The organism is Enterococcus sp. LJL51, from assembly GCF_049894025.1.
In the GTDB taxonomy this organism is placed as follows: Bacteria; Bacillota; Bacilli; order Lactobacillales; family Enterococcaceae; genus Enterococcus_L.
Map to the genome: position 1 here is coordinate 1 of NZ_JBNEQE010000023.1, position 49092 is coordinate 49092.

38 protein-coding genes are annotated in these 49092 nt (G+C 40.0%); 32 read left to right on the forward strand and 6 right to left on the reverse strand.

Going from position 1 to position 49092, the window contains the following annotated elements:
• The coding region (locus ACPWSO_RS16235) for an isopeptide-forming domain-containing fimbrial protein (protein WP_426084635.1) at window positions 1–7118 on the forward strand (7118 nt) is incomplete at its 5' end.
• A 71-nt stretch (window positions 7119–7189) separates the two neighbouring features.
• Here ACPWSO_RS16235 and ACPWSO_RS16240 read toward each other — a convergent pair.
• Window positions 7190–7771, reverse strand: coding sequence for a YdcF family protein (locus ACPWSO_RS16240; protein ID WP_426084636.1), 582 nt, complete (start codon window positions 7769–7771; stop codon window positions 7190–7192).
• A 410-nt stretch (window positions 7772–8181) separates the two neighbouring features.
• On the opposite strand from ACPWSO_RS16240, the gene ACPWSO_RS16245 reads away from it, so the two are divergent.
• From ACPWSO_RS16245 to rpmG, 5 genes are all read left to right on the forward strand, one after another.
• Window positions 8182–9678, forward strand: coding sequence for a L,D-transpeptidase family protein (locus tag ACPWSO_RS16245; protein ID WP_426084637.1), 1497 nt, complete (start codon window positions 8182–8184; stop codon window positions 9676–9678).
• Window positions 9679–9940: 262 nt separating this feature from the next.
• Window positions 9941–10120 (forward strand): 2-hydroxymuconate tautomerase, encoded by a 180-nt coding sequence (locus ACPWSO_RS16250; protein ID WP_426084638.1) that lies wholly within the window; start codon window positions 9941–9943, stop codon window positions 10118–10120.
• A 573-nt stretch (window positions 10121–10693) separates the two neighbouring features.
• A complete protein-coding gene (gene thrS / locus ACPWSO_RS16255) occupies window positions 10694–12631 on the forward strand; it encodes a threonine--tRNA ligase (RefSeq protein WP_426084639.1) in 1938 nt (645 codons plus the stop codon).
• Window positions 12632–13038: 407 nt separating this feature from the next.
• Window positions 13039–15177, forward strand: a complete 2139-nt coding sequence (locus tag ACPWSO_RS16260) for a peptidoglycan D,D-transpeptidase FtsI family protein (RefSeq protein ID WP_426084640.1) — start codon at window positions 13039–13041, stop codon at window positions 15175–15177.
• 127 nt (window positions 15178–15304) lie between these two features.
• Window positions 15305–15454 (forward strand): 50S ribosomal protein L33, encoded by a 150-nt coding sequence (rpmG, locus tag ACPWSO_RS16265; protein ID WP_426084641.1) that lies wholly within the window; start codon window positions 15305–15307, stop codon window positions 15452–15454.
• 111 nt (window positions 15455–15565) lie between these two features.
• Here the strand turns inward: rpmG and ACPWSO_RS16270 are convergent, their stop codons facing one another.
• From ACPWSO_RS16270 to ACPWSO_RS16280, 3 genes are all read right to left on the reverse strand, one after another.
• Complete coding sequence (locus ACPWSO_RS16270; RefSeq protein ID WP_426084642.1) at window positions 15566–16204, reverse strand: VanZ family protein; 639 nt, start codon at window positions 16202–16204, stop codon at window positions 15566–15568.
• Between the two features lie 486 nt (window positions 16205–16690).
• Window positions 16691–18166 carry an SdrD B-like domain-containing protein gene (locus tag ACPWSO_RS16275; RefSeq protein ID WP_426084643.1) on the reverse strand — a complete coding sequence of 492 codons (1476 nt, stop codon included), beginning with the start codon at window positions 18164–18166 and terminating at the stop codon, window positions 16691–16693.
• Between the two features lie 439 nt (window positions 18167–18605).
• Window positions 18606–19004, reverse strand: a complete 399-nt coding sequence (locus tag ACPWSO_RS16280) for a VOC family protein (protein WP_426084644.1) — start codon at window positions 19002–19004, stop codon at window positions 18606–18608.
• Between the two features lie 413 nt (window positions 19005–19417).
• Between ACPWSO_RS16280 and ACPWSO_RS16285 the strand changes: the two genes are divergently transcribed.
• The 11 genes from ACPWSO_RS16285 (at window position 19418) to ACPWSO_RS16335 (ending at window position 35088) form a co-directional block, all read left to right on the forward strand.
• Window positions 19418–21097, forward strand: a complete 1680-nt coding sequence (locus ACPWSO_RS16285; RefSeq protein ID WP_426084672.1) for a MutS-related protein — start codon at window positions 19418–19420, stop codon at window positions 21095–21097.
• An 86-nt stretch (window positions 21098–21183) separates the two neighbouring features.
• Entirely contained in the window at window positions 21184–22002 is an 819-nt protein-coding gene (locus tag ACPWSO_RS16290) for a TraX family protein (RefSeq protein ID WP_426084645.1), read from the forward strand.
• 273 nt (window positions 22003–22275) lie between these two features.
• Entirely contained in the window at window positions 22276–23034 is a 759-nt protein-coding gene (locus ACPWSO_RS16295; protein ID WP_426084646.1) for an alpha/beta fold hydrolase, read from the forward strand.
• Between the two features lie 991 nt (window positions 23035–24025).
• Window positions 24026–25354, forward strand: coding sequence for an FAD-dependent oxidoreductase (locus ACPWSO_RS16300; RefSeq protein ID WP_426084647.1), 1329 nt, complete (start codon window positions 24026–24028; stop codon window positions 25352–25354).
• Complete coding sequence (locus ACPWSO_RS16305; RefSeq protein WP_426084648.1) at window positions 25344–26831, forward strand: helix-turn-helix domain-containing protein; 1488 nt, start codon at window positions 25344–25346, stop codon at window positions 26829–26831. The genes ACPWSO_RS16300 and ACPWSO_RS16305 overlap by 11 nt, the downstream gene beginning before the upstream one ends.
• A gap of 256 nt (window positions 26832–27087) precedes the next feature.
• Window positions 27088–28608, forward strand: a complete 1521-nt coding sequence (gene glpK / locus ACPWSO_RS16310) for a glycerol kinase GlpK (RefSeq protein ID WP_426084649.1) — start codon at window positions 27088–27090, stop codon at window positions 28606–28608.
• A 6-nt stretch (window positions 28609–28614) separates the two neighbouring features.
• Window positions 28615–30450 (forward strand): type 1 glycerol-3-phosphate oxidase, encoded by a 1836-nt coding sequence (gene glpO, locus ACPWSO_RS16315; protein WP_426084650.1) that lies wholly within the window; start codon window positions 28615–28617, stop codon window positions 30448–30450.
• Window positions 30451–30452: 2 nt separating this feature from the next.
• The gene (locus ACPWSO_RS16320; protein WP_426084651.1) at window positions 30453–31169 is read left to right on the forward strand and encodes an MIP/aquaporin family protein; all 717 of its coding nucleotides are present in this window, start codon (window positions 30453–30455) and stop codon (window positions 31167–31169) included.
• A 577-nt stretch (window positions 31170–31746) separates the two neighbouring features.
• Window positions 31747–33477, forward strand: coding sequence for a Na/Pi cotransporter family protein (locus ACPWSO_RS16325; RefSeq protein WP_426084652.1), 1731 nt, complete (start codon window positions 31747–31749; stop codon window positions 33475–33477).
• Between the two features lie 238 nt (window positions 33478–33715).
• Window positions 33716–34585, forward strand: coding sequence for an AraC family transcriptional regulator (locus ACPWSO_RS16330; protein WP_426084653.1), 870 nt, complete (start codon window positions 33716–33718; stop codon window positions 34583–34585).
• Between the two features lie 35 nt (window positions 34586–34620).
• A complete protein-coding gene (locus ACPWSO_RS16335; protein ID WP_426084654.1) occupies window positions 34621–35088 on the forward strand; it encodes a VOC family protein in 468 nt (155 codons plus the stop codon).
• Window positions 35089–35334: 246 nt separating this feature from the next.
• Here ACPWSO_RS16335 and ACPWSO_RS16340 read toward each other — a convergent pair whose 3' ends face one another.
• Window positions 35335–36192, reverse strand: coding sequence for a DUF4304 domain-containing protein (locus ACPWSO_RS16340; RefSeq protein ID WP_426084655.1), 858 nt, complete (start codon window positions 36190–36192; stop codon window positions 35335–35337).
• A gap of 252 nt (window positions 36193–36444) precedes the next feature.
• On the opposite strand from ACPWSO_RS16340, the gene ACPWSO_RS16345 reads away from it, so the two are divergent.
• From ACPWSO_RS16345 to ACPWSO_RS16380, 8 genes are all read left to right on the forward strand, one after another.
• Window positions 36445–37371 carry an alpha/beta fold hydrolase gene (locus tag ACPWSO_RS16345; RefSeq protein ID WP_426084656.1) on the forward strand — a complete coding sequence of 309 codons (927 nt, stop codon included), beginning with the start codon at window positions 36445–36447 and terminating at the stop codon, window positions 37369–37371.
• A 163-nt stretch (window positions 37372–37534) separates the two neighbouring features.
• The gene (locus ACPWSO_RS16350) at window positions 37535–38071 is read left to right on the forward strand and encodes a 5-formyltetrahydrofolate cyclo-ligase (protein WP_426084657.1); all 537 of its coding nucleotides are present in this window, start codon (window positions 37535–37537) and stop codon (window positions 38069–38071) included.
• 10 nt (window positions 38072–38081) lie between these two features.
• Window positions 38082–38780, forward strand: coding sequence for a rhomboid family intramembrane serine protease (locus tag ACPWSO_RS16355; protein WP_426084658.1), 699 nt, complete (start codon window positions 38082–38084; stop codon window positions 38778–38780).
• A 29-nt stretch (window positions 38781–38809) separates the two neighbouring features.
• Entirely contained in the window at window positions 38810–39028 is a 219-nt protein-coding gene (locus ACPWSO_RS16360) for a YqgQ family protein (protein ID WP_426084659.1), read from the forward strand.
• A 1-nt stretch (window position 39029) separates the two neighbouring features.
• Window positions 39030–39998 carry an ROK family glucokinase gene (locus ACPWSO_RS16365; protein ID WP_426084660.1) on the forward strand — a complete coding sequence of 323 codons (969 nt, stop codon included), beginning with the start codon at window positions 39030–39032 and terminating at the stop codon, window positions 39996–39998.
• 14 nt (window positions 39999–40012) lie between these two features.
• Window positions 40013–40414: a rhodanese-like domain-containing protein gene (locus ACPWSO_RS16370; RefSeq protein WP_426084661.1), complete on the forward strand. Its 402-nt coding sequence runs from the start codon at window positions 40013–40015 to the stop codon at window positions 40412–40414.
• 527 nt (window positions 40415–40941) lie between these two features.
• Window positions 40942–41292, forward strand: a complete 351-nt coding sequence (locus tag ACPWSO_RS16375; protein ID WP_426084662.1) for a DUF488 domain-containing protein — start codon at window positions 40942–40944, stop codon at window positions 41290–41292.
• A gap of 155 nt (window positions 41293–41447) precedes the next feature.
• Window positions 41448–43286, forward strand: coding sequence for an FAD/NAD(P)-binding protein (locus ACPWSO_RS16380; protein ID WP_426084663.1), 1839 nt, complete (start codon window positions 41448–41450; stop codon window positions 43284–43286).
• A 200-nt stretch (window positions 43287–43486) separates the two neighbouring features.
• Here ACPWSO_RS16380 and ACPWSO_RS16385 read toward each other — a convergent pair whose 3' ends face one another.
• Window positions 43487–43654 (reverse strand): DUF3042 family protein, encoded by a 168-nt coding sequence (locus ACPWSO_RS16385; RefSeq protein ID WP_426084664.1) that lies wholly within the window; start codon window positions 43652–43654, stop codon window positions 43487–43489.
• Between the two features lie 283 nt (window positions 43655–43937).
• Between ACPWSO_RS16385 and ACPWSO_RS16390 the strand changes: the two genes are divergently transcribed.
• From ACPWSO_RS16390 to ACPWSO_RS16420, 7 genes are all read left to right on the forward strand, one after another.
• Window positions 43938–45182 carry a hypothetical protein gene (locus tag ACPWSO_RS16390; protein ID WP_426084665.1) on the forward strand — a complete coding sequence of 415 codons (1245 nt, stop codon included), beginning with the start codon at window positions 43938–43940 and terminating at the stop codon, window positions 45180–45182.
• A gap of 20 nt (window positions 45183–45202) precedes the next feature.
• A complete protein-coding gene (locus ACPWSO_RS16395) occupies window positions 45203–46294 on the forward strand; it encodes a YncE family protein (RefSeq protein ID WP_426084666.1) in 1092 nt (363 codons plus the stop codon).
• 62 nt (window positions 46295–46356) lie between these two features.
• Window positions 46357–46629 (forward strand): YiaA/YiaB family inner membrane protein, encoded by a 273-nt coding sequence (locus ACPWSO_RS16400; protein WP_426084667.1) that lies wholly within the window; start codon window positions 46357–46359, stop codon window positions 46627–46629.
• Between the two features lie 486 nt (window positions 46630–47115).
• Complete coding sequence (locus ACPWSO_RS16405) at window positions 47116–47562, forward strand: hypothetical protein (RefSeq protein ID WP_426084668.1); 447 nt, start codon at window positions 47116–47118, stop codon at window positions 47560–47562.
• A gap of 19 nt (window positions 47563–47581) precedes the next feature.
• Complete coding sequence (locus tag ACPWSO_RS16410) at window positions 47582–47872, forward strand: hypothetical protein (RefSeq protein WP_426084669.1); 291 nt, start codon at window positions 47582–47584, stop codon at window positions 47870–47872.
• Between the two features lie 12 nt (window positions 47873–47884).
• Window positions 47885–48553 carry a DUF5081 family protein gene (locus ACPWSO_RS16415; RefSeq protein ID WP_426084670.1) on the forward strand — a complete coding sequence of 223 codons (669 nt, stop codon included), beginning with the start codon at window positions 47885–47887 and terminating at the stop codon, window positions 48551–48553.
• A complete protein-coding gene (locus ACPWSO_RS16420) occupies window positions 48547–48966 on the forward strand; it encodes a hypothetical protein (protein ID WP_426084671.1) in 420 nt (139 codons plus the stop codon). The genes ACPWSO_RS16415 and ACPWSO_RS16420 overlap by 7 nt, the downstream gene beginning before the upstream one ends.
• Window positions 48967–49092: the final 126 nt, after the last annotated feature.

Consider the following 49092-nt stretch of genomic DNA (forward strand, 5'->3'; position numbering starts at 1 on the left):
TTGCATCGGGAGAAATAACACCAGATCCACGAGAACCAAATCAGCCGATTGAAGAAACATCAAATGAAGTGGTTACGCATAAAGCACCAGCACCAACGATTGAAAAATCAGTGGTTAGTCCTGCCAGCGGTGAAGTGAGAAAAGGCGATAAGGTAACGTATCGCTTAGTAGTCACCAATGGTGACGCCAAAACAGGGACACTGACAGTTGGAACAGTAACGGATAGCTTACCATCAGGTCTTGTTCATGTGGCAAATACAACCACGATAGATGGCAAGGTAGTAGCAGAAAGCAGCTGGAATGGGGAAAATCTAACTGTGACTCTGCCAGATCCAATGCTAGGTGGTGCAACAGCGACGATAGAGTTCCAAGTAACAGTGGAAACAGATTTCATTGGTGTGATTCCAAATACAGCAGTCGTTGCCGGAAAAGACATCAACGGCAACGGAAATCCGACAACTGGAAAAGATTATACAGACAATGACACTGCCGATATTACAACGGTAAGAAAACCAGGAGCATTGTCACTGGAGAAATCCGTAGATGTAGGCAATCAGTCAGTGGTCGGTGTAGATGAAGTTATCGAATACACACTGATTGTGAAAAATACAGTAGCAGATCCATCCGAAGTGCGTGAAGTAACAATCACAGATGCAATCCCAGAGGGATTGATTTATCAACCAGGCAGCTTAGCTGTAGATGGTACAGCGTATCCGGACAGCCATATTCAAGGACAAAATTTGAGTATCAATGTTGGTACACTGCTGGAAAATGAAACGAAGACAATTACATTTAAGGTTAAGGTGACAGCAACAGCGAAAGGTGAAATTACCAATATAGCCGATGTAACTGGTAAGGTCACTTACCCAGATGGTACAGAAGGCGATAGTACCGATGATGATGAGGTGCTGAACTATAAGCAGCCGGAACCAAAAATTGAAAAAGACGTGTTAACAAAAGATGGCCAAGTTGCCGGAGCTACAGAACAGGTGACGAATGGCAACCGTTTCAAGTATCAACTAGTTATTACTAATGGCCAAGCTGATACAACAGGTAGCCTGTACAACGGAACAGTAACAGATAAACTGCCAGCTGGAATTAAATATGTACAAAATTCGACTGTTGTAGATGGGCTTCCTGTTTCAGATTCAGTAGCAGGATGGAGCGGGAATGAACTGACTTATGCTTTACCATCAGAATTCAAGGGTGGTGAAACGATTACGCTAGTCTTTGAAGTCGAAGTAGAGGCTAGTGCAGCGTTAGGGCTTATCCCGAATACAGCGAAGGTTTCAGGAGAAGATAAATCGGGGACACCTGATTATAAAGATGAAGACACAGTAGAGGTTGAAATCGTTCATGGGCCAGGTACACTAGCTGTTGAGAAAAAAGTACTGGATCAAGCAGGCTCCACAGATTTACATGATACGGTAATACAGGTAGGCGAAACGATTCGCTACTCGATTATTGTCAAGAATACAGAAACAGCACCTTCAGAAGTGAAGAATGTTGTTGTGACTGACCAATTACCGGAAGGACTCGATTTTGTTTCTGGTTCTGTAACAGTAGATGGACAGCTAGCTACAGGAAATGTAGATGGAACCAATAAATTAATTGTTAATACTGGAAAAACGCTTCAGGAAAACGAAAGTTTAACTGTTAGCTTCCTCGTAACAGTGACCGATGTATCCGCTGTTCGTAGTGTGAACAAAGGGATTGCATCGGGAGAAATAACACCAGATCCACGAGAACCAAATCAGCCGATTGAAGAAACATCAAATGAAGTGGTTACGCATAAAGCACCAGCACCAACGATTGAAAAATCAGTGGTTAGTCCTGCCAGCGGTGAAGTGAGAAAAGGCGATAAGGTAACGTATCGCTTAGTAGTCACCAATGGTGACGCCAAAACAGGGACACTGACAGTTGGAACAGTAACGGATAGCTTACCATCAGGTCTTGTTCATGTGGCAAATACAACCACGATAGATGGCAAGGTAGTAGCAGAAAGCAGCTGGAATGGGGAAAATCTAACTGTGACTCTGCCAGATCCAATGCTAGGTGGTGCAACAGCGACGATAGAGTTCCAAGTAACAGTGGAAACAGATTTCATTGGTGTGATTCCAAATACAGCAGTCGTTGCCGGAAAAGACATCAACGGCAACGGAAATCCGACAACTGGAAAAGATTATACAGACAATGACACTGCCGATATTACAACGGTAAGAAAACCAGGAGCATTGTCACTGGAGAAATCCGTAGATGTAGGCAATCAGTCAGTGGTCGGTGTAGATGAAGTTATCGAATACACACTGATTGTGAAAAATACAGTAGCAGATCCATCCGAAGTGCGTGAAGTAACAATCACAGATGCAATCCCAGAGGGATTGATTTATCAAGCAGGCAGCTTAGCTGTAGATGGTACAGCGTATCCGGACAGTCATATTCAAGGACAAAATTTGAGTATCAATGTTGGTACACTGTTGGAAAATGAAACGAAGACAATTACATTTAAGGTTAAGGTGACAGCAACAGCAAAAGGTGAAATTACCAATATCGCCGATGTAACTGGTAAGGTCACTTACCCAGATGGTACAGAAGGCGATAGTACCGATGATGATGAGGTGCTGAACTACCGAGCACCGAATCCGACAATTGAAAAAACAGTTGTTACGCCTGCAAATGGCATTGTTATGAATGGTGATGAAGTAACTTATCGTTTGGTTGTAACAAACGGTGATGCAAATACGGGTACGATGACAAACGGCGTAGTTACTGACAGTTTACCAGCAGGGTTAAAGCATGTTGCTAACACAACAACATTAAATGGAAGTCCTGTTGCTGAAAGCAGCTGGTCGGGTGAAGCATTAACTGCTGTTTTACCGACACCAATGGCTGGCGGAGCAACTGCAACCATTGAATTTAAAGTAAAAGTAGATACAACAACTATTGGAGTGATTCCAAACACAGCAGAGGTTTCTGGTCAGGATATGAACGGTCAGGGAAATTACACTGATGATGATACCGTTGACATTACTACAATGAAAAAACCAGGATCATTAGCTTTAACCAAAGCTGTCAGCAAGGGTACTGTAGATATTGATAATAAAGTAGTGGCCGTTGGCGATATTATTACGTATACAATTGTTGTAAAAAATATCGTAGCTGAGCCATCAGAAGTGAAGGCTATCACGGTTAAAGATGTGATTCCGTCAGGTTTAATTTATCAGGCAGGTACACTGAAGGTTGATGGTGTGTCTACACCGGATAGTTCAGTCACTGGACAAGATCTGAGTGTGGAAATTGGTTCTCTACAGGAAAACGAGACGCGTGAAATCACTTTTGATGTTCAAGTAACTGCTGATGCGAAGGGGTCTGTTGTCAATGTTGCCTCTGCAGTCGGAAAAGTGACAGACGTCAATGGAAATGAAACGCCATCCAATGAAGTGACAGATGATGTAGAAAACCATAAACAGCCGGAACCCAAGATTGAAAAAGATGTATTAACAAAGAATGGTCAAGTAGCTACAGCGACTGAACAGCTTGCGAAAGGAAATACTTTTACGTACCAGCTGGTTGTGACTAATGGAACGGCAAGTACAACAGGTACGTTATACAATGGAACAGTAACAGATAGCTTGCCAGCAGGTCTAAGCTATGTTCCGAATACAACAAAAGTTGATCAAGTGCCAGTTTCTGATGCAGCAGCGGTTTGGAACGGAAATAGCTTTACGTATACTTTACCGGCAGAATTCGCTGGTGGAGCTGCCAAAGTGATTACCTTTGAGGTAGAAGTATTGTATGCAGCTACTGTCAGTGAGCTAGGCATTATTAAGAACAATGCAGAGGTAACTGGTGAAGACCGTGATGGAACGACTGATTATACAGATACAGATGATGCCGATATAGATGTTGTTCGCGGGGCAGGTGCATTGAACATTCAGAAAGCTGTTTTGGATGAAGCAGGTGCAATTGATTTGAATGACAAGATTGTTCAGGTGGATGATGTTATTCGCTACACATTAGTTGTAACGAATACAGCGACAGAACCTTCTACAGTAAGCAATATTCTTGTTAAGGATACTATTCCAGCAGGACTGCTTTATCAAACAGGTTCTTTGGAAATCGATGGGCAGGCTGTTTTAAATCCAAACATTTCCGGACAAAATCTGGAAGTAGCCCTGAACAAAGAGTTAACAGAAGGGCAGAGTGCGACAATTAGTTTCTTGGTAAAAGTCACGAATGCCTCTGAAGTATCAAGTATTAATCAAGCAGTAGTAACGGGAGCAGTTACACCAGATCCAAGAGAACCAGTTGAAACCTTGCCGGAAAAACCATCAAACGAGGTGGTTGTTCACAGAGCACCAGAACCGATGATTGAGAAAACAATTGTTTCGCCGACAAATGGTACGACAATCAAAGGCGGGGAAGTAACCTACCGCTTAGTTGTAACAAATGGCGGCACAAACACTGGCGATTTGATTGATGGAGTGGTAACAGATGCTCTGCCTGTCGGATTAAGTCATGTGCCGAATACAACTATGGTAAATAACCAAGTAATCGCAGAAAGCAGCTGGACAGGTGAAACCTTGAGCGTGGCCTTGCCGACACCTATGAAGGGCGGTGCAGCTGTAACCATTGAATTTAAAGTTAGAGTTGAGACTGATACGCTGGGAGCTATTATCAACATAGCAGATGTATCTGGAGAAGATGCAGATGGTCAAACGTATACAGACGATGACTCAGCAGATATTACGACTGTTCGGACAGCGGGGGAACTTGCCCTAGAAAAAACAGTAAGTAAGAACGGTGCAAATATTGACAATAAAATAGTATCTGTAGGCGATATTATTACGTATACAGTTGTAGTTAAAAATACAATAACAGATCCATCCGAAGTCAGAGATGTCATTGTTAAGGATGACATTCCAGTAGGATTGATTTATCAAAAAGGCTCATTAAAAGTAGACAATCAGACGAGACCAGACAACCTGGTTAGTGGTCAGGTTTTAAAAGTTAATGTAGGAAACCTTTTGGAAAGTCAAACAAGTACAATTACTTTTGATGTTGAAGTGACAGCAGCTGCCAAGGGGGCTTTAGAGAATATTGCTACAGCCATAGGTAGTGTTGCTGACTTGGCGGGAAATTGGAATCCACTTGATGAAATCCAAGATGATGTGGTAAATCATAAAAAACCAGCTCCTACTATTGAGAAAACAGTCCTTGATACAGCTGGAAATAGCCGTGATGATCTTCCACAAGTAATTAATGGGGAAGAATTCGAGTATCAGTTGATTGTTCGAAATGGACTTGATGATGCAACGGGTTCTCTACACGCGGGGACAGTAACGGATACTTTGCCTACGGGATTAGAATACGTGCAAAAATCAACAAAAGTAGACGGAGTAAATGTGACTGACAGTAAAGCCGGCTGGTCTGGCAACACGTTGAATTATGCCCTTCCGGCAGAATTCAAAGGGGGAGAAACAATTACCATTACCTTTAAGGTACGAGTTATTTCTGATCAGTTAGGAACTATTCGTAATACCGCTAAGGTATCTGGAACTGACAGTGACGCTGTAACGACATATCAAGATTCAGATAATGCAGAGGTGGCAGTGATTCGCGGTCCGGGAGAACTGCAGATTACTAAAGAAGTTAAGTCAGCGGATAATACGCTGGATCTGCATACTCAGGTTGTTGCTGTTGGGACAGTAATTAAGTACAACCTAATTGTTGAAAATATTACCCAAGAGCTTTCTGAAGTGAAGAATGTAACAGTTACAGATGCAATCCCTGAAGGGTTGATATTTGTTCCGGGTACCTTAACAATTGATGGAAATCTTGCTTCAAACAGCAATATCTCTGGTCAACAGCTGACTTTGGATATTGGCACGCTGCAGGAAAACAGCAGTAAGATAATTAGCTTTGATGTAACAGTAACAGCAGCTTCTCAAGGAATTAGTACAAACATTGGGCATGTGGAAGGGAAGGTGCCATCGTATGGTGAGACAGAAACTTCTACGCCTAAGATTCCTTCAAATGAAGTGACTATCTATAAACCAGCAGATCCGCAGATTACCAAATCAGTTGTTGGAAATACTAAAGTTAAGCAGGGGAACGATGTAACGTATCGCCTGGTTGTAACTAACGGTGAGGCTGGTACTGGCAATGTATACAACGGAATTGTAATGGACACATTGATGGAGGGTCTGACTTATAAAGCCGGAACTACTAAGGTGAATGGAGAGCTAATCAGTGACGAGGTTTGGAGTAATAATGAACTAACTTATCCGTTACCATCGCCATTTGCCGGAGGTACAAAGCTGACGATTGAGTTTACTGTAACTGTAAACAAGGTAGGCGATATACCAAACCTTGCTTCTGTTTCTGGAAGTGATGTAAACGGTACGCAGCATACAGATGAAGATGATGTCGTAATCACTGCTGTAACCACACCTGATTTAAGTTTGGAAAAGAGTGTGAAGACAGCAAATGACACAGACTTTGGAAAAGAAGCAGATAAAACAATTGGCTTGAATGAAGAATTTGAGTACCGTCTAGTTGTGCGCAACAATACAATCCCAGGTGGAAAAGTCATCAATCCGCGAGTGGTGGATCAGCTGCCGGCAGGACTTGTCTATGTTAGTGGTTCAACAAAAGTAGATGGAAAAGAAGTTACTGATGAGCTTCACTGGTCTGATAATACCTTTACCTACAGCAGGGCAGAAATGTTAGCAGGTGAGGTTTGGGATATTCGCTTTAAAGTGAAGGCTACAGGTATACAGCATCAACAGCAAATTGTAAATATTGCCAATGTGACTGGTCAGGATGAACTGGGCAATCCTGTAGGAAGTCAAGATAGTGTGACTGTGACAGGAAAAGAAATCAATACACCAGTAATACCAAATCCAAATCCTAGTAACCCTGGCATCACGTTGCCTAATACAGGCAGTACAACTTTATTGCCAAGCACGAATACTACAGGAAGCGCAAGCCCTACCCGCAGACTTCCGAACACAGGAGAGCAGGAGACAACAGTTTCTATGCTGGGCTATCTACTTCTGGTAAGTGCAGTTGGGATGTATCTTCAAGGGAAGAATAAAAAAGCTGTGAAAAAATAATGGTAAAAAGAGCTGTAAGAAATGAACTCATTTCTTACAGCTCTTTGTTTATACTAATAAAGCACCTAACATTACCAATCAAAAATGACCGCATATCCCAAAGCAATAATTTCCCTTAAATACATATTGGGTGTAACTGAAGAATGTGAAACGGCAGGTAAACCGCTAATCTCTTTAATTCCTAATCGACGAGCCAACAGCTTTGAACGGTAGATATGAAAATCACTTGTAACAATAACTGTTTTTCCCAGCTCTCTTTTTTTCTGGGCGTTCACTATATTTTCTTTTGTTCGGGTAGAACTATCTTCTCTGATGAGTCGGTCAGCATCAATTCCTTTGTCAATCAAATAATCAGCCATAACATTTGCTTCAGAATCGGGTTCATCTGCTCCTTGTCCGCCACATACGATAATGATTGAGTTAGGATTTTTATTTATGAAAGGTAAAGCTGTGTCCAGACGCTCTGTCAGAACCGTACTGGGATAAGCGGTCTCTTTACTGGAGCCTCTGACCTGTGCGCCTAAAATCAGTATGGTGTCTGGCTGATTAGCCGGCTGTTCTTTTGTACCTTTTAAAATCATAAAAAATAGTGAACCAGTATATAAAATGCCAACAATGATCATAAATAACAAAAAGAACCTAATTTTTTTCATGTTATCTCCTTCTTTCTCCAATTTTTAGTTTAGAGTATTTTAGTTTAAAATAGTGGGATTTTTAAAGGGTTTAAGTAAATTTTTAACAATTTTAGAATCTCTTAGTTTTCAATATTAAAAAACAAGAAGATTGTGAAAAGGGTTAAGAAGATTCAAGCATATAAGTAGCAATTGTCTATAGATTCTTATATGCTTGAGTAACAGGTAGTTAAGAATTAAGCGATACGTGATAATAATTAATAATATTTTCCTAATAAATTAAAAAAATGCACAAAGAAATACTACGATAGTTCATCTATTTATGGTAGAATAGAAAAATGTGTAGGTCATAGGAAAATGAACGGATAAGTTTAAAATAGCTGATGTTTATGTTCTCTGTTATAGATAATTAAAAAAGGAAGATAGATAAAATGGATGAAAATAATTTAACTACTCGTTCTGCTAGGAATCAGCAGACTCAAACAAAAAATACTCAAAAACCGAAAGTTCCTAAAAGTGGAAAGCCTAAAAGAAAGTCAATAGCGGTACCTTTGATAGCTGCTATTACTGTTTTTACAGGTATTTTACTAGTTGGTTTTATCTTTTTTCAGTCGCATTTTTTACCTACGGCAAATGCAAACGGCGTAGATATTGGTTGGTTAAATGTTGAAGCTGCTCAAAAGAAACTAGAAGAGCTTAATGGTTCGGAAGAAATCACGATAGAATTGGCTGATGGACAAAAACATACCATCCAGCTTCCGGAAAAATACAGTGTCACAGAAGAATTTTTGAATAAAAATATTAGTAAACAAGCAATCAATCTTCCAGTGAATGACTCCTTTAAAAGTGAACTTAGCACAAAACTGGACGAGTTGACATTTGCAGAAGGAACACCAAGTCAGGATGCTCATATTCAACGTTTGGATACAGGCTTTCAAATTGTTCCAGAACAGTATGGTACAATCGTTGACAAAGAAGCTCTTAAAAATAAGATTCTTACAGATGTAGAAAAAAATTCTGGGAATTATAGTTATAGTGTAAAAGATTTTTATCAAAAACCAGCTGTGCTTCAGAGTAGTGAAGAGTTAAAAAATCAGTTGACTACGCTGTCACAAAAAGAAAATAAAAAAGTTACGCTGACTATTAATGATAAGTCACTGGAAATCCCTAAAGAAGCACAACAGGGATTTATCAATGATGAAGGGAATGTCGATCCAGCAGCAGTTGAAGCTTGGGTTACTGCGATTAGTCCGGAATACTCTTCCAGCTCATTGCCAATTACTTTTACAAATGTCCATGGAGAAACTAGACAGTTCAAAAATAATGGCAGTTATGGCTGGTCGATAAATATCGCTGAAACAGCTAACTTAATTGTTCAAGCGTTAGAAAGTGCTAATGCAGAAGAGGCAGTTGCTGCAGTTATTGATGGGGATGTGAACCAATCCACAGTGGTGAATAAAACCTATGTAGAGATTGATTTAAACAATCAAATGATGTACTTCTTTCAAGATGGTGTGAAAACAGTTGAAACATCTGTAATCACTGGACGTTATAATAAAGGAACGGCAACTGTGCCAGGATTCCATACTATTCTTTACAAAGATACAGATACAAATCTGGAAGGCTCAATGTTGGATGGTTCAGAATACAGTGTACCTGTTAATTACTGGATGCCGCTGTTGAGTTATGGCGGAGTAGTTACACAAATTGGTATTCATGATGCGGACTACAAGGCAGAATACTTTGGAAATAAGGAAGCTTACAAAACAAACTTTGGCAGCAACGGCTGTATCAATACTCCCGGAGAAGCAATGGCACAGATATTTGCGGCTTCTTATCCAGGAATGCCGGTTATCATTTACGGACACATATATGATGATGCACCTGGTGAGTTTGATAAGCCTGTGGATTACGGCACACCAGTATAGATAAAAGGATAATAGCTTAAAAGAACCTGAGTAGCGTGTTGTAGTGACCCTAAAAAGTTAGACCTGAAAATCTAACTTTTAGAGGTCGGTACAGAGGACTTGGGTTCTTTTTTTGATGACCTCATACTAAAAAGCTGTTCTCTCAACTAATCTGGAAATCCTGTTGCTACAGTAGTATCAAACTACAATACTAAAATTAAGTTTTAGAGTATAATATTTGAAATGAAAGAAATAGTTGAATAAATCTATGGGAGGAAATGATATGCCGTTTATCCACGTTGAATTAGTCGAAGGACGTAGTGAAGAGCAGCTGACCAATATGGTTAAGGAAATTACAGAAGTGGTTTCCAAAAATACTGGAGCACCAGAGCAGAATATTCATGTAATTGTGAATGAGATGAAGAAAGGGCGCTATGCACAAGGAGGAGCTTGGAAAAAGTAATACGCTGAAATCAATTGAATAGGACGAGCCAACAGGTTATTTTGCGGGAACCAATCATTTTTAATCATTGAAAAAGAAATTGCCAAAGTAAAGGCTTGCTTTTTACTTAGAGAAGTGATTAAATTAAAACATAATTGATTGAAGAAAAAGACAACTGAACTTGAGAACAGTCTTAACAGAGAGGAAAATCATGCTGAAATTTTTCCAGACTAGTGCAGGGGATGACCACTTTTGAAACCTTTGTTGAAACAAAGGCGGTTGAACCGTTAATACTTTTTGAGGAATAGAGCTTATTTGCTTTATTTAAAATTAGGTGGAACCACGAACTTTTCGTCCTAGTATCTGTTTGCAGATACTAGGATTTTTTGCTGTGAATCACTACGACTGGCAAAGCCAGAGTAGATGATGAACAGTACTTGGCGAGCGAAGAGCTCTTGAACTTGAAGTTCTAAAGCTAATTTAAACGGAGATTCAGTAATCTGAGTCCTCGTTTCATCTAATCAAAAAGTGAATAGAGATATCTTAAGTGAAACGATTCTTTTCAATCATGAATAGTTTAAGGAGGAAGAAAAAATGACAATTAAAATTACTTTTCCAGATGGAGCAGTTAAAGAGTTTGAGGCTGGCATTTCTACACTGGAAATCGCTAAAAGCATTAGTAATAGTTTAGGTAAAAAGGCTTTGGCAGGAAAGTTTAATGGGGAGCTTATCGACTTGGACCGGCCAATCGAAGAGGATGGAACGATTGAAATTGTTACGCCAGATCATGAAGATGCGCTAGGTATTCTGCGCCATTCAACTGCACATTTGATGGCGAATGCTTTACGCCGCCTGTTTCCTAATATCAAGTTTGGTGTTGGACCAGCGATTGATAGCGGTTTTTATTATGATACAGATAATGGTGAATCGCCGGTAACTGTAGAAGATTTGCCAGCGATTGAAGCTGAAATGATGAAGATTGTTAAGGAAAACAATCCAATCGTACGCAAGGTCGTAACGAAGGAAGAAGCCTTGTCATTGTTCGCTGATGATCCTTACAAGGTTGAACTGATTAGCGAACTGCCGGATGATGAAGTGATAACGGTCTATGATCAGGGAGATTTTGTTGATTTATGCCGAGGTGTACATGTTCCTTCAACTGGCAGAATACAAGTGTTCAAGCTGTTGTCAGTAGCAGGTGCTTACTGGCGTGGAAGCTCTGATAACCATATGATGCAGCGGATCTATGGAACAGCATTCTTTGATAAGAAAGACTTGAAAGAGTTTATTAAGCTGCGGGAAGAGGCGAAAGAAAGAGACCATCGTAAATTAGGAAAAGAATTAGATTTATTTATGATTTCTCAAGAGGTTGGTTCCGGCTTACCGTTTTGGCTGCCTAAAGGAGCAACTATCCGTCGCACAATTGAACGTTATATCACAGATAAAGAGATTAGTCTGGGGTATCAGCATGTGTACACACCAATTATGGCTGACGTGAATTTGTATAAGACATCTGGACACTGGGACCACTATCATGAAGATATGTTCCCGCCAATGGACATGGGAGACGGTGAAATGCTTGTATTACGCCCGATGAACTGTCCTCACCATATGATGGTTTATAAAAATGATATCCACAGCTATCGTGAACTGCCAATTCGGATTGCGGAGTTGGGTATGATGCACCGCTATGAAAAATCCGGCGCTTTATCAGGTCTACAGCGTGTGCGTGAAATGACTTTGAATGACGGACATACCTTTGTTCGTCCAGACCAAATTAAAGAAGAATTCAAGCGGACATTGGAGTTGATGGTAGCAGTATATGCAGATTTTAATATTACTGATTACCGGTTCCGTTTAAGCTATCGTGATCCTAATAATACAGATAAATATTTTGATGATGATGCAATGTGGGAAAAGGCTCAGACAATGCTGAAGGCGGCTATGGATGAAATGGAGCTTGACTACTTTGAAGCTGACGGCGAAGCAGCCTTTTATGGTCCAAAACTGGATGTACAGGTTAAAACAGCACTTGGAATGGAAGAAACATTATCAACAATCCAGCTTGATTTCTTACTGCCTGAGCGTTTTGATTTGACTTATGTAGGTGAAGATGGCGAAAATACGCATCGTCCGGTTGTTATCCATCGGGGAATTGTTTCAACAATGGAGCGTTTTGTTGCTTATCTGACAGAGGTTTATAAAGGTGCCTTTCCAACTTGGCTGGCGCCAATCCAAGCAACGATTATTCCGGTTTCTGTTGATGCTCACTCAGACTATGCTTATGAAATTAAGGAACGGCTTCAAGCAGAAGGGTTGAGAGTAGAAGTGGATGACCGTAATGAGAAAATGGGATACAAAATCCGCGCTTCTCAAACACAAAAAGTTCCTTACCAGGTCGTTGTTGGCGATAAGGAGGTTGCTGAGGTAACAGTCAACATCCGCCGATACGGCAGCAAGGAAACAGCTATCGAAGATTTAAATATTTTTGTTGAAAGCATGGCAGCAGAAGTTAAAAACTTTAGCCGTTAGTGCTGAAGCTCTCTATTTAGCTACTACAACTAACTAAATAAAAAATCAAGACAAAGGTATTTAACTCTGAGAAATAAAAAGGAGTGAGATACTTTTGTCTTGTCGTTTATTTGAATTAAAAAACAAAACTAGATGAATAGTTGTTTCTATCTCATCTTGGTATAACTAAGATGAGGAAAATCTCGAAAAATGTAGGAGATGCAATCCGTTTTGCCTAAAAGGTCTAAAAATGTCCTGAGTAATGCTGATTGATACAGAGCAATAGACTATTCCTAAATTTCTGGATAAAAAATGTTTTAAGAAAAATAAATAATTTATTTAAGCTTGCTGATTTGACTATGATTTTCTCTAATTTTTCGTTAGAATAGAAGGCAGGACTTTTCTACTTGAAAGGATAACGATAAAAAATGAATTTTTTAGATAAATGGAAAAAGACACAGGAAGAACCTAGTACATATAAGGCCAGAAAATCTCATATCCCTTTTCGCTTAAACCTATTATTTTTTGTAATCTTCGGTTTATTTGTTTCTTTAATTGTACGGCTGGCTTATCTGCAAATTGCAGAAGGAACCAGTTTTTCAGAGAGAATTGCTCAGAGCTCTGATTTAGTTGTTCAAAGCGGTGCGCCCAGAGGAGAAATCTATGATGCTTCAGGAGCGGTTCTGGTCAGCAATAAATCTAATTTGGCAATTACCTATACTCGAGGGAAGAATGTTCAATCAGCGGATCTTCTAGAGATTGCGAATCGTGTGAACAGTTTAGTAGATGTTCCTGCTGATGAATTAACCGAACGTGATAAAAAAGATTTCTGGTTAGCGGATAAAGAGCATCTAAAAGCGGCACAGGAGCGCCTGACTGATGAAGATAAGAAAGACGAAAAAGGAAATGTGATTACTGATCAGGGAACGCTATACGCCTTAACTGTAGAAAAAGTGACGCCTGAAGAAATTAATTTCGACGAAAAAACTCTTAAAGCTGCGACTATCTTTAAACGGATGAGCGCTGTTTCAGAGCTGAATACAACCTTTATCAAGAGTGAAGGAGTAACAGATGAAGAAGTAGCGGTTATTGGTGAAAATATAGCGGATATTCCCGGGGTTTCTACGGGGACAGACTGGACGAGAGAATATCCTCAGGGAGAAGAGCTTAGAAGTATTCTTGGAACGATTTCAACAGAAAAAGCTGGTTTGCCGGCTGAAGAAGCGGATGAATATCTCGCTAAAGGTTATGCTAGAAATGATCGGGTGGGAACCAGCTACCTAGAAAAACAATATGAGTCTGTTTTACAAGGAATCAAATCAAAATCTGAGATTGTTCTTGGCAGTGATGGAAAAGTAGCCAGCCAGACGTTGGTATCTGAAGGTGAAAAAGGACAAAATATTAAACTGACAATAGATTTGGAGTTTCAAAAGAAGGCAGAAGAAGTTGTTAAGTCCCATTATGAACAGCTGGTAGCCAGCGGCAATGCACCTTATTCCGGCGGAGTATATGTAGCAATAACCAACCCTAAAACCGGAGCAATTCGCGCATTAGTTGGATTTAACCGCGATGTTGAAACAGGAGAGCTGACAGCTAATCCGTTAGGTGCGGTCAGTGATGCATTTGTACCTGGATCGGTCGTTAAGGGAGCAACACTTACTGCCGGCTATCAATCGGGTGTGATTCAAGGAAATGAAGTACTTATTGATGAGCCCATTCAAATTGGCGGGAGCGGCTTAAAATCTTCGAACTTCAACCAGTTACTGAATAATAAGATACCAATTTCTGCTGAACAAGCACTGGAATACTCTTCGAATGCGTATATGATGCAGCTGGTGTTCAAAATGCTGGGTACTGAATACAGTTATGGGATGAGTGTTCCTTACAATACTGGTGATTCAAGAGTGTTTGATATTTTGAGAAAAGCCTATGGCGAGTATGGCATGGGAGTCTCCACCGGGATTGACCTTCCGGGAGAATCAACTGGTATTGTCAATACGGATTTCAAAGGGGAGTATCAGGATCCGCCAAGTGCGGGTAGCCTGCTTGATTTGTCCTTTGGTCAGTATGATACTTATACAGCCTTGCAACTGGCACAATATGTAGGAACTGTAGCAAACGACGGCAAACGGATGGCTGCTTATCTGGTTCAGGGGATTTATGGTAATAATCCAGACGGTACATTAGGTGAACTGGTAAAAGAAACACAGCCAAAGCTTTTAAACGAAGTGGATATCAGTGCGGACCAAATGAAGCTGATTCAACAAGGATTTCATGATGTAGTCTATGGGAATCATAATTTTACAACTGGTAAATATATGAGTGATACGAACATGCCGATTGCTGCTAAAACAGGTACGGCTGAAACGTTCTACAAGGATGAAAAAACGGGCGAGCTGCATGAAACGATTAACAGTAATGTCATTGCTTATGGACCGTATGAGGATCCTGAGCTTGCGGTAAGTGTGATTTTGCCTAATATAAGCAATACAGCTGAAAACTATAAAATGAATCAGTACCTTGCTAAGGATATCATCAATGCTTATGTCGAAATGTATAAGCAATAATTTTGTAAAGTAGTTCTCCTTTACAAATTTGATAAAAGGACTGGAAATTAAGAATAAATCATGGTATGATATCTAAGGCTAAGAAACATCTTAGGATCAAATGAATACAGTATAGGAGGGAATAGAAATGCGCGTAAACATCACTTTAGAATGCACTTCTTGTAAAGAACGCAACTACCTTACAAGCAAAAATAAACGTAACCATCCAGATCGTTTGGAAAAGAATAAATATTGTCCACGTGAAAGAAAAGTTACTTTACACCGTGAAACTAAATAAGAATTTAGTAGAAAACAGGCAGCCTTTGCAGAAGGCTGCCTGTTTTTTTATGGGATAAGTATTTTTCAGCTAAAAATTGCTGTAAGGACATCATTTAGGGTGAAAAAAACTTTAAAAAAGTAAGAATATGGTTAGAAAACCAATCAGTAAAACAACTGGCGGTAAAAGCTGCAGGCGCTTATTTGTTGAGCTAAGGTCTTTTTTATTTTTTAGAAATAGCTTTGCAATCAAAAGATAACAGCAATAACCTAGTAAGACGCCTAAGGTATTGGTCAGTAAATCATTAATATCTGTTGCGCGATACAAGGTAAACAGCTGGCTAATTTCGATTGTGAGAGAAAGTAGTAGGCCTGATAAGATAACTTTTTTTATATTCTTAAAAGCGGGGCTAATAAACGGCAATAAAAAGCCAATCGGCATAAAAGCAACAATATTTAGAAGAAAGCTAAGACTAAAACCATCTGTAAAAGGGATTAGTTCAATGTTAGGATTAAAAACAGATTCACCTAAATCTCCAAGTCTTGAAAAATCCCTAAGCGTTGCGATACCAAAAACATTGACTAAGGAAATGAATAAATAATACAACAATAATAAAGAAGCTAAAGAAACGCTTATTTTGGTTGAAACTTGCTCCCCTTTTAAGCTCCAAATTAGTAATCCTGCTAGAATAATGACTCCGATAAGACATATGGGGTTCACGATAAATAAGTCCATTAATGCATCAAAAAATGTAAGCTGTTGTGCTTCCATAAGTATCCTCCTTTCTATTTACATATATAAGGATAACAAAATTTTTCTCGTTAAAAATCCGCCTCTAGTAGGAGTTCTCCTATAATGAATAACAACAGGTACGCTGAAAAAGTAAGTAAAGCTAGAGGAAGACAAAAAAAGATCTGAGACATATCATTGTCTCAGATCCCAAAAATCAAATAAACAGTGTGTTAAATGCCGCCATTCTTTGAGGATTGAAGCGAAGTGAGAACTGTAAGCAAGCTTGTAAGAACTTAACCCTTTTCTCGGGAATCGTTAGACTCGTAGAGAAAAAGCTCTCTGTGCTCTGATTCCCCCGCAGTGTCGCTTGAAAATTTTCGGATGATTCGGCTTATTACTGAAAAACACAGCGAAGTACGAGCTAGTGGTGAACAATACCTACTGGTCTCTCAGAGCTGGACACTCTGCCACAATCTCTTGAAACTAGCAAAATCATTTCGTGTGTCACTATCTTTTGAAGCGTATTTAGTTTGGTCTTAAAGCAATATTCTGAGAAATTGTTGATTCTGCTTCAAGAGAAGACAAGTGATAAACAGCGATAATCTGTTTACCGGACAAAGCAGCTGGAATATTTGTTTGAATAGTAGTTGTTGGAATATCTGTTTCAGCTACCAGATAAATATCCTGATCGTAAGGCAATTCTTTCAGTGTATATGTTCCTAAACGTTCAGGAGATATAACAGTAGAAAGCTTTCTACCATTTTTGTCATAAGCTGTTACAGGAATCGCATGTAAGGGTTCGGTCAATCCATTCCGAACACCATCTCCGTTCAAATCGTCAAAGACGGTTCCTTTAATGGTCACGTATGGACGAATACCGTAGAAGAAATCAGCCGTTTTTTGAACTTGGAAATTCGTTAAATCGTAAGAATTTCCCCAGACATCTACTGAGATAAAGCGCATTGCTGGAAAATTTCTAATAAGTTTGCTAATATTTTGACCTTTAGCAATCAAAGTAGAAATATCTGAACCAAGATATTGATCAAGATTTAACTGATCGACTTCATGTAATGCTGTTGAGAAGAAATCAGATAAATCTTTTAAATAATCATAATCAGGCGTTGTTGTAATATCTCCAGTTGAGATTAAGTCAGGATTATCGATTAGCTGAGCAAAATCATTGGACGAAAGAATGATATCCAATAATGCGTTAATCTTAGGAAGGTTAACAATGAGCTCGCTTAGCTTCAGGTTGAAAGGAGAACGGAAGGCGACATAGATACCGCTTTCTGAATCAGGAAGCTGAATAGGCTGGTTATTTTTGGTTGTCAGCAATTGAATCGCGCCGTCGCCAATAGTAATGGAGCCTTTCATCGCTTGGCCGATCAACTCTGCTTGATTGATATCGCCAAGTCCGCCATTATTAAGAGCTTCACTGGTTTTGGTAAGATTCACGATAACCATTGTTTTATTATTTTCCCTTTTTTCTGTTGAATCCATCATGCCGTTGCTGTTCAAATCGCTAAAAACATGAAAATTCAAATTAGCGGATTTTGTCACTGCTAGGTTGGCACTTACTAATAATGAATTAACCTTTATTTCCAGAATACCAGAAAAAGGTTTGCCGAGCGCATCATAGTAAGTCTGTGATTGAATTAGCGGAGCATAACCGTTATTTTCGTCATAACGGATATAGTAGGTTCCTTTCTGCAAGCCGCTGAAGCTATACGTTCCTACCGCACTTGTTGTTGCAGCTTTGAATAAGTTAGTCTGATTTTGAGCATCCAAAGCAGTTTTATAAAGTTCAATCCGCTGATTTTTAACAGGTAAATCTCCCTCTGAAAGAGTGAAAATACCATCTCTTTTGACATCAATAAACTTATTTCCAGTAATTGTATAAATCGAAGGACTCCAAGCAGCTTTAGCAGGTGCAGGTTGCCCAGCCAAGAAAGAAAATAGTGTTGCTGAAAGAAAAAGCAGTAAATAAACATATTTTTTCACATTAACTCCCCCTAAATAATGATTTATGAAAAAGAGTGACACTTTCAATCATAGCAAGGTTCGTAAACGAATACAATAACAATTGTTATTGTACAATTATTATTTTCTTAATATGAAAAACAAAAGTCTTGAAAAGTTATTTTTACTTTTCAAGACTTTTGCTACATTTAAGGACTTATAAATTTTCTGTGTAAAATCAGTAATGGTGACGAAAAACGAGGGGAGCATTTGGAAAATATCTAGGCTCGTGAATAAGATATCTTTGACAATATACAGAAGCCGGTCTCATACTGAAGAAAAACGCATCTGAAAGTTTCAGGGCGGATTTTTTAATGATTAAGAAAAGAGCACCGCTTATGCGGCGTATCAGCGAGTGTTTCTGCCGATGTTTCCTAACACGTTTCAAATATTCGTCGCTAGCGTTTTAGACACGCTTTATTTAAATCGCCATCCAATTAGGTTCAAGGGTGTTTCCATCAGGATCGAGAACTTCCAGACCATACATCTGACTTTCAGGAATACCCATGTCTACATGGAAGAAATCCCCGCCGTTCTTTTTGGCAGTTTCACCAAATTTTTTCACTGCTTCAGCGCTTTCCATGCTAAAAGCAATTAGAGCACCGCTTGTGGTGCGGGTATCCGCTATTGTTTTATCCTTAATAAATTTTTGATAGAAGTCATGAGTGAGCAGCATAATCCAGAAATTGTCATCCCATACCATGGAACTTGTTTCCTCAGTTGAGAATTCTTTGTTTTGAGTAAAGCCCAGCTGTTGATAAAATTCTACAGAACGAGATAAATCAGACACAGGGAAGTTCACAAAAACCATTGTTGACATAAAAATCCTCCTCTTTTCTTTCTTTAATTACATGCAGAGAATCTCATGCAGCGGACTATTTGTCAAAGGTCATGCTCAGTAAGGTGATAGTCATCTTGATGTTTATTTATCCGCCAGAGGCATTTACTTTGATTTTGGTAGTGGTACACTTATAGATAACTCTTATTTAATAAGTATTGTGTCAGTTCTACTTGATGCTGTATGTATAGTTCTGTGAATCTTGGCTGCTGATTTTAAAGCTGTAATAAATAATTGTGGTGCTGAAGGATTGCGCTGCTTCGTTTAGTAAAGTCAGAGCGGATACGCTATATTTTTAAGTGGGCTGAGGGGAAGGCTATATTAGCTTTCGTGGTAAAAATAGCCGGCTGCTTACACAGCATCAGTGATAAGATTAATAATAAAAAATGAAAAGGATGAAAAATGTGGATCAACGGGTATGGTATGTTATAGGTTTGAGCGTTGCAGTAGTAATAATCATCTTGTTTCTTGAATGGCGTACAAATTATAAGCTTCGTGAAAAGATTAAACAGCAATGGGGAAAAGCACCTGTATGGAGTAGATTCGATCACGAAGACAGCTTAAAGGATGCATGGAAAATTGCGCAGACCTATCAGAAATTTGAAAGTGAAATAGATGATATCACTTGGTATGATTTGGATATGACAGAGGTGTTTGAGGCTGTGAATGGAACCTATTCCAGCATTGGATCTGAGGCCTTATATCAGCGGTTGAGAAATTTCGATTTTAATGATCAGTCTGTTGAAAAGCTGGAGGAGTTAATTGCATTTTATGAGGAACAACCGGAAAAAAGAGCGGCTATTCAGTTTCGATTTGGCCAGTTGGGTAAAAAGGATAAAAACTTTGTAAAGCACTATTTATCTGAAGCCGCTGGAAAAGAGCTGCCGCATTTTTATCTTTATGTGTTTTTCGGCATCCTCCCTCTAATTGGAGCAGGAATTTTGGCTTTTGGTCAGGTATTTGGTTTGTACCTATTAGTAGGCAGCATTTGTTTAAATACCTTTTACTATTTGAGTAAGAAGGAACGACTAGAGACAGAGCTGAACAGCATGCGTTATTTTGTTCAAGGACTTGGAACGGCTAAGGCTATCAGTAAAATAGAAACTCCTGTACAGCAGCAGCTAAAAAGCAATCTGACGCCTTTAAAAAGTATTCTGACTTTTGCAGTCTCTTTTCGAGTAAAATCAAACTCAGAAGCTGAAATGCTTTTTGATTATATAAATATTATGTTTATGCTGCCTTTTATTTCGTATCATTTTGCGTTAAGACGTTTGGCAAAGCATAATAAAGAAGCAATTATTCTGTGGGATTTATTGGGAGAGCTGGAAGCAGCCTACGCTGTATTAAATTTCCGCTTGTATATGCCGAAAACAGCGGTACCAAAGTTCCAGACTGGAGGAGTTTCTGCAGAAAACAGCTATCATCCGCTTTTGTCTGCTTCTGCGGTAGTTAATCCAGTGGCATGGGAAAACAACACATTGGTAACTGGATCAAACGCTTCCGGCAAGTCAACCTATGTCAAGAGTGTTGCAATCAACTGCATTTTGGCACAAACAATTCATACAGCTGCTGCAGACCACTTTTTAATGCAGCGGGGGCACGTGCTGACATCGATGGCAGTAGAGGATGATTTATTTGAAGGAGACAGTTATTTTGTTGCTGAAATCAAATCAATTAAACGGGTTCTGGATCAGGTTGCTACAGGTGAACATTGTTATTGCTTTATTGACGAAATCCTTAAAGGAACCAACACAATTGAACGAATTGCGGCATCAGCCAGTATTATTGACTGGTTAAAGGACTACCCATCTATTGCTTTTGTTGCGACTCATGATATTGAGCTGACGGAAATTCTGAAGTATAGTTGTACAAACCTGCATTTTGAAGAGCAGATAGAAGCTGATGGCATTAGCTTTGATTATCAAGTAAGGTCGGGCGCAGCAAAAACAAGAAATGCTTTGGAATTATTACAAGTAATGTCCTATCCCAAAGTTATTGTAGACTCTGCGAAGGAAGAAGCAGCTTTCTTCGATAAGCACAGACTATGGAATATTTTGAATACCCCGACAGTCTAAGCTATCATTTTTGTCACATCATCTAATAATGTTGTTCCTGTTTATTTCGCTGCCTCTGGGCTATAATCCAAGCGAGGAGGTCAACAATGGACAGACAATTAGAGAAACAAAATAGAGGTTTTACGATTTTTGATTTAAAGATTTTGGGTATTATCTTGATGTTTATCGACCATATTCATGAAATGTTTGCGTTGATGGGAGCGCCAGACTGGATTGATTGGTTTGGACGTCCCGTTGCGACACTGTTCTTTTTTGTTAGTGCGGAAGGGTTTAGTCATACCCGTAACAAACAAAAATATTTACAGCGTCTATTGATTGGTTTTTGGGTCATGGGTGCAGGGAATTTTGTGATACAGCGGTTATTTCCTTTAGGGGATATGGGATTGGTCAACAATATTTTTGCGGATTTATTTGTCGCTGTACTTGCTATGTACGGAACAGATTTAATTAAGGAAGGCTACTTTAAAAAGAACATTCACAAATTCGCTTTGGGGTTATTATGTATGCTGCTGCCGATTCTTTTATCTGGAATAGCACTGCTGTTAATGAGTAATCCAGCGACCATTGTTCCTGGAGTCAGCATAGGTCTCGTTTTTCCAACTCTGATTTTTACTGAGAATTTCATCATGGTTTATCTAGCTACTTTGCTGTATTTGTTAAGAAATAAACGGGTGCTGCAGTGTGTGGCAATCGCTGCTGTTAGTCTGCTGTTCGCTGCATCAAATCTTCAGGAGCTTTTTACGGCGAATACTCAGTGGATGATGATTTTTTCAATCATTCCGATAGCGCTGTACAATGGAGAGAGGGGCAAAGGGATGAAGCAGTTTTTCTATGTTTTCTATCCAGCTCATATCTGGCTGCTGTATCTTTTTGCTGTTTTTATTTTCAATCATTTCTATTCATAAATCTGAGGAACGAGACTAGAGCTGAGTGGATAGTTATTGAGGAATAAGCAAGACTTTTTCACATTATGAAGTAGAGATTCCCCATTCTGGATGTTAAGTAATTTTGTTTAGTATTTTTATAAAGCTTAAAGAATATTCAGCAATTCTTTTCCAGCTGGCTGTTTGTTCATGGTTAATTTTAGAGGAGTACGTGGAGGAATAATAGCCCGTACTCGTCTTTTTTTGTCTTCTGATGTTAAAATAGAAGGAATAAAAGAAACTGAGGTAAAAATCATGAAAATAAGTGTACGTCATCGTTATGTGGAGAAAATTCCTGTATTGGAGGTCGTCTCCGAGTCGGCAAAGACACAACCGCTGCCGTTAATTGTCTATTATCATGGCTGGCAGTCGGCAAAGGAGCTGTCGCTGACACAGGCTCGTAAACTGGCGGCGAAAGGCTTTCGAGTCGTTCTTCCAGATGCGATGAATCATGGCGAGCGGAAAACAGGGGCGGTATCGATGATTCCGTCCATTACTTTTTGGTCAAGCATTCAATATAATGTCATTGAATTCTCCGTTATTCTTCGTTTCTTTCAGCGTTTAGGGCTAGTTGAAGGAAATAAGGTGGGGGTAGGTGGTGTTTCAATGGGAGGAATTACTACTTGTGCTTTACTTACACAGCATCCTGAAATTCAAGCCGCTGTTTGCCTGATGGGAACCCCTTATCCGGGAAGATATATTCAGAGAGTGATGAGAAAGGCCAAGGAAATGGATGTGTACGTACCGGAGGATCTCCCGTTGCTATTGAGCTGGGTTGGAAATTATGATTTATCTAGAATGCCTGAAAAGCTGCAAAGCAGACCAATTCTATTCTGGCATGGCACAGAAGATGTAAAAATTCCGTATGAAGATATGACTGATTTTCAGGCATTGGTCAAGACACAGCCTTTCGCAGCTGGCAGCCGCTTTTTAACGGGAACAGGTGAAGGGCATCTGGTTCAGGGAAGTCTGATGGATACGGTTGCTGAATTTTTGGCTGAAAGTCTGAAATAGCGAGTTATTAGCTTTGCTATAAGAAATAATCTGATTCGATTGTATATGGGCGTGATAAGAAAGGCTTTTTCATAAAAATAGGCAGCAGTTATTGATACCGTCTGCCAATTCTTAATAGTTAGGAAAAATAAAACAATTAAAATAGGATTGAAGGAGGTTAAACAGCAGATAGAATAAAAACTTAGGAGTACACACATGCAATTTGCTTTTTCAAAGTAACAAGTAAGATTTATTGCCTATTTTCTTAGAAATAGTCTACGATAACTAGATATTTTTTAAGAAATTAGGTACAATAAAGACCGTTGGTACTCTGGTACTGGCAAAGGGCAACTCGGCTGGAGAGTGGCAGCTTTCCAGTCGATACTCCATTATTTGGTTGGCGCCGAATGATGGAGTGCTTTTTTATTTTGTTGGAAAACAAGGGACCTGTGAACAGATTTTGGGATAAAAACATCGAGCTTATGAATCTGTAAAGGGAAAATCGTGTTCAAAGGAAAGCTATTCTTCCTTCTGCTGTAATAAAGCTCCTTCAATACTGCTAACAGGATAGAAAAAAAGACAGTACCATAAGCTATATGCTCTGATACTGTCAATAGTTGAACAACAAATAATCTGGTTCTGAATCAATCTGAAAACAGGGGAAAGGCAAAAAACTCAGCCTTCCAAAGGAGTTTCAGGCATGAAAAAGAAAGAATAATTAACGAACTATTGGCTTTTGCATCACAGTGGCAGCTGTTGTACAAATCTTCGACTATCTGATTGGCGTCAGATAGAGAAGAGCCTTTTTTATTTATATTAAGTGAAATATTTCTATCCTGCACGTATAGTATACCTAAAGAGAGCTGTTACTGCAATAAGAAATATTACTTTAGGTAAAGAAGTCTATTGGGAGAGTGCAGCAGCTTAACTGTTAAAGCGTCTTTTTTTGGGGCATTTCAGGAAGATATGATATTCTAAAAGAAAGCGGTTAATTGGGAAAAGAGGAGTCCAGATGAACGTAGTAATCATTGGTGCATCCTTTGCAGGTATAGCAGCTGCAATAGGAATTAGACAAAAGTACAAAGAAGCTTCTGTTCAGCTTTTGGATAAGCAGGCAGATATCGGCTTTTTACCTGGAGGCTTGAATCTTTGGGCTGACGGACAAGTAGAGCAGCTGCAGGAGGCTCGTTATATCACTCCTGGACAGCTGAGGCAGCAGGGCATCGATTTATGTTTAGCCGCCGAAGTGACGGCTGTTGATACAGTACTTCATTATCTAAAATATGAAAAAGAGGGAACGGAATTTCAGATTGCCTTTGATAAACTAGTTCTAGCGACTGGCTCTAGTCAATGGTCCCGTCAAATTCCGGGAAGCAACTCGTCAAAAGTACTGAAATACAAGTTTTTAGAGGGAAGTAGTCATTCACTGGATGTTTTAGCTGATAGTCAGTCTGTAGCTGTTATTGGCGGCGGACAAATAGGTGGTGAGGCAATAGACAGCTTATTAAAGCTGAAAAAGGACATCCATTTGTTTGAAAGCATGGATTATTTGCTGTTTAAATATTTTGATCAAGAGATGATTTTGCCTGTACAGGAAGACATGAAGCAAGCAGGAGTTCAGTTCCACTTCAACGAAACCGTGGAAGAAATCGTGGAGCAGGAGCAACTATCTATTAAAACTAGAAAAGGAAACTATCAATGTGACGGTGCAGTTTTTGCAATGAATGTTCGTCCTGACTTAGCTTATCTTGATAAGCGGGTGGAGCGTCATATGGATGGGACTATTTTGGTGGATAATTACTTGCAGACTTCTCAAAAAGATGTCTTTGCAGTAGGGGATTGTATTCAGATTCGACATTCTCTTGATACAGAGTCAGTGTACATTCCTTTAGTGAATAATGCTGTACGGACCGGACTGACGGTCGCTGAAAATCTTATTGATCCTGCGGTCGAATTTACGGGTTCTTTACGGACAATAGGGACTAAGCTGGGAGAGTATTACATTGGAAGTACAGGGCTGACCGAAGCAGAGAGTTTATTTTATCCGGAGGAGGTCGCAGCTGTACACCTCACTCAGAAAGCGGCATTGTTTTCAGAAGAAATGATTTCGGGAAAATTGATTTTTGAAAAAAGCACCAAAAAATTATTAGGTGCACAGCTTGTTTCTAAAGTGGATATTTTAGAGAAAATTAATACATTGGCGTTGAGTATTCAAGTGGGACAAACATTAGTGGAGCTGTATCAAAAGGATTATCTGTTTCACCCCTTCTTCACCAATATATTAGATATTACGAATCATTTGGGGGTAGCTGGGCTATGGAGTGAACAACATGAAGATTGAGGAGCTGCTGGATAAAAAAGAAGCCCGGGAAGTTCAACTATTGAAAAAGGCGATTTTGTCAGGGGGAACCGTTTCGGAAGAGATTTTAATCAGCTATTTAGGCATTTCCAAAGCCTCTCTAGAAAGTGACATCAGCGAACTGGGATACTATTTGAAGCCTTATGAAAAAGACTGCAGGTTATTTTATGATGGCCGTCAGGTAAAGGTAGACTTTACCGATCACTTCAGTATCAGTACAGTTATCGGAGATTATCTTCAAAGCTCGTTAAAATTCCAGCTGATTAATTATTTATTTCAATATCGGGAGTTTACGATTGTTCAGCTGACGACTAAATTTATGATTAGCGAGTCATCGCTTTTTAGAAAAATTAAAGAACTGAACCAACTGTTGAAGGAATTTGATATTCAAATTCGAAATGGCCGTCTAAAAGGTGAGGAGCTGCAGATTCGCTATTTTTATTTTCAGATTTACTGGTTTTTAACACCTTATGAGCAGCATCAAAAACTGACATTGACTGCCCAGAATTTTCGGATTATTGAGGCTCTTGAAAAAGCTTTGGCGATGAATTTTACTGAAAATAGCAAACTGAAAATCAGTTTGTGGCTGACAATCAGCAAAAAAAGAATTCCAGTGAATGATAAAAAGCACGAACTTTTAAGAAGGAAAATGCTGGAGTATGAGCAGGATCCGTTGTATCAAAGTCTGCGTTCCTTTGTTATCCGTTTTTTCAGCCGTTATCCAATTGATATTGATGAGAACGAAAGTCAGCTTCATTTTGTTTTTCTAACAAGCATGTTCGTTTTATCAGAAGAGGATTTTGCTGATTATGGAATGATGAGGGGGCGAAGAAGCCCTACTTCGCTGGCAGATACCTTTTTACTGGAGCGGGTGATTTTGTATTATCGTCCGCAGAAATTTATTCCAGCGTTAGAGAAGAAAATATTCTATTATTTTTCTCAAATCCACAACCGGCTATACTTTTTTACAGGAGAATTGGAGCTTTTTGAGCAAGATAATATTTGGGAAAAGGAAGAGAAGCTGTCGGGGCATCACTTGCTTGAATTTTCCCATGAGCTGCTGAAGCAAAGCCTGTCCTTTTTTGGGGAAGCGTACCAGCAGGGAAACAGTCTTCATGAATGGTCGCTGATTAAGTATCTGAGTGTATTGGCTGTCATTGATTTTGAAATGATGGTAGAGCTGCAGATAGGGATTGACTTAAAAATGGATCCTCTGTATAGAGACGTGATGACTCAGGTATTAATGCTCAGTTTGAAAAATATTAACGGGGTAACCGTGGAAGGGTATAAAGAAAATAAGCGCTATGATTTGGTCATTACCAACTCTTTTGGGGAAAATAGTCATCTAGCAGAGCATTCCGTTTATGTTTTGTCTGAGCTGGGGTCAGCCTATGATATTTCCCAGATTAAAAAGAAAATCAGAAGCTTATATGAAAAGCAGAACAAGTCCGGGACATAAGTCAATTTCCGGACTTTCCTTCTTTTTAGTAGAACGACACAGTCGACAGAAGCTCCTTTAACACATAGAGAAGTACAGGAGTAGAAGCAGCACTTTAGGAAACAAGAGTCCAACAGAGGCTCATTTTTTATATTAGCAGAAAGCAAAAACAGTCACTTATTTTAAAATTTAAAAAAAATATGACATTTTTAGAACCGCAAATTCTTTTATTATATAGGCAAGAAAACGGTTTCTAAAAAAACAGGAGGAAGTAAACATGACAGAGAAAAAGTACATCATGGCAATCGATCAAGGAACCACAAGTTCACGGGCAATTATTTTTGATAAGGCAGGCAATAAAGTAGGAAGCTCTCAAAAAGAATTTACACAGCACTTTCCTAAAGCCGGCTGGGTAGAGCATAATGCTAATGAAATTTGGAATTCCGTTCAGTCTGTTATTGCAGGAGCATTAATTGAATCTGGTGTAAGACCGACAGACATTGTGGGAATTGGTATTACAAATCAGCGGGAAACAACCGTAGTCTGGGATAAAGAAACGGGGCTGCCCATCTACAATGCGATTGTTTGGCAATCACGCCAATCTTCGCCAATTGCCAATCAGCTGAAGGAAGACGGACACGGAGAGATGATTCATGAAAAAACCGGACTGATTATTGATGCATACTTTTCTGCAACAAAGGTCCGCTGGATATTAGATCATGTTGACGGGGCACAGGAGCGTGCGGAAAAAGGCGAGCTGTTGTTTGGAACGATTGATACTTGGCTGGTTTGGAAGCTAACCGGCGGGGAAACCCATGTGACTGACTATTCCAATGCCAGTCGGACCATGCTTTTCAATATTCATGAGCTAGACTGGGATCAGGACATATTAGACCTGCTGAATATTCCTAAAGCAATGCTGCCGAAAGCAACTTCAAATTCTGAAATTTATGGGCTGACAAAAACCTATCATTTTTATGGAAGTGAAATTCCAATTGCCGGCATGGCAGGCGATCAGCAAGCCGCTTTGTTTGGACAAATGGCTTTTGAAGCTGGAATGGTAAAAAATACCTACGGTACAGGATCCTTTATTGTGATGAATACAGGAGAGAAGCCGCAGCTGTCAGATAACAATCTTCTGACTACGATTGGCTACGGCATTAACGGCAAAGTGTACTATGCGTTAGAGGGCAGCATCTTTGTTGCTGGTTCAGCGGTACAGTGGCTAAGAGACGGATTGAAAATGATTCAGACAGCTGCTGAGTCAGAGGCAGTAGCCAATGCTTCTGTGAGCAATAATGAAGTGTATGTGGTTCCGGCATTTACTGGACTGGGTGCACCGTATTGGGATTCTGATGCAAGAGGTGCAGTGTTTGGCTTAACCAGAGGAACAACGAGAGAAGACTTTGTCAAAGCGACGTTGCAGGCAGTTGCTTATCAAGTTAGAGATATTATTGACACGATGAAAAATGATACGGGTATCGATATCCCAGTATTAAAAGTAGACGGCGGCGCAGCAAATAATGATTTACTGATGCAGTTTCAGGCTGATATTTTAAATACCTCTGTTCAAAGAGCACAAAATTTAGAAACGACAGCATTAGGCGCAGCTTTCTTAGCCGGATTAGCGGTGGGCTTCTGGAAGGATTTAGAAGAACTGAAAGCCTTTCATGAAGAAGGAGAGGTATTCGAAGTTAAAATGTCAGAGGATGAACGGGAAGACTTATATGAAGGCTGGCAGCAAGCCGTTGCAGCAACCAAAATGTTCAAGCATAAACCAAAATATGGAAAAGAGTGATGAGAGATGGCATTTTCGGCAGCTTCACGAGATGAATACATTAAAAAAATGAAAACTGAAACACTTGATTTACTGATTATTGGCGGAGGCATCACTGGAGCAGGAGTAGCGCTTCAAGCCAGCGGAGCAGGTTTGAAGACCGGACTTATTGAAATGCAGGATTTTGCAGAAGGAACTTCCTCCAGATCGACTAAGCTGGTTCATGGCGGTATTCGTTATTTAAAGAATTTTGATGTGGAGGTAGTAGCAGATACAGTTCAGGAGCGTGCAGTTGTTCAGCATATTGCTCCTCATATTCCAAAGCCGGATCCCATGCTGCTGCCAGTATATGATGAGCCGAGTGCGACCTTCACCATGTTTTCTGTAAAGGTTGCGATGGATTTATACGACCGTTTGGCTAATGTTACTGGAACCAAATTTGAAAACTATACTTTGACAAAAGAAGAGGTTTTAGAGCGTGAACCTCAGCTGAAGAAAGAAGGGTTGTTGGGGGGCGGTGTATATCTGGATTTCAGAAACAACGATGCACGTCTTGTGATTGAGAATATCAAACGGGCGGCAGCTGATGGCGGATATATGGTAAGCCGAGTTAAAGCAACAGGATTTTTATTGGATGATTCCGGCAAGATTATCGGCGTAGCGGCTAAAGATTTATTGACGGAGGATATTTTTGAAATCAAAGCTAAAGTAGTGATTAATACTACTGGACCCTGGTCAGATAAGGTTCGAGGCCTAGACAGCGACGCAAATATTACACCTCAGATGCGTCCGACAAAAGGTGTTCATCTGGTCGTAGACAGCAGTCGGTTACAGGTACCGCAGCCAACCTATTTTGATACAGGAAAGCATGACGGACGGATGGTTTTTGTTGTGCCAAGAGAAAAGAAAACATATTTTGGTACAACGGATACAGATTATACAGGAGATTATAAACATCCAGTTGTTACGCAGGAGGATGTCGAATATCTGTTAGAGGTTGTCAATAATCGCTACCCCGAAGCTGCTTTAACAGTTAACGATATAGAGTCAAGCTGGGCAGGGATTCGTCCATTGATTTCGACAAACGGCGGTTCCGATTATAATGGTGGTAAAAACGGCAAAATTACCGACGCTAGTTTTAATCAGGTTGTCGATGTTGTGTCAAGCTATCAGAAAAAACAGGCTAGTCGTTTTGATGTTGAAAAAGTATTAAATCACTTGGAGGATTCTCTCTCTGAAAGCGAAAGTAATCCGTCAGCGGTTTCAAGAGGAAGTCTATTAGAGCGGTCAGAAGATGGTCTGCTGACATTGTCCGGCGGCAAAATTACTGATTATCGTAAAATGGCAGAGGGCGCAATGAAAGAAATTCAGCGAATACTCAAAGAGGAGTTTAATCAGGTAGTCACATTGATTGATTCTAAAAACTACCCTGTATCGGGAGGGAATATTAACCCTGAACAGGTAGACGAGGAATTAGAACTTCTTGCAGAGCAGGGACGGAAAAAAGGACTGAGCAACAATGAAGCAAATTATCTGGTTCATTTATACGGATCTAATGCTGACTGGCTGTTCGCCAAAATTGATGAAATAAAACCAGCTAAAGGCTTAAGCTTAGCTGAAACGTTAGGGCTTCATTATGCAATGGAGGAAGAGATGAGTCTGACACCAGAAGATTATCTGGTACGTAGAACGAATCATTTGTTATTTATGAGAGATACTCTTGATGAAGTGAAGCAAGGAGTCATCGAAGCGATGGCAAGCTATTATGACTGGACTTCTGAGGTCAAACAGGCTTACGTAGAAAGTCTGGAGCAGGTTATCAAGGAATCTGATTTGGTTGAACTGAAAGAGAGGATGAACTGACCATGGATACATCTACAGCGCAGCTTTTCAGCGAGTTTTTAGGCACACTGATTTTGATTCTTTTAGGCGATGGTGTTTGTGCCGCAGTTAACCTAAAGAAAAGTAAAGCGGAGGCATCCGGCTGGATTGTTATTGCAATGGGCTGGGGAGCTGCAGTTACAATGGGTGCTTATATTGCCGGCTTTATGGGACCAGCTCATTTAAATCCAGCTGTAACGATTGCTATGGCGATGACTGGCAGCTTTGAGTGGGGCATGGTGATTCCGTTTATTCTAGCTCAGCTAACTGGAGCGTTTACTGGAGCTGTTCTTGTTTGGCTGGCGTATCTGCCCCACTGGAAAGAAACCGAAGATCAGGGCGCAGTTCTGGGTACATTCGCAACTGGTCCGGCAATCCGAAACTATCCAGCAAACATGATTACTGAAATCATCGGCACATTTGTTCTTGTCCTTGGTTTACTGGCATTTTCACAAAATGATTTTGCTGCAGGAGTTAATCCAATGGTTGTGGGGATTCTAATCCTGTCTATCGGCTTATCTCTTGGCGGGCCAACAGGCTATGCAATCAATCCAGCACGGGATTTTGGTCCACGGCTGGCGCATCAGCTCTTGCCAATCTCAACAAAAGGAAGCTCAGACTGGAGTTATTCTTGGGTACCGATTATTGGACCTGTTATTGGCGCAGTAATCGCCGGAGGAATTTGGCTGATGATCGTTTAACAAAATAAAGAGTGTCTCCTATAGGAGGTTGTGACAAAAGTGTTTAGCTCCGAGAACCAAGATTGTCAAGAAACACTACGAGGGAACCAAGTAGCTGTTGATTGATACCTACCTGGAGCTTTTCACATTTTTGAGATAGTTCGTCTTATTTCTCGAATTTCGACTTTTTGAAGTGTCCGCTAAAGTTAATTTTCTCCTAACTTTAGCGGGGACTTTATTTTTGCTTCCTACTTGCTTTGAGAAATAGTGTACAGCTGCTTGAGGATTAGTGCAAAACTGTGAGTTGAAGGGAATAAGCAGCTCCGCTGTATCTCCCCTTGACCAAAGAAGAATACCAGTCAAGATACTAAGTATGGAAAAAGGTTTAAGGAAATAATTGTTAGTAAATATTGTAGCTCATCTGTATTTTCAGCCGTTAAAAATAGTGCAACGCTCTTTAAGCTGTTTTTAAGGGATAAAAATGATTATTATGGTTCTATATTTCTTTTGGATGAAAAGTAAATATTGTGTTTACATCGGGCATTTTTTTTTGTACTCTTAACTTGAGTTTATTTTTTTGTTGAAGGGGGAACAATGGGTGTCCTATCAAGAGATGGCATTTCTTTTTCTCGGAGGGTTAGGAATTTTTCTATTCGGGATGAAGTATATGGGAGATGGTCTGCAGAAAACTGCTGGAGATTCTCTAAGAGATATTTTAAATACATTTACCTCAACACCTTTAAGAGCTGTTCTGGCAGGAATAGTTGTGACGGGAATTATTCAGTCTAGTTCCGGTACAACAGTTTTAACAGTTGGACTGGTGAGTGTGGGTTTTATGTCGCTGCGTCAGGCAATCGGAGTAATTATGGGAGCGAATGTGGGAACAACTGTAACCGCATTTATTATTGGCTTTAATTTAAGTGCCTACTCGCTGCCGATTATGGGTATAGGTTCGATTATGCTTTTCTTTTTCAAACGGGAGAAAATCAACAATATCGGTCAGATTCTGTTTGGCTTCGGCTGTTTGTTTTATGGATTAAAGCTAATGGGCAGCGGTATGGCGCCTTTACAGGAGCTGCCGCAGTTTTCAAAGCTGATGGTCGAGGTTTCTGACTATCCGATTTTAGGTGTAGGGATTGGTACCTTGCTGACGATGGTTCTGCAGAGTTCCAGTGCTACAATCGGTATTTTGCAACAATTGTATACACAAGGAAGTTTAGAAATTGGTGCGGCTCTGCCAATCTTATTTGGGGATAATATCGGCACAACAATAACAGCTGTTATTGCTGCGTTAGGAGCAAGCGTGGCGGCTAAGCGTACAGCTGCCTCTCACGTTGTCTTTAATCTTGTGGGAGCAATCATATTTACTATCTTACTTTCACCATTTACAGCGGTCGTTGTCAGCATATCAAGCATGTTTGGATTGAATCCGGCAATGCAGATTGCCGTAGCACATGGGATATTTAATGTCTCTAATCTGCTGATTCAATTCTGGTTTATCAGTAAAATTGAACTGCTGGTACGCAAGATTATTCCAGGAAGTGATAAAGAAGGAATTGACTTCAAGCCTTCTAATCTAAACGAAACGATTATTCAAAGCTCGCCTACCCTTGCCTTGAATCAAGCAAAAATTGAACTGCTCCAGATGGGTGAATACGTTGTGGGAGCATTTGAAGCAACGAAGGCTTTTTATGAAAAACAGGATAATGTGGACCGCGAAAATGCCAATCAATATGAAACGGCTATTAATGATATGGACAATCGTTTGACGGAATATTTGGTGCAGCTTTCTTCTGCAGAGCTGACTATCGCTGAGAGTCATGAGCAGACAATGATGCTGGAGTTAACTAAGGATTTGGAGCGGATAGGGGATCATTGCCGCAATATTACTCAGAATATCGATGAAGCGATTAAGCTGGAAAAGAAACAGAAGGCAAAAGACAAAAAAGCCGGCAAGCTTTCCAGTCGGGATACATTGATTCTTTATGATGAAGACTTAATTGATTTGTTCAATAAAGTATTGAAAAACATCAAAGACTCATTAACGGCGTTTGAAAATGACGATAAAACAATGGCTGAGCACATGATTGAACGAGAAGAGCAGATTGACGAGATGGTTAAACTCCTGCGGAAAAAATATATTTCAATCATGAACAGCGGAAAAGGCCGGGCGGCAGACGGCATTCTGTTTATCGACTCAGCTTCAAATCTGGAACGAATGAGCGACCGTACGATTCACATGGCTAAGTATGTACTGGGCGAGCGCTATGGGACAGAAACAATCTCTGTAGAGCAATCCATCAATCCAGTTATCAAGCTGGTTGATTAGTGTTGTATTGTGAATAATAAGAAGCAGTTGAGAGAGCTGTTTTAGTAACGGGACTATTCGGCTTTAGTACAAATAACTATACTAAGACTTGTAGAGAAGGTAATTCGATAGAATATCTTACTACTCGTCTTAGTATTTTTTTATTAGATGTGGGTTGAAAGAAGTGCTTTTTCGGGCAGGCAAAGTGAGGTAAAGTGAAAGAGGATAACCTAAACTTAAATAAATGGAGTTGAACGTAATGGAATGGATGGAACGATTAGAAAGCTCGCTGGTTTATATAGAAAAAAATCTGACTGGCATTATCGACTATAAAGAGCTGGCAGCAATTGCCTGCTGCTCGGAATATCATTATCAGCGAATTTTTTCCTACATGGTAGGTGTACCATTGACGGAGTATATCCGCAGACGGCGGCTGTCTCTTGCGGGTGTGGATCTGCAAGAAGGGGCAAAGGTGATTGACGCGGCAGTCAAGTATGGTTATGAATCATCAAACTCTTTTGCCAGAGCTTTTAAGAAGCTTCACGGGTTGACACCTTCACAGGCGCAAAAAGAGGGCGTACCATTAAAATCCTATCCGCGGATTAAATTCCAGATTTCAATTAAAGGAGCTGTGGAGATGGAATACCGGATTGAAAAAAAAGAGGCCTTTCGTATTGTGGGAGCAAGGCGGACTCTGTCAAAAGAAATCGAAGAAAATTTTAACGAAGTCCCTGAATTTTGGACAAAAGTAACAACAGACGGCACCTTACAGAAGCTATTTCCGTTAATGGATAGTAATCCTCAAGGCGTACAGGGCATCATGGGGATAAGTACAGGCTTTGGGGATGAAACAGCTGTTTCCGAATATTACATTGGAGTAGCCAGTGATCAAACAGTCCCGGAAGGTTTAAGCAGTTATACAGTTGAGGGATTTACATGGGCTATTTTCTCTGGTCGGGGACCAATGCCTCAAGCGATACAAGAGTTGGAAAAAAGAATTGTGACCGACTGGCTGCCTAGTTCAGGATATGAATATGCTGATGGTCCGGATATTGAATTGTATATAGAGCCGAATCCGGAAGAAGCCGCCTTTGAAGTTTGGATTCCAGTAGTGAGAGGAAACGAATGACTTAAGAGAACAATAATTGAAGGAAGGGAAGCAAAATGAAGTTTAAAGGACCGATGCTAGTAGTTAAGGATATAGAACGCACGAAGAAATTTTATACAGAGCTTCTTGGTTTGCGGGTTATTTCTGATTTAGGTGAGAATGCAACATTTACAGGCGGGTTATCCGTTCAGACGGAAAATTCATGGATGATGTTTACGAAATGTTCGCAGGATTTTTTCCGTTATCAGGGAAACGATGTGGAAATGTATTTTGAGGAAGAAGATTTCGATGGATTTATTACTAAAATAAAAAAAGCGGACATTCCGACAATAGAAGAAGCGCTGGTTATGCCTTGGGGGCAGAGAGTTGTGCGCCTATATGATCCGGATAAACACATTATTGAGGTTGGCGAAGAACTAAAGCTGATGATGAAAAGACTGCATAAAGAAGGGTATTCTGTAGAGGACTTGGTTGAAAAGACCTTTATGAAAAAAGGCATAATTGAACGGATGCTGAAAAGCTAAATGCAAAAGCGATGTTGTCATCTTTTTTGCTGATAATCACAGCAGATAAAAAAGAACGAAATGGTGGGTCTTCACTTATGATTTAGGAAACTAACGCATAGGGATGATTGACAAATTTCGTTCTTTTTTTTATCAGTTTGCGCTAATCTTGCCTAGATTCTTATTCGTCAACGCGTGTTTATCTTTAAAATCACCGATTATTGACTGTTGATAAAATGAATGAAAATCAAATAATACGGCAGCATTTTAGTCTAGTGAAGTACGTAGTGCCCATTCTTTGGCATCAACCTTTGTAAAGCTTGAATTTTCCCTACATATATCAAGCCAATCAATATGAGCTCTGATAGCCTCTTCACTTAGCCCGAGTTCTTTTTTCATAGCTACGAGTATTTTGTAAGAGGCTTCGTTTGGATTTGCAGCAGTGCTTTGTGCTGCGTAATAGTAGCGCAATAATTTTACTTCCTTACTCTCGTGCTGCTTCAACTTTTGAGAGCGCAGCTCCGAAAAATTCTCATAAGATTTTATCCTGCATAGCTCTGGCAAAATCCAGGTTTCAAAATCGGCTCCTATCTGTCTACAAATCTGCTCGATTGGTCTATTGGATGGAAGAAAGTTTTTATACCCGTCAATTTTATACATACCACCAGAATAATAGGGAGAAAGCATACCGCAATAAGGTAAAAAATCAAATTGGTTTAATTCGCATGCTTGATTGTAAATCCATTGTTTTGAAAGCTGTTCTTTTATTTCGTCTTTTTTTGAAGCGCTTATATGAAAGCGAAAACTTGCCCCAGTGCTGTTACTGTTAAACTGAGAGTTCATCATGTGAATAATTAAATACGAGTCTCCAATTTCCCGATACCATGTTAATCCGGTTGTGGAAAACCCATTTTTTTTAAGTAAAGGCTTTATTACTTGTTTTACAATAATATTGCGTTTTTCGACAGGAGTTAAACTTATTTCCCGCGCTTTTTGGTGCTGGTACGCTGCAACATCATCATCTGAGATAGCCAATTCGTTCATAATACCACTCGTATCGTAAGGCAGGTATTCAGGCATTGATATGAGTTCCAAATAATAGTTTACTTTTTCTTCTTTCATCATTTTATACCCTTTCTTCAACCACATAAAACCAAAGAGAATATAACAGTAGTATAGCATATATGTTTCAAGCAAATCGTAGGCTGGAGAAAACAAGAGTATATTCAACTGATTTGTCATTATGTGGAAGCTCAATACAACTTTCACGGTTAAAAGCCTTCTTAAAGAAAACTTATGAAAGAAGAGAACAGTTATACTATTTCATTAGGGGATAATTCGATATAATGGACTATATTGATAGAACAGGAGATAACTATGGAAGCTATTTTTTATTTATCCTCAGATAAAGAAACAGAGCTGCATCTTGTGTGCTGGAAGCCTAAGCAGCAGCCGATAGGTATTGTTCAGCTAATTCACGGAATGGCTGAGTATATTGAGCGGTATACTGAATTTGCAGAGTATCTGACTCGTTTAGGTTATCTAGTTGTGGGGCATGACCATTTAGGGCATGGAAAATCGGTAGATAGTAAAGAGCCTCAGCACGGCTATTTCGGCAAAGGTCGAACAGAACAGATTCTAATTGAAGATATTGATCAAGTAAGGCAATGGACACTGGGCAGATACCCAGAGCTTCCATATTTTATGCTGGGACACAGCATGGGGTCGTTTGCCTTGCGGAACTATCTGCAAAGTCATCATGAATCAGTTTCAGGCGTTGTCTTAATGGGAACCGGAACCGGCTCTGCTGCAATTCCGGCAGCCTTATCCATTACAACAGGCTTAAACAAGCTGCAGCCCAAAAAAGTAAATCAATGGCTAGATGAGTTAGCATTTGGCTCCTTTAGCAAACACTTTCCGGAAGAGAGCCGCTTTAACTGGCTGAGTAAAAATCAGTTAAATGTGCAGCAATATGAAGAAGATGCTTTGACTGGCTTTACATTTACCAATAATGGATTTCATACATTGTTCCAGCTAATTCATAAGGCGAATCGTTCCGGCTGGGCAGAACGTCTACCTAAGAATTTGTCAGTTCTGGTCATCAGCGGTGAAGAGGATCCAGTCGGCGGGTATGGAAAAGGTGTGAGAAAGGTAGCTAAAACACTGAGTTCGTCCGGTATAAAGGATGTTTCTTTGGCCTTATTTACTGAGCTGCGCCACGAGATTCTTTTTGAGGACGAGAAAGAGCAGGTTTATGGGGCCATCAGCAGCTGGCTGGCTCGGCAGTTAAAGAAAAACGGGTAGTAAGTATGCGGATTTAGAAATGAACTCAATTGCTATTTCCGCCATTTTTTAATACACTGGATGAATCAGCTGAAAACTGGGATTTCAGAGCAGGGATGACACTGAAGTGATGAATTGTATCAGCAATATTCGGGAGTAATAATTATCGGGAGAATAGGAAAAAATGAAAAAGAAAGCAATTAGGGAAATTGGCGCCGCGAATTTGAATTGGCTGTTCCGACATGAAGAAATCAAGAAAAATAAAGAAGCTGAACTATATCAAGAATTATTTTACGATATAGTTTGGAAACAGGCTGCTGTTGTAGGAGTTGTTAAGTCGCTGCCGTTTGAACTGGACACCGCACCTGTAATGACGCAGGGCTGGGCTGAAGGTAAGCAGATAGTTGTACCAAAAACAACTAAAAACGGCTTGGTTTTTCATCAAATTACTGCTGAATCAGTTTTTGTTGAATCAGCTTTTGGTGTAGAAGAGCCGGCGATAGAAAAAGAAATTAAGCTGTCAGAGATTGACTTGCTGATTGTTCCAGGCTTAATTTTTAAAATTAACGGGTATCGGGTAGGCTTTGGGGGAGGTTATTACGACCGTGTGTTAAAGGATTTTCAAGGGAAAAGCTGTAGTTTGGTATTTAGCGAACAAATTCAGGAAAGCTGGCAGATTGAAGAATTTGACCAGAGAGTAGACAAACTGTTTATTCGATAAGGAGGATTTGATGGATTATCAAACAAAGATAAAAAGAAAGCGAATATTTAACCAGCCATTTATCACATATGGATTATTAGTAGTTACAACTGTGTTCTTTTTGGGGATGGAGCTCACAGGCGGATCAGAAGTGAATGAAGTACTGCTGCGCTGGGGAGCGATGCAGAAGCAATCGGTTGTCCAGAATCATGAATTCTGGCGTTTTTTCACTCCGATGTTTTTACATATAGGCTGGATGCATTTTGCTATAAACATGGTTACACTTTATTATGTAGGACGGCAGGTCGAAAATATTTACGGACATTGGCGTTATCTGGCAATTTACCTTTTAAGCGGGATAGCCGGTAATTTACTGAGTTTTGCTTTTAGTCAAGGTGCGGTTTCAGCTGGTGCCAGCACTTCGTTGTTTGGCTTGTTTGGCGCCTTTCTGATTTTAGGCAGACATTTCAGGAATGATCCTGCGATTACTTTTATGTCGAGGCAATATGGTATTTTTATTGCCATCAACTTATTTTTTAACCTGTTCAGCCCGTCTGTAGACATCGCTGGACATATTGGCGGTTTACTTGGCGGACTTTTAACAGCGACATTTTTAGCAGTACCTAAGCGCTCGGAGTCCTTCAATATTCATGAGCGTATTATCAGTGGAATGATTTTTGTTTTTATTCTAGTAATTTGCTTTTTCTTAGGTTTTAAAAATGCTTATTAAACTGTATAATGATAAGGAAGTGCTTTGACTTGGAAACGCTATATGATGTTCAGCAGCTGTTCAAAAGATTTGGGATATACATCTATGTAGGCGCCAGAATCTATGATATTGAGTTGATGATGATTGAGCTGAAGAATCTTTATGATAGTCAGTTGGTTGATAAAGAGACCTACCTTCATGCCCGGCGAATTCTGAACCGTGAGCACAGAATTGAAGAAAATAGAACACAAGGGAAAGGGATCGAATGAAATGGATAAGAAGATTATAGGAATTGACTTAGGCGGTACCACAATCAAGTTCGCGATTTTAACGCTGGATGGAGAAATTCAGCAAAAATGGAGCATTGAAACAAACATTCTAGATGACGGAACTCATATCGTACCTGATATCATTGCGTCGATCAACCATCGTATTTCTCTTTATGGAATGGACAAATCTGATTTTGTCGGCATCGGTATGGGAACTCCAGGCAGCGTAGACATCGAAGCTGGTACCGTAGTCGGCGCCTACAATCTAAACTGGATAACAGTTCAGCCAGTGAAAGAGCTGATTGAAGCCGGCACAGGAATTCCTTATACTGTAGATAATGATGCAAATGTGGCTGCGCTGGGGGAACGCTGGAAAGGCGCTGGTGAAAATGATGCAAATGTGGCTTTCATTACTTTGGGTACAGGTGTCGGCGGCGGTATTATTGCAGAAGGTCAGCTGCTGCACGGAACAGCTGGCTGTGCAGGAGAAATCGGGCATGCAACTGTTGATCCTGAAGGTTTTCAATGTACCTGCGGTAAGCGGGGCTGTCTGGAAACGGTAGCCAGTGCGACAGGTGTTGTTAGATTGGCAAGAAAACTATCAGAAGAATATGCTGGAGATTCTGAACTGAAACAGATGATTGATGATGGTCAGGCTGTTAGCAGTAAAGATGTGTTTGAATACGCTGAAAAGGGCGATGCATTTGCTTTGATGGTTGTTGATAAGGTATGCTTCTATCTTGGATTGGCTTTAGGGAACATTGGAAATATTCTGAATCCTTCGTCAATCGTCATCGGTGGCGGCGTTTCAGCAGCAGGCGAATTTTTAAGAAGCCGTGTTGAGAACTATTTCAATGAATTTACCTTCCCGCAGGTTCGGGAAAGTACAAAAATAAAATTAGCTATATTAGGAAATGAAGCCGGTGTAGTAGGTGCTGCTTCTCTGGCATTAAAATTTAACGAAGAGTAAGAGAGGGTTTTTAGATGTCTGTGTTAATGGTTTTGAATATTATTTTAGGTGCAATTCTTTTGATGATGGTTGGAAATGTGCTGTACACATTTATTTTAGGAAAGACAACAGCTAAACTGCTGACAGATGATGAATTTAAAGAAGGAATGAGAAAAGCACAGGTAATCGATGTGAGAGAAAAAGATTCCTTTGATGCTGGGCATATTTTAGGTGCCCGCAATGTACCGTCTTCTCAATTAAAAACCGGTATGCAGTCGATTCGTAAAGATCAGCCAGTCTATCTTTATGACCAGCGGCGTTCAACTAGCCTGCGTGTTGCACGCAAGCTAAAGAAAGCCGGTTATCAAGAATTGTATGTGCTAAAAGAAGGGTACGACAATTGGACAGGTAAAATTAAAAAGAAAAATACTATATAAAAGGCTCTATATCAAATCTTGTTGATAGAACAAAAAACTGAAATAATTGTAAAACTTGGAACAAAAAGCAGGAAACTTCTGGTTTTGTTTCAGGTTTTTTATTTGAAAGGAAACTCTGTCAATTAGCTGAGCTGCTAAGCTTTGCTTTATCTGGAGTAATCGCAGAGTTAGGTCTAGTCACCTGATAGCCTGTCTATAGGTGGAAAGTCTCTATTCAATGATTCAAATAAATGGCTCTATTTCCATGTGATCCCTGCTTGTGCATCATTTGATTAGAACGGAGCGAGCTAATTTTTTCAAGGACTACTTATCGAAGCTACGCCCACTATTTTACTAGCAGTTTTTAGACAAAGAGAAATTGTCAGTTAGCTATAGAACCTAAAAAAGCAAGGAAGGCTGCTTTCTCTGTTTTTTACTAAAGGGGTTGCAGACTTCTTTTACCTGCAGCGATACTCGAAAGAAAAATTTCCAAATAGAAATAGTTTTCTTTTTATTATTTTAAGATACAATGGAAGAGGGGGATCGTTATGATTTATCTGAAAAGAGCGTATGAAAAACCGGAAGCAGAAGATGGCTGTCGTGTTTTAGTTGACCGTCTGTGGCCCAGAGGGGTGTCCAAAGAAAAGGCGCAGATTGACTATTGGCTGAAAGCAGCAGCTCCCAGTAAGGAATTAAGGCAATGGTTTAATCACGATCCTGAGAAATTTAGCGAATTTAAAGAGAAATACAAAGTAGAACTTAAAGAAAACCCGGTAGTAGTTGAACAGCTGTTGGAGCTGACAAAAAAAGAAAAGGTTACTCTTATTTATGGAGCGAAAAATAAAAAAATGAATAATGCTGTGGTTTTAAAAGAAGTTATCGAAAACCTAGTGAGTTAATTTTCCAGAAAGATTCGGGAGCAACTCCTATATTTCGCGCCTAGGCTATGTGGAAGCAGGCTGCTAATTGTAAGAAATTTATCCGATTTTTGTTTAGCATTAATGAAAAGTTTATCCTATTTATATAAGCGTAATGAGAAGAAAGGAGGAATGAGATGAAGCTTGTGATAGTCGGCGGCGGTCCTAGAGGCTTGTCTGCTTTGGAACGAATTGTTGAGCGTTCGAGAGATGTCAAAAACTTAAAAATCACGATGTTTGATCCTTATGGACCCGGAGGGAAAATCTGGCGGCAGGATCAGCCGCTGTCTCTAAAAATGAATACAGTGGCTTGTCAGGTCACTTTATTTACAGATGAAACCCTTGGTACAGATGGACCAGTAGCGAAAGGTCCTAATCTTTATGAGTGGGCGCGGGATTACGCCGAAGAATTTATTCAGGAGGAGCTTAGCGGTGCGTTAGCCTTTATCAATGAAGCTCGAAATCTAGGGCCGAATGATCATTGCTCCAGAGCTTTTTATGGCGTGTATCAGCGTTGGTTCTACAAATATATTCGAACGAGAATGACGGAGCAAACCTCTGTCACCTTCTTTAATGATACCGTTCGTGCAGTTCGAAAAGCGGAAGAAGGATTTCTTGTATACACACAATCAGTAGAGATTACAGCAGATAAAGTGGTCTTGGCTCTTGGTCATCAAGAGGTTGAAGGGACAGCCGCTGAGAAGGAGCTAGCTGCCTATGCAGCAGAACATCGTCTATTTTATTCACAACCGAAGAATGCTGCAGATAACTTCTTTGATGCTGTTAAACCCAGACAGACAGTGCTGTTAAAAGGTTTAGGTCTATCCTTTTTTGATTATATGACCATGCTGACTGTCAATCGCGGTGGTACTTTCCGGCGGAAAAATGGCCAGCTGGATTACCTGCCCTCCGGGAATGAGCCCCTGATTGTGGCTGGTTCCGGCAGAGGCTTTCCTTATCATGCCCGTGGTGTCAATCAAAAATCCTATGGGGAACAGTATCAGCCACGCTTTCTCAAACAGAAGAATTTGAATAAATGGAAACGAAAAGGCAGCTTTCCAGCGGAAGAATTTTTTTATTTGTTAAAAAAAGAAGTAGAATTTGTTTACTATTCAGCCTTAATCAAGGAGAAGTATCCTGAAATCAATCAAAAGCGGTTTGCAGAGGAGTACATCCGAAAAAAAGGAGACAGCACAGTCATCAGTAAATATGCAATTTCAGAAGAGGATTATTGGGACTGGTCTAAAATTGAGCACCCAGATCAGGGCTTGTCTTCTTACAAGAATTTTTCAGAAGCCGTTTTAAACTACGTTCTTCATGATGCCGGAGAGGCCCGAAAAGGGAATATCGATGGTCCTCTAAGCAGTGCGTTCGACAGTTTGAAGGATATGCGGGATCAGGTCCGTTTTATGCTGGATCATCAGCTGTTCACAGAAAAAGAGTACAAAGAGCAGTTTTTGGAAAAATTCATTTCCTTAGATTCCTTTTTGTCTATTGGTCCTCCTTTAGAACGAATGGAGGAGCTTTCGGCTTTGTTGAAGGCTGGTGTAGTAACAATTCTGGCGCCGGAAATGAAGATAGACATGAAGGACGGACGATTTATTGGTTATTCAGCAAATGATCCTGAAAAAAAATACGATGCATTCTTTTTGATGGAAGCGAGAATTCCTTCTATTGATGTGAAAAGAAGTGTTAGTCCGCTGATGCAGCAGCTGCTTAAAGAAAAGGTTGGCAGACGTCATCGATTAACCATCGATGGAGAAGCTCACTATACAGGAGCAATTGATGTAGAAGCGGTTTCTAATCAGCTGATTGATGGAGAAGGAAAGGTTGTTCCAGGTTTATTCTGTTATGGAATTCCTACAGAAGGGATTCATTGGCTAACAGCCGCTACCTCCAGACCGGGAACGGACCCATGGAATCTGCGAGAAGCAGATTGTATTGCCGCACGCATCTTGAAAGAATATTTAGCATGAGGAATTAGAAATTAGAACAGCTGAACAGCGCAGATTGTTTGAGCGCTTGCTCGTGAGGCTGGGTATCAGCCAGAGGTCTTCCTCACAACCGCTTGGTATTCCTTTATTTACGACTGGAAAAGTTTATAATCCCTTTAATAAAAAAAGCCAAAGATTTCTCTAGATGAAAGAGAAGTCTTCGGCTTTTTTTATGTATTTCTTTAGCGGGAAACGCGTTTACGCATAGCTTTCTTGCGGTTTTCTTCAATCATGTTTTCTTTTTCTTCGATTGGATCAATCACTGTTTTTTTAACTGTTAGAGCAAGACCAGCAACTGCTGCACAAGTAACTGCAGTTCCAACTAATAGACCAGAAACAAATTTTTTCATAAATTCCATCTCCTCGTTATAAATGATTCTTCTCTTACTATTATGAAGCAAAAGATCAAAAAAGCCAACTGTTATGTAAAGTAGCGGAATATATATTTCTCCATCAATTGATTAAAAATACAACAGCACAATGACGGTGGCAGCTGGTTCTTCTTTGATATGGTTATTCCATTAGTGCAGGCAGCTCCTATTTCTTTAGTGAATATGTGCTTGAGGAATGAAATTAATCAGGAAAAATGAGATAATTCCTTATGAATGATGGAATGGGAAGGGAAAGAAAATAATGAAGCTAGAACAAGCAATCAAACAATTCAATGATTCAGCAATTCAGCTGGGCGGATGGATGGAGCTGGACCGTTTATACTTAACAAATCGAATCCTTGAATGGGTCGGTGGATATTCAGACGAAAAAACAGTTTTTTCTGAGGCGGCTGAAACACCTATTCAGTTATTCCTTTTGATTGCAGTAAAAAATAAAAAAATAGCGGATACAGACTGGGAAAAAAATCAGCTGCAGAAAAAATTTCAAGAGCTGCTGACACCGCCTCCCTCTGTTGTTAATGCACTTTTCGCTCAATATTATGCGAAAAAGCCAGCTGATGCAACAGAATATTTTTATAACCTGTGTTGTCAAACGGGCTATGTCGCTCCACTAGAACGGTCAGCAGCTCCTCAGAATTTTTTAGGAGCAGAATGCAGTGAATTAACCGAAACAGCAGAGGAGCGAATGAGCGGATTTTTCAGTCTGTTTCATAAAAAACAGCCGAATCCCAGCTGTTATCACTGCTTTGAAAACGAAGGATTCAATGGAGAAAGCTCAGTAGAAACAGCAGCCAGCCGTTTGATTCGGATGAACCTTCAAGGAGAAAGCTGGGGCTTCCATTATAGTCCTGCTGCACAATTTCCAGAACAGTTTTATATCTCCTCAGAGGAGCATAAACCTTTGGTTTGGGGGACAGCAGCAGTTCAGCGTATGCTAGACATCTTAGACATATTTCCTCATTACTTTATTTCATTTGACGGGGAAACTAGGGAATCCCATGGCTATTATCAGGGCGGAGCTGCTTCTTTGCCTAGTCTGGCTGTCGAGGCAGAAGCGTTTATTGAACGAAAGGAGTACCCATTGCTTAATATAGGTGTAGTTCCGGGGCTTTTTCCTGCTGTTCAGCTGCAGGGGCCTGATAAGAATGAACTAATTGAGAGTATCTTGTTTCTAACTTCTCAATGGAAAAATTTCAAAAAAGGAGCAGGAAGTAAGCCTGTGATAGTTGGTCGAAAGAGAGAAAACAGCTACACCTTCAATTTGTTCTTTATTAATCGGACCCAGGTGCCCGTTATCGATGACTATTTAGCCGTTGGTGAAAATCTTGTTCCGCTATTGTCGGGAAAGGTTGTTTTTCGCTCAGGTAAGATGAAATCTGGAGAAATAGCAGAACAGCTGCAACAGGCGGTGGACTGTCTGTCGCCATTTGAAAAGAATCATGAAGTTGCTTCACTCATTCAATTTTTGCATACGCTGGAAGATTAAAGACAGAAAGCAGGTAAAAAATGAAGATTGGAAAATCATATGGCTACCCGATTCTGCTTGCGGGATTGGCCTATGTTAGTTGTCTATGGGGATACTTGCTTTTTCAGCCGCTTATTCGGGAATCAAATGGAACAGAAACCAACACGTCCGCTGCTCTTTATTCAACAGAGGAGCAGTTAGCCATCCTGCAGAACTTCCCGAAGCTTTACCAAGCGTTAGAAGAACCGAAGGCACAACAGCTATTCATTATTCCGGGTTTATTAACTACAAAGACCCTAAGCAGTAATCAAAATCAGACTGCTTCTGTTTGTAATGAGATGGATCAGCAAGGTGTTGCGGTTACGGAAAATTATCTAATTGTTAGTGCGTATTGTCATGATAAAAAGCATAATTCTGTATTGTATGTATTAGATAAATCCAGTGGAAGCTACCTTAAAACGATTGTGCTTCAGGGCAAGCCTCATGTGGGTGGAATATCCTATGACTCGGAGTTTCAAAATCTCTGGATTTGCGCTCGAAAAGATAATCAGGCACAATTAGCGGCTGTTCAGTTAAGAAATCTGGAAGCATATGACTTTTCCAAAAGCAGCCAGCCAATAGCCTATGATCAGTCTGTTCTTTTACCGGAAATCAAGCGGGCCTCTTTTGTGACCTGGCATCAGCAGCACCTGTATGTTGGCTATTTTGATGAGAATAGAGATGGGGTTATTGAGAAGTACGCACTGGATAATCGAGGTGCCTTTAAAACAGGCAGTCAAGGACAGATTCATGTGAAGCATAAAACTAAGATTTCTCCTATTCAATCAGCCCTGATTGATCAGCGAATCCAAGGAGCTGCTTTCTACAAGGATTATTTGCTATTGTCTCAATCTAATGGCGGCAGAAACCCGTCAAAGCTGATTATTTTAGAGGATTATGTTGAAGGAGAGGTATTTATTGATCAAGAAACAGCACCGAGTATTGATATGCCGGAGCGGATGGAGCAGATTGCCAGCGATGGAAAATATCTTTATACGGTTTACGAATCTTCAAGCAGTTTTTTTAGGAAATTTACAAGAAATAAAGTCGATCGTGTACTGAAGCTCGAATTGTCCGAACTAATAAAAAAATAACTGTTCTTCTTTTGTTAGCAATGTTATACTAATTTGGTAACATTATTTAAAAGGAGAGAACAATGAAAAAGAAAGCGTATCGAAACACACCAGCCTTTTCATTTATGAGCTGGGGGTCATTTGCCTTTTTTGTGGCATTAATGTTGATTGGATTATACACATTGAAAGAGCCTTTGATGGTAAAAGGCTACTACTTGATGGGATCAGTGGGATTGATTTCTTCTTCCTTTACTCTGGCTAAGGTCATCAGAGATAATCAGGAAGATGAGGAGCGGTACAAGCAAATGTTCCGTGCAATGGATGATTCTATCAAAAATGAAGATGGTTCTATCTAAATCACAGATAATCTGAGAGACGGGGAAAGAAGCATCACATCTTTAACAAAACAAATAGGAATACTTTTAGTGTAACAAGGCTATAAGGGATGATTCTGATTTGTTTTGGTCTGCGGCGTTTGCTGCAGCTTGGATGTGGCGGCTGCTTCTACCCGTCTTTTTTGTTTTGTATAAATTTAAAATTCTGAAATGCCAGTCAGATGGGTGTTTCAGAATTTTTTTCAAAAAATCTCATTTTTTGTTTTTTTTACAAGGGATAAAAAATAAAGTCTCATTTTCTTTGATAATAATTTAAAATATTGATACATTGTTTGATATTTTATTTGTTATAATTATATATCTAAATGCATTGAAGCAAGTCAAAGAGTAAGATTCCGCTCTGTGTTCTAATAAAAGATAGTAGTGTTGGTACTTTATTGAAAGGTTAATGACTACTATTGTAAGCATTTAGACAGACAAAGGAGAAAAATAAAAAGGAGTGATTCAATGTTTCTCACCGCAGAGTATAAAAAGAAGAGAGACGACTATCAGCTGCTGAAAACTGAGCTGGACTTGTTCCAACAGCAGCATACAGAGAAGCAAACACAGATAAATGATTGTTTAAATCAGGCAAAAAACAGTCTTTCTGGTGTTTCAGAAGGCAGCGGGACACCGAATGAAGCGACAATTAACAAGGCAGAAGAATTATTTTCAGAGCTGCAAATCTTGCTGAATGCATTGAGTAGAAGAAACAGCAGTATTAAGAACGGCACGACCGTTGCTCAACAAAAATATGAGCACTATAACACCTTGTATCAAGCAGAAAAAGCGAGAGAACATGCGCATTTTGAAGCGGAACGGCAAAGGCTGCTGAATCCAACACCCTCTGACCGTAAAGCTGATACACAGGATTTCTTTAATAGAAATAATCAGATTATAAATCCAAAATGGTAAATAGTAGAGGAGGAAAGCAATGGAAAAATTAATCATTAAAGAAGGTGAATTAGTACAGGCAACGGCGCTGGCGGAGTCGGCAAAGGCTGATATTAAGCATGCGTTGAGCGCAGCTAAATCACTGGCAGGCAGCACAACAAGCTGGCAGGGAGAAGCGAAAAATACGTATGCCATGTATTTGGATATTTTGTCTCAGAATCATGAAGAAGTAGCTGAGATGATTCAGGATTTTCACAGTGCCTTAAAAAAGCTGGATGAAGATTGTAAGGTTTTTGACAGCGGCGATATGGCAGAAATCAGAGGAATATGAGGAGGGAAAAGAATGCTGTTGACGAAAGAAGCGTTGCTCATACTGACAGATACGGTGGGTCATGATGAGCTGTTTGGCTTTCCTGACCTGACTTTTTACCGAATGAATCAAAAACAATTCCATCAGCAGGGGTTAAAGGAGTTAAGGAGGCATCAGCTGCTGGATGAAGAAGAACAGTTAACGGACGAAGGTTTCTTTCTCGCATTGTTAGTGGAAAAATATGGTGATGCTGAACAATATATTTCTATCGGAAATCGTTATTTTATCGCACTACTGGAAGAGTGCATTCTACTGGAAAAAACAGAGACAGGCTATCTGTTCCAGCTGTTCAGACCAGAGGAGCTGTTGAGCTACCTGTATGTTCATTTTACAATTTTTGCTCGGGAGCCCTTAGAAGAAGAAGCAGGCTTCCGCAGCAGAAGGGCCCGCATTGATTTGACTGAGCTGGAGCAGGAAGATATTTCTCATCTTCTGCCGATTGGTTCTATTGAACGGACGGAAACAGAAATAAAGAAGGTAGAGTTTGTCCTGTTCATTTCTGACGGATTGCTTTATCGCTTACAGGAGGGCAAATTAAAACGAATAAGTCAGTACTGGTTGACTAAATGGCTGGTTGACCGCTTAGGGATTACCTACGAACTGGAAGATGAGACAAGAAAAAGGGGGTTGTCTAATTGGTAAGTGCATCCGTATCCGTTAATCCGGAGGAGCTTTCCGGACTTGTAACACAGCTGCAGCAAATTACGCAGCAATTGAATGAGGCAGCGGGAAAGCTGTCTTCTTTGAATAATAGCGCTTATTATGAAGGCGGTGACGGTCAGATGATGGTTGAGCTGTTTCAAGCCTATTCTTCGGTTCGTGTAGAAGAGCTAGCAACGCATTACCAGCGTTTAGCGGAGTATGTCACCTTCGTTTCTGAGACTTCAGTAGCTGCAGACCAGCTGCTGAAGAAGAAAAGTCAGGAAGCAATGGCAGGCTTTGAACGTGAAAGAAATGAACGCTTACATCCAAATTTTAATCAGAAAAAATCAGCACCGGAAGGTTTGGCAGGAATTCAAAAGCAGCAGAATGATATCCTGCGCCCTTTTGGCTAAAAAAGGAGGAAAAGGTTGGATATAAAGTATAATGCAGCAGATTGGCAGGCGTTGAGCGAGGGTGTGGGCTTTATCGAAAGCATGGATCTCTTTTCTATGCTGAAGGAAGCCGACCGTCTCAGTGAA

What these genes read in the sequence shown, in the direction of transcription:
- ACPWSO_RS16240 (WP_426084636.1), bottom strand. Translation starts at nt 7,771, where the DNA reads ATGAAAAAAATTAGGTTCTTTTTGTTATTTATGATCATTGTTGGCATT.
- ACPWSO_RS16300 (WP_426084647.1), top strand. Translation starts at nt 24,026, where the DNA reads ATGAACGTAGTAATCATTGGTGCATCCTTTGCAGGTATAGCAGCTGCA.
- ACPWSO_RS16270 (WP_426084642.1), bottom strand. Translation starts at nt 16,204, where the DNA reads ATGGAAGCACAACAGCTTACATTTTTTGATGCATTAATGGACTTATTT.
- ACPWSO_RS16245 (WP_426084637.1), top strand. Translation starts at nt 8,182, where the DNA reads ATGGATGAAAATAATTTAACTACTCGTTCTGCTAGGAATCAGCAGACT.
- ACPWSO_RS16395 (WP_426084666.1), top strand. Translation starts at nt 45,203, where the DNA reads ATGAAGATTGGAAAATCATATGGCTACCCGATTCTGCTTGCGGGATTG.
- glpK (WP_426084649.1), top strand. Translation starts at nt 27,088, where the DNA reads ATGACAGAGAAAAAGTACATCATGGCAATCGATCAAGGAACCACAAGT.
- ACPWSO_RS16320 (WP_426084651.1), top strand. Translation starts at nt 30,453, where the DNA reads ATGGATACATCTACAGCGCAGCTTTTCAGCGAGTTTTTAGGCACACTG.
- ACPWSO_RS16390 (WP_426084665.1), top strand. Translation starts at nt 43,938, where the DNA reads ATGAAGCTAGAACAAGCAATCAAACAATTCAATGATTCAGCAATTCAG.
- ACPWSO_RS16250 (WP_426084638.1), top strand. Translation starts at nt 9,941, where the DNA reads ATGCCGTTTATCCACGTTGAATTAGTCGAAGGACGTAGTGAAGAGCAG.
- ACPWSO_RS16280 (WP_426084644.1), bottom strand. Translation starts at nt 19,004, where the DNA reads ATGTCAACAATGGTTTTTGTGAACTTCCCTGTGTCTGATTTATCTCGT.
- ACPWSO_RS16340 (WP_426084655.1), bottom strand. Translation starts at nt 36,192, where the DNA reads ATGATGAAAGAAGAAAAAGTAAACTATTATTTGGAACTCATATCAATG.
- ACPWSO_RS16400 (WP_426084667.1), top strand. Translation starts at nt 46,357, where the DNA reads ATGAAAAAGAAAGCGTATCGAAACACACCAGCCTTTTCATTTATGAGC.
- ACPWSO_RS16370 (WP_426084661.1), top strand. Translation starts at nt 40,013, where the DNA reads ATGTCTGTGTTAATGGTTTTGAATATTATTTTAGGTGCAATTCTTTTG.
- ACPWSO_RS16410 (WP_426084669.1), top strand. Translation starts at nt 47,582, where the DNA reads ATGGAAAAATTAATCATTAAAGAAGGTGAATTAGTACAGGCAACGGCG.
- glpO (WP_426084650.1), top strand. Translation starts at nt 28,615, where the DNA reads ATGGCATTTTCGGCAGCTTCACGAGATGAATACATTAAAAAAATGAAA.
- rpmG (WP_426084641.1), top strand. Translation starts at nt 15,305, where the DNA reads ATGCGCGTAAACATCACTTTAGAATGCACTTCTTGTAAAGAACGCAAC.
- ACPWSO_RS16335 (WP_426084654.1), top strand. Translation starts at nt 34,621, where the DNA reads ATGAAGTTTAAAGGACCGATGCTAGTAGTTAAGGATATAGAACGCACG.
- ACPWSO_RS16365 (WP_426084660.1), top strand. Translation starts at nt 39,030, where the DNA reads ATGGATAAGAAGATTATAGGAATTGACTTAGGCGGTACCACAATCAAG.
- ACPWSO_RS16385 (WP_426084664.1), bottom strand. Translation starts at nt 43,654, where the DNA reads ATGAAAAAATTTGTTTCTGGTCTATTAGTTGGAACTGCAGTTACTTGT.
- thrS (WP_426084639.1), top strand. Translation starts at nt 10,694, where the DNA reads ATGACAATTAAAATTACTTTTCCAGATGGAGCAGTTAAAGAGTTTGAG.
- ACPWSO_RS16380 (WP_426084663.1), top strand. Translation starts at nt 41,448, where the DNA reads ATGAAGCTTGTGATAGTCGGCGGCGGTCCTAGAGGCTTGTCTGCTTTG.
- ACPWSO_RS16405 (WP_426084668.1), top strand. Translation starts at nt 47,116, where the DNA reads ATGTTTCTCACCGCAGAGTATAAAAAGAAGAGAGACGACTATCAGCTG.
- ACPWSO_RS16305 (WP_426084648.1), top strand. Translation starts at nt 25,344, where the DNA reads ATGAAGATTGAGGAGCTGCTGGATAAAAAAGAAGCCCGGGAAGTTCAA.
- ACPWSO_RS16295 (WP_426084646.1), top strand. Translation starts at nt 22,276, where the DNA reads ATGAAAATAAGTGTACGTCATCGTTATGTGGAGAAAATTCCTGTATTG.
- ACPWSO_RS16415 (WP_426084670.1), top strand. Translation starts at nt 47,885, where the DNA reads ATGCTGTTGACGAAAGAAGCGTTGCTCATACTGACAGATACGGTGGGT.
- ACPWSO_RS16345 (WP_426084656.1), top strand. Translation starts at nt 36,445, where the DNA reads ATGGAAGCTATTTTTTATTTATCCTCAGATAAAGAAACAGAGCTGCAT.
- ACPWSO_RS16330 (WP_426084653.1), top strand. Translation starts at nt 33,716, where the DNA reads ATGGAATGGATGGAACGATTAGAAAGCTCGCTGGTTTATATAGAAAAA.
- ACPWSO_RS16285 (WP_426084672.1), top strand. Translation starts at nt 19,418, where the DNA reads ATGAAAAATGTGGATCAACGGGTATGGTATGTTATAGGTTTGAGCGTT.
- ACPWSO_RS16350 (WP_426084657.1), top strand. Translation starts at nt 37,535, where the DNA reads ATGAAAAAGAAAGCAATTAGGGAAATTGGCGCCGCGAATTTGAATTGG.
- ACPWSO_RS16290 (WP_426084645.1), top strand. Translation starts at nt 21,184, where the DNA reads ATGGACAGACAATTAGAGAAACAAAATAGAGGTTTTACGATTTTTGAT.
- ACPWSO_RS16260 (WP_426084640.1), top strand. Translation starts at nt 13,039, where the DNA reads ATGAATTTTTTAGATAAATGGAAAAAGACACAGGAAGAACCTAGTACA.
- ACPWSO_RS16355 (WP_426084658.1), top strand. Translation starts at nt 38,082, where the DNA reads ATGGATTATCAAACAAAGATAAAAAGAAAGCGAATATTTAACCAGCCA.
- ACPWSO_RS16375 (WP_426084662.1), top strand. Translation starts at nt 40,942, where the DNA reads ATGATTTATCTGAAAAGAGCGTATGAAAAACCGGAAGCAGAAGATGGC.